Source organism: Pseudomonas sp. ChxA, assembly GCF_030263855.1.
Lineage (GTDB): Bacteria > Pseudomonadota > Gammaproteobacteria > Pseudomonadales > Pseudomonadaceae > Aquipseudomonas > Aquipseudomonas fluorescens_CB.
Genome location: NZ_JARPMK010000002.1, coordinates 114,840 through 171,528, shown reverse-complemented (window position 1 = coordinate 171,528; position 56,689 = coordinate 114,840). Strand labels below are relative to the sequence as shown.

The following is a 56,689-nucleotide window of genomic DNA, read 5'->3' as shown; positions in this document are numbered from 1 at the left end:
TGCGAAAGGGTTGTAGGTATTTGTTACCGAAGTAATTTTTTAAGTTAATACTCTAAAAAAATCCCACACGTGGCGAGATTGTTTCTACGCTTAGGGTAAGTGTGATTTCTGGCCCAGGGAGTCAGGCTGTTTGTCCTCGAAGCCATTGCGCTTCGCGAGCATTGGGAATGGGCACCAGGAGTATTTGACTGATATCAGGAGTAACGGTCCATGACCAAATCCTATGGCGTAGTGGGTGCGGTGGCGTCTTTTTGGAGTCGCCGGATGTCCTTGCGAGGGCGAAGGTTGAGTTCGGATGAGGTGGAGTTGCTGGCGCAATATCGCGCCCTGACCGAAAACGATCAGGTGGCGATGCGCTATTTGATCGGCGCAATGAAGAGCGTGTCGCGGTTTTAACGGCATAAGCTCGTTCCCACGCTCTGCGTGGGAATGCAGCCCAGGACGCTCCCGTCCTGCTATCACCACGGGATGCGCTCCCACGCGGGAGCGTGGGAGCGATCTGTTGGCGCGTATCAGCTGTACTTACGCTGGTCCGGTGCCGGCGGGAAGTACTGATACAGCCAGGTCTCACTCAAGGTGCGGTCCTGGGTGCGGATAAACAGCCGCAGTTCAACTGGCTCCACACTGTCGCTGGTCGGGTACCAATCGAACAGAATGCGATAGCCCTTGATGTTGTCCAGCACCAGCACACTGAAGTCTTTGACTTCACCGTGGGAGCAGGTCACCACCGGCTCGATCCCAGTGCCGGACGGCAGGCGATTCAGGCCACCGCCCTTGAAATCCACGGCAAAGCGGCGCGCCCACACTTCGGGGTAATGCTCGCCCGGTGCCCAGCCTTCGGTAAAACCGCCCATGCCGGAACGGGTGGCATCCACTTGCGCCAGCGGTGTGCTCACCGGCGGTAGCGCGCTCCAGTACAGCTTGTAGCCATAGTTGAGTGACTCGCCTGCGGCCACGGGCTTTTTCGGGGTCCAGAAGGCCACGATGTTGTCCAGGGTTTCGCCGGTGGTGGGAATTTCCAGCAGGTCGATCGAGCCTTCGCCCCAGGCGGTGGTGGGTTCCACCCACAGGCTTGGGCGCTTGCTGTACCAGTCCACGGTGTCCTGGTAGCTGGCGAACTCATGGTCGGTCTGTACCAGGCCGAAACCTTTCGGGTCGGTGTCGGCAAAGGCGTTGAATTGCAGCTTGGCCGGGTTGTTCAGCGGGCGGCAGATCCACTCGCCGTTGCCACGCCACATGGCCAGGCGGTCCGAGTCGTGGATTTGCGGGTGGATGGTGTCGCACATCCGGCGTTCATGGGTACCGCAACTGAACATGCTGGTCATCGGCGCGATGCCCAGTTGCTCGATGGCGGTGCGCGCATTGATGTGCGCGTCGATGGCCATGACCACCTGGCTGGCCTGGCAGTCGATGTCAAAGCGATAGGCGCCGGTGGCGCTTGGCGAGTCGAGCAGGGCGTAGACCACAAAACGCGTGGCGTCCTTGCTCGGAGTTTCGAACCAGAACTGCGTGAAGTCGGGGAATTCCTCGCGTTTTTTCGCGTAGGTATCAATCGCCAGGCCGCGTGCGGAGAGGCCGTACTGGCCGGTTGCGTCTACCGCACGGAAGTAGCTGGCGCCGAGAAACGACAGCACATCATGGCGGTCGAGTTCCGGCGCCTTGAACAGCTTGAAGCCGGAGAAACCCAGGTCGCCGGTGAGCTGTTTGGTGTCCACCGTGGTCTTGGCATAGTTGAACAGCGACGGGCGGAAATGCACCTCGCGGGCTTCGCGGGTCTTGGGGGCGACGCTGTGCATGCGTACTGGCGTCTTGAAGCCCATGCCGACGTGGAAGAATTGCACGTCGAGCTGGCCGTTGAGTTCCTTCCACAGCGAATGGTTGCCGTCGTAGCCGATGGCATTGAAATTCTGCGGGGTCATGGTTGCCAGCGTCGGTGGCAGCACCTGTTTGGTGTCTTTATACGCGTTGGCGGCGAGCTGCTTGGCCTGGGCCTTGAGCGTTTCGAAGTCGAACGCCACGGCCTTGCCATCGGCGGCACGGTTCCCGGCCCAGGCCTGCGCGGCCAACAGGCCACTGGCCGACAAACCGGTGTAAGCCGCAATGGCCATGGACGCTTTGAGCAAATTCCTGCGGTGCATAGAGACAACCTGTCGTGAGCAAATCCCGCGCCGTTCCTGGCACGTAACGGATAAGAAATAACGGTTCGGACATGCCTTCGACCAAACGCAACGGACAATAAACAGACGCCGGATAGCTTAAGCGGTTCGATGCAGAAGGAAAATTGATTGATGGCGGGGTGATGGCGCTGCATATGAAACAAGACGTTTCAAATACGCACTGCCGGCGTTACATCTGGAAGCACTCTAGATCGTGGCTTTTTGGCACTTAGTTTTACGCTGGGAGCCTATTGGTCCTACGAACCCAAGTGTCTGGAGGCTACGCATGAATACCCGTGGATTGCTCGATCAGTTGCTCAAATCCGGCCAGGACATGTTGCAAAACAAAGCAGGCGGGCAACGCAAATCGGACGACAAAAGTGCCCTCGGTGGCTTGCTCGGCGGCGGTGGGCTTGGCAGTTTGCTCGGCGGTGCGGGCGGCGGCGCCCTGGCGGCGGGGGCGATGGGCCTGTTGCTGGGAAATAAAAAGGCGCGCAAGTTCGGCGGCAAGGCGCTCACCTATGGCGGGCTCGCAGCACTCGGTGTAATCGCCTACAAAGCTTACGGTAATTGGCAGGCGCAACAGGCCGGCGCCCCCCAAGGTGAGCCGCAAACCATCGACCGTCTGCCACCGGCTCAGGTCGAGCTACACAGCCAGGGCATTCTCAAGGCGCTGGTCGCCGCCGCTAAAGCCGACGGGCATGTAGACGAACGCGAGCGGGCTTTGATCGAGGGCGAGTTCACCAAGCTCGATAACGACCGCGAACTGCAAAGCTGGCTGCACGCCGAGCTGAACAAGCCTCTGGACCCCGCCGATGTGGCACGCGCAGCGAGCACGCCGGAAATGGCCGCCGAGATGTACATCGCCAGCGTGATGCTGGTGGACGAAGAAAACTTCATGGAAAAAGCCTACCTCGACGAGTTGGCGCGCCAACTCAAACTGGAGCCTGGCTTAAAGGCCGAGCTGGAAAAACAGGTACGCCAAGCCACGCTCTGACCGCATGAATGATCGCTCCCACGCTCTGCGTGGGCGCGCAGCCCGTGACGCTCTGCGTCACCTGCACAGTGTTTTTGCATTCTGTGAGCGCTACATCAAAACCTGTTGATAAATGCAGGCACCCGCTCAGCTATACTCCTCGGCATTTGATCGGCCCTTCGAGGAATTACTGTGAAGAACTGGACCTTGCGCCAACGGATTTTGGCGAGCTTTGCGGTAATTATCGCGATCATGCTGCTGATGGTCGTGGTCTCGTATTCGCGGCTGCTGAAGATTGAAGTCAGCGAAAACTCGGTCCGGGATGACGCCGTACCTGGGGTGTTTTTCAGTTCGATGATCCGCAGTGCCTGGGTCGACAGCTACCTGCAAACCCAGGAATTGGTCGGTGCCCACCGAAATCAGGGCATCTCGGAAGCCGACAAACAGGACTACAAGTCGTTTGAGGCACGTTTGGAACAGCACATGGCCAGTTACGCGAGCACGATCAATATTGATCAGGATCGCACTGAGTTCGACACCTTCGAAAAGCTCCACCAGAACTACAACAAGATTCTTGCCCTGGTACTGGACGCCCATCAGGCTAACAACGGTGTTGAGGCGCAAAAGCTGTTCGACGAGCAACTCACGCCCGCCTGGACCGCAGGCCGCATGAAGCTCAATGACATTATCAATGAGAACAAACAGGTCGCCGATAACGCCACCGCCGCCATCGATGACGCGGTGGCCGCCGCCAAAGTCAGCATGTTCGTGTCGTTGGCCGTGGCCATTCTCGCAGCGGGCCTGTGCGGCCTGCTGCTGATGCGCGCGATCATGGCGCCGATGAATCGCATCGTCGAAATCCTCGAAACCATGCGCACGGGTGACCTGAGCAAGCGCCTGAACCTGGAGCGCAAGGACGAATTCAACGCTGTCGAAACCGGCTTCAACGACATGATGACCGAGCTGACCGCCCTGGTTTCCCAGGCCCAGCGCTCGTCGGTGCAGGTGACGACCTCGGTCACCGAGATCGCCGCCACCTCCAAGCAACAACAGGCCACGGCCACCGAAACAGCGGCCACCACCACCGAGATCGGCGCGACATCGCGGGAAATTGCCGCCACGTCCAAAGACCTGGTGCGCACCATGACTGAAGTGTCCACCGCCGCCGACCAGGCGTCGGTCGCTGCCGGCTCCGGCCAGCAAGGCCTGGCGCGCATGGAAGAAACCATGCACTCGGTGATGGGCGCCGCCGACCTTGTGAACGCCAAGCTGGCGATCCTCAATGAGAAGGCCGGCAACATCAACCAAGTGGTGGTGACCATCGTCAAAGTGGCCGACCAGACCAACTTGCTGTCGCTCAACGCCGCCATCGAAGCCGAGAAGGCCGGTGAATACGGGCGCGGATTTGCCGTGGTGGCCACCGAAGTGCGCCGTCTGGCCGACCAGACCGCCGTGGCCACCTACGACATCGAGCAGATGGTGCGCGAGATCCAGTCGGCGGTGTCGGCAGGCGTGATGGGCATGGACAAGTTCTCCGAAGAAGTGCGCCGCGGCATGTTCGAAGTACAGCAAGTGGGCGAACAGCTGTCGCAGATCATCCATCAGGTACAGGCCCTGGCGCCGCGGGTGTTGATGGTCAACGAAGGCATGCAGGCCCAGGCCACCGGCGCCGAGCAGATCAATCACGCACTGGTGCAACTGGGCGATGCCAGCAGCCAGACCGTGGAATCCCTGCGCCAGGCCAGTTTTGCCATTGATGAGCTGAGCCAGGTCGCGGTCGGCCTGCGCAGCGGCGTATCGCGTTTCAAAGTCTGATGAGCGACCTCGCGGCTAAACGCGGCGCCGTCCCGGCAGCGAAAAAGGCGTTGTTCCTGGTGTTCCACATCGGTGGCGAACGTTATGCCCTCAAGGCCACGGAAGTGGCTGAAGTGTTGCCGCGCCTGCCGCTCAAACCCATCGCGCATGCACCGCTGTGGGTGGCCGGTGTCTTTGCCCACCGGGGGGCACTGGTGCCGGTCATCGACCTGTGTGCGTTGACCTTCGGCAAACCGGCCCAGGCCCGCACCAGCACGCGACTGGTGCTGGTCAATTACCAGCCGCAACCTTGGCTCGAGGCGCGCTGGCTGGGGCTGATTCTGGAGCAGGCCACCGACACCCTGCGTTGCGACCCGGCCGAGTTCCAGCCTTATGGCCTGGATAACCGCGCGGCGCCGTACCTGGGGCCGGTGCGTGAAGATGCCTTGGGCTTGATGCAATGGATCGGCGTCGCCGACCTGCTCACCGATGACGTACGCGCCTTGCTGTTTGCCAGCGAGTTGAGCCTATGAGCAACGACCCACGCTTCTTTGCCTTTTTGAAGGACCGCATTGGCCTGGACGTCGCCTCGGTGGGCGAGGCGATCATCGAGCGTGCGGTGCGCCAGCGCAGCCAGGCCGTGCAGGCGCAGACGGCACAGGATTACTGGCAGCATTTGCAGAGCTCGCATGATGAGCAGCAGGCGCTGATCGAAGCGGTGATCGTCCCCGAGACCTGGTTTTTCCGCTATCCCGAGTCCTTTGCCACCTTGGCGCGTTTGGCCAAGGAGCGCTTGGCGGCGATCAAGCAGATGCGTGCCCTGCGCATTCTCAGCCTGCCGTGTTCCACGGGCGAAGAGCCTTATTCGATTGCCATGGCCTTGCTCGATGCCGGGCTGGCGCCGCACCAGTTCAAGGTGCTGGGGCTGGACGTCAGTCCGCTGTCGGTGGAGCGCGCCAAGCGTGGCGTGTATGGCAAGAATTCCTTTCGCGGCGGCGATATCGAGTTTCGCGAGCGTCACTTCAGCGAACAGCCCGATGGCTTCCACATCGCCGAGCGGGTGCGCGAACAAGTGCGCCTGCACGTCGGCAATTTGCTCGACCCGGCATTGCTGGCGAATGAGCCCACCTACGATTTTGTGTTCTGCCGCAACCTGCTGATCTACTTCGACCAGCCCACCCAGAAGCAAGTGTTCGATGTGCTCAAGAGCCTGACCCACGTGGATGGCGTGCTGTTTATCGGCCCCGCCGAAGGCAGCCTGCTGGGGCGCCATGGCATGCGCTCGATTGGCGTGCCGCAATCCTTTGCATTCAGCCGGCACGCCGAGCCGGTCAAGCCTGAACCGGTGTTTGTGCCGCTGCCCATCCCCCAGCGCAGCGCAGCCCCCATCCCTGCCAAGCCGCGCCCGTTCAGCACGGTGAGCGCCCAAGTGGTGCCGATCAAGGCGCCGCACAGCGATGCGGGCGATTTGCTCAGCCGCATCGCGACGCTGGCCAACGAAGGCAAAAGTGCCGAGGCCCGCGCCGCGTGTGAACAGTATTTGAGTAACCACCCGCCGGCCGCCCAGGTGTTTTACTGGCTGGGGTTGCTCAGCGACGTCGCCGGCAGCGCCCTGGAAGCCCAGGGTTATTACCGCAAAGCCTTGTACCTGGAACCGCAGCACCCGCAGGCCTTGATGCACCTGGCCGCTTTGCTCGAGTCCCAGGGCGACAGTGCGGGCGCGCGCCGCTTGCAGGCGCGGGCCGCGCGTAGCGAGCGTGCAGACAGTGAGTCCAAACGATGAATAACCTTGATGCGCTCGACACCGCAGGCCTGGACCTGACCCTGGCCGACACCCAAGCCATCGACGACTGCTGGAACCGTATCGGCATCCATGGCGACAAGTCCTGCCCGTTGCTCGCCGAACATATCCACTGTCGCAACTGCTCGGTGTATTCCGCCGCCGCCACGCGGCTGCTCGACCGTTATGCGTTGCAGCAGGACGACCGGCAAGCGTATGCACCCGCGGAAGCTGACGAAGACATCGTCACCCGTTCGATTCTGATGTTCCGTCTGGGTGAAGAGTGGCTGGGCATTGCCACCCGATGCCTGGTGGAGGTGGCCCCGCTGCAGCCGATTCACTCGTTGCCGCACCAGCGTTCCCGCGCATTACTGGGCGTTGCGAATGTGCGCGGCGCGCTGGTGGCGTGCCTGTCACTCGTGGAACTGCTCGGGCTGGACCCTGCCAGCACCGGCGCAAGCGGCGCGCGGGTGATGCCGCGCATGTTGATTATTGCCGCCCAGGACGGCCCGGTGGTGGTGCCGGTGGATGAAGTCGATGGTATCCATGCCATCGATGAGCGCGCTTTGAAGGCCGCGTCAGCCTCAGGCACCCAGGCCAGTGCGCGCTTCACCCAGGGCGTGTTGCAGTGGAAAGGCCGCAGCCTGCGTTGGCTGGACGAGGCGCAATTGTTGTCCGCCGTGACCCGGAGCCTCACATGACCCCCGACCAGATGCGTGATGCCTCGCTGCTGGAACTGTTCAGCCTGGAAGCCGATGCGCAGACCCAGGTATTGAGCGCGGGCCTGCTGGCCCTGGAGCGCAACCCGACCCAGGCCGACCAGCTTGAGGCGTGCATGCGCGCCGCGCACTCGCTCAAGGGCGCGGCGCGAATTGTCGGCGTGGACGCCGGCGTCAGCGTGGCCCACGTGATGGAGGATTGCCTGGTCAGCGCCCAGGAAAGCCGCCTGTACCTGCAACCCGAGCATATTGACGCCTTGCTGCAAGGCACCGACCTGCTGATGCGCATCGCCACGCCGGGCAATAACGTAGGCCCGGCGGATATCGAAGGGTATGTGGCGCTGATGGAACGCCTGCTGGATCCGTCGCAGCCGATCATCCAAGCCGCACCGGCCGCCGCCGCCGCTCCGGAACCTGCGCCTGCACCGTTGATTGACCCATTGCCGCCGGAGCCTGAGCCCGCGCCGCCTGTCAGCCCTGACCTGCCGCGCCAGAACAAACGCATGACCGAAGGCGGCGAGCGCGTGCTGCGGGTTACCGCCGAGCGCTTGAACAGCCTGCTCGACCTGTCGAGTAAATCCTTGGTGGAGACCCAGCGGCTCAAGCCTTACCTGGTGAGCATGCAGCGCCTCAAGCGCATTCAAAGCAACAGCGCGCGGGCCCTGGACACGCTGGATGGCCAACTCAAGGCCATGGACTTGAGCCTCGAAGCCCAGGAAGCCCTGGCCGACACGCGCCGCCTGTTGAGTGAAGCCCAGGCGTTGCTGGCGGTAAAAACCGCCGAACTGGATGAGTTCGGCTGGCAGGCCGGGCAGCGTGCCCAAGTGCTTTATGACACCGCGCTGGCCTGCCGCATGCGCCCGTTTGCCGATGTGCTCGCCGGCCAGGTGCGTATGGTGCGCGACCTTGGCCGCAGCCTCGGCAAGCAGGTGCGCCTGGAGATCGAGGGTGAAAAGACCCAGGTCGACCGCGACGTGCTGGAAAAACTCGAAGCGCCGCTCACGCATCTATTGCGCAATGCCGTCGACCACGGCATCGAAATGCCCGAACAGCGGGTGTTGGCGGGCAAGCCCGCTGAAGGCTTGATCCGCCTGCGCGCCTCCCACCAGGCGGGTTTGCTGGTGCTGGAGTTAAGCGACGACGGTAACGGCGTCGACCTGGAGCGCCTGCGCGGCACCATTGTCGACCGGCACTTGTCACCGCTGGAAACCGCACTGCGCTTGAGTGAAGAAGAGCTGCTGACGTTCCTGTTCCTGCCGGGTTTCAGCCTGCGCGACAAGGTCACCGAGGTGTCCGGGCGCGGCGTCGGCCTGGATGCGGTGCAGCACATGGTCCGCCAACTGCGTGGCGCCGTGGTGCTGGAGCAGACGGCGGGGCAGGGCAGTCGCTTCCATCTGGAAGTGCCGTTGACCCTGTCGGTGGTACGCAGCCTGGTGGTGGAGGTCGGCGAGGAAGCCTATGCCTTCCCGCTGGCGCACATCGAACGCATGTGCGACCTGGCGCCGGAGGACATCGTGCAACTGGAAGGCCGCCAGCATTTCTGGCACGAAGGCCGGCATGTCGGCCTGGTGGCCGCCAGCCAGTTGTTGCAACGCCCGCCGGGGCAGAGCAATGACGAAACCTTGAAGGTGGTGGTCATCCGCGAACGCGATGCGGTGTATGGCATTGCGGTCGAGCGTTTTATCGGCGAGCGCACCCTGGTGGTATTGCCGCTGGATGACCGCTTGGGCAAGGTCCAGGACATTTCCGCCGGTGCTTTGCTCGATGACGGCTCGGTGGTGTTGATCGTCGACGTCGAAGACATGCTGCGTTCAGTGGACAAATTGCTCAACACCGGGCGCCTGGAACGGATCGCGCGGCGCAGTCAGCAGGCTACCGAAGCGCCGCGCAAGCGCGTGCTGGTGGTGGATGACTCGCTCACCGTGCGTGAGTTGCAACGCAAATTGTTACTTAATCGTGGTTATGAAGTGGCGGTCGCGGTCGATGGCATGGATGGCTGGAACGCACTGCGCTCCGAAGACTTCGACCTGCTGATCACTGACATTGATATGCCTCGTATGGACGGGATCGAATTGGTCACACTCTTGCGCCGTGATAGTCGCCTGCAATCGTTGCCGGTGATGGTGGTGTCGTACAAGGATCGCGAAGAGGACCGACGCCGTGGACTGGATGCCGGCGCCGACTATTATCTAGCTAAAGCCAGTTTCCATGACGACGCCTTGCTGGATGCCGTGATGGAGCTGATTGGAGGCGCCCGGGCATGAGGATTGCGATCGTCAATGACATGCCCCTGGCGGTAGAGGCGTTGCGCCGTGCCTTGAGTTTCGAGCCCGCGCACGAGGTTGTGTGGGTGGCCAATAATGGCCTGGAAGCCGTACAGCGCTGCGCCGAACTGACCCCGGACCTGATCCTGATGGACTTGATCATGCCGGTAATGGACGGCGTGGAGGCCACGCGGCAGATCATGGCCGAGACTCCGTGCGCGATTTTGCTGGTCACCGTCGACCGCCAGGCCAACATGAGCCGCGTGTTCGAAGCCATGGGCCATGGTGCCCTGGATGTGGTGGACACCCCGGCGCTGGGCGTGGGCAACCCCAAGGACGCGGCGGCGCCGTTGCTGCGCAAAATCCTCAATATTGGCTGGCTGATCGGCCAGCGTGGCAGCCGCGTACGCGCCGAAACCGCGCCGGCGCGCACCACCGGCAAACGTCAGAGCCTGGTGGCGATTGGGTCGTCGGCGGGCGGCCCGGCCGCCCTGGAAATCCTGCTCAAGGGCTTGCCCCGCGATTTTCCCGCCGCCATTGTGCTGGTGCAGCATGTGGACCAGGTGTTCGCCGCCGGCATGGCCGAATGGCTGAGCAGCGCCTCCGGCCTGCCGGTGCGCCTGGCACGAGAGGGCGAGCCGCCACAAAGCGGCGTGGTGCTGCTGGCCGGTACCAATCACCACATTCGCTTGTTGAAAAATGGCACGCTAGCCTATACCGCGGAGCCTGTGAACGAGATTTACCGGCCGTCCATCGACGTGTTTTTCGAGAGCGTCGCCAGCCACTGGAATGGGGATGCCGTCGGTGTACTGCTGACCGGTATGGGGCGCGACGGGGCCCAGGGCCTCAAGATACTGCGTGAACAAGGATATTTGACCATCGCCCAGGATCAGCAGAGCTGTGCGGTGTATGGCATGCCCAAAGCGGCGGCGGCCATTGATGCTGCTGTTGAAATTCGCCCACTGGACAGAATTGCGCCCCGATTGCTGGAGGTATTTGCAAAATGATCAAGACCTCTCGCGGTGCCGGCTTGCAGGACAGTAATTCAGGTGACTGCACATGAATGATTTACAGATCGACGACATCAAGACCGACGAGAACGCTGCCATGGTGTTGCTGGTCGACGACCAGGCCATGATCGGCGAAGCTGTGCGACGTGGCCTGGCCCACGAAGAAAACATCGACTTTCACTTTTGCGCCGACCCGCATCAGGCGATTGCCCAGGCGATCCGCATCAAGCCGACGGTGATCCTGCAAGACTTGGTGATGCCCGGTCTTGATGGCCTGACACTGGTGCGCGAATACCGCAACCACCCGGCCACGGCAAATATCCCGATTATCGTGCTTTCGACCAAGGAAGACCCGCTGATCAAGAGCGCGGCGTTTTCGGCCGGGGCCAATGATTACTTGGTCAAGCTGCCGGATAACATCGAGCTGGTGGCACGCATTCGCTATCACTCACGCTCGTATATGACGCTGTTGCAGCGTGATGCGGCGTATCGCGCGCTGCGCGTGAGCCAGCAACAGTTGCTGGACACCAATTTGGTGCTGCAACGGTTGATGAACTCCGATGGCCTCACCGGGCTGTCCAACCGCCGTCACTTTGACGAATACCTGGAGCTGGAATGGCGCCGTGCCATGCGTGACCAGACCCAGCTGTCGTTGTTGATGATCGACGTGGACTTCTTCAAGACCTACAACGACAGCTTTGGCCACGTTGAAGGTGATGAAGCACTGCGCAAAGTCGCCGCCAGCATCCGTGAGGCCAGCAGCCGACCTTCGGACTTGCCGGCGCGGTACGGCGGTGAAGAGTTTGCGCTGGTGCTACCGAATACCTCGCCTGGCGGTGCGCGCCTGGTGGCCGAGAAGCTGCGCATGGCGGTTGCCGGGCTGAAGATCCCGCACATCGCGCCGGCAGAAGGGTCGAGCCTGACGATCAGTATTGGCCTGTCGACCATGACGCCGGTGCAGGGCACGGATTGTCGGCAGCTGATCATGGCGGCGGACAAGGGGCTGTATACGGCCAAGCATAACGGGCGTAATCAGGTGGGGATCGAGTAAGCGAAACACCGCCGGACCCTTGTGGGAGCTGGGTTGACTGCTGTGGCGGTTTGTCGGTGTACATATCCGTTGCTGCGGTTATGGCTTCTATTGGTTCCGCTCTTACAGCGGGTCACTTTTGGCAAACGCCCCAAAAGTAACCAAAAGGTCTGTGCCCCACCACTCGGCCCCTCGCTTAGGCTCGGTGTGCCCTCACTCCGGCTTGAATCCGTGGGCCGCCGCGATGGGCCATCCTTGGCCCAGCGCGGCTAACCCGGCGTCCTGCCGGGTTACCCACGGATTCAAGCCTGCGTTCGGCCATCGTGGTTAACGGGGCGCCTCAGATCAAAAGCAGATCAAGATCAAGATCTACAGCACGGCGGCCTGAAAGCCGACCTGAGTGGTTGAAGCAAGAGCCAGATCAAGTGCGAAGCAAAAACCTATCTGAATACACTGAAGAACTGCTTTTCTGTGGGAGCTGGCTTGCCTGCGATGCAGACACCTCGGTACATCAGGCACACCGAGTTGATGCCATCGCAGGCAAGCCAGCTCCCACCTTTGACCGAGTATGGTTTTGCTGTTGCTGTTGCTGTTGCTGTTGCTGTTGCTGTTGCTGTTGCTGTTGCTGTTGCTGTTGCTGTTGCTGTTGCTGTTGCTGTTGCTGTTGCTGTTGCTGTTGCCCTTACATCCTTTTCGATGACGAAGTCAGCGGTCTTTTGATCTGCGCTTTTGATCTTGATCTGAAATCGCCCCGTCAAACACGATGGCCGGAATTCGACAGGGATTTGGGGGGTAAACCGGCAGGGATGCCGGTTTAGCCGCGCTGGGCCAAGGATGGCCCATCGCGGCGGCCCCCCAAATCACTGGCGGATTGCGGGCATGCCGAGCCTAAGCGAGGCACCGAGTGTTGGGGCGAAGACCTTTTGCTTACTTTTGGGTCTTTCCAAAAGTGAGCCGCTGTAAGAGCGGAACCCTAGGCCGCCGTTACCGCAGCAACGGATATGCCCCCGCCCGCCCGCACGCCCTACTGGTCACCCCGTTAACGTGGTGTAGATACCCATGCACATTGCAGGCAAGCCAGCTCCCACATTTGATCTCAATCGTTCTGGAGATCGTCAACAAACCCGCCTTTTCGCCAAGCGGGCTGCCGTTAGCGCCGGTTTGTCGTTATACTCGTCGGCTTTCAAAAGTTCGCCAACGAGTGCTGCCCGCCATGGAAATCAACCCGATCCTTAACACCATCAAGGACCTGTCCGAGCGCTCCGAAACTATTCGGGGGTATCTTTGACTACGATCAAAAGCATGAGCGTCTGACCGAAGTCAATCGCGAGCTTGAAGATCCGGCTGTCTGGAACAAACCTGAATACGCCCAGGAACTGGGCCGCGAGCGTGCTGCGCTGGCGCAGATCGTCGACACCCTCGACGAGTTGAACACCGGTCTGGGCGATTGCCGCGACCTGCTGGACATGGCCGTCGAAGAAAACGACGAAGGCGCAGTGGGCGATGTTGTCGCCGAACTGGCCCGTCTCGAGGAAAACCTCGCCAAGCTTGAATTCCGCCGCATGTTCAGCCACGAAATGGACCCGAACAACGCCTACCTGGACATCCAGGCCGGCTCCGGCGGCACCGAGGCCCAGGACTGGGCCAACATCCTGCTGCGCATGTACCTGCGCTGGGCGGATAAACGCGGTTTCGACGCCACCATCATGGAACTGTCCGCCGGTGAAGTCGCTGGCATCAAGGGTGCGACCGTGCACATCAAGGGCGAATACGCCTTTGGCTGGTTGCGCACCGAAATCGGCGTGCATCGCCTGGTGCGCAAGAGTCCGTTCGACTCCGGTAACCGCCGCCATACGTCGTTCTCCGCGGTTTTCGTCTCGCCAGAGATCGACGACAAAGTAGAAATCGAGATCAACCCGGCCGACCTGCGCATCGACACCTACCGCTCCTCCGGTGCCGGTGGTCAGCACGTAAACACCACCGACTCGGCCGTACGTATTACCCACGTACCGACCAACACCGTGGTCAGCTGCCAGAACGAACGTTCCCAGCACGCCAACAAGGACACCGCCATGAAAATGCTGCGGGCCAAGTTGTACGAGCAGGAAATGCAGAAGCGCAACGCGGCGTCCCAGGCGCTGGAAGACACCAAGTCGGATATCGGCTGGGGCCACCAGATCCGTTCGTATGTGTTGGATGCGTCGCGGATCAAGGATCTGCGCACTAACATCGAACGCAGCGACTGCGACAAGGTGCTCGACGGCGATATCGACGAATACCTGGAAGCCAGCTTGAAATCGGGGCTGTAAACCGTCAGCCAAGACCTTAAGTCCCCTGCCACCGGTGGGGGCAACGAACCTGTGATGGAATTTCAAAAGACATGAGCGACCAACAACTCGACCCGCAAGCCCTGCAACAGGAAGAAAACTCCCTGATCGCCCTGCGCAAGGAAAAGCTTGCTGCCGAGCGCGCCAAGGGCAATGCCTTCCCGAACGACTTCCGCCGTGACAACTACTGCGATGCCCTGCAGAAACAGTACGCGGATAAGACCAAGGAAGAGCTGGCAGAGGCTGCAATCCCGGTCAAGGTAGCGGGTCGCATCATGCTCAACCGTGGCTCGTTCATGGTGATCCAGGACATGACCGGGCGCATTCAGGTGTACGTCAACCGTAAAACCCTGCCTGAAGAAACCCTGGCCTCGGTGAAAACCTGGGACATGGGCGACATCATTGCCGCCGAAGGCACCCTGGCGCGTTCCGGCAAGGGCGACCTGTACGTTGAAATGACCAGTGTGCGCCTGCTGACCAAGTCGCTGCGCCCGCTGCCGGACAAGCACCACGGCCTGACCGACACCGAGCAGCGCTATCGCCAGCGCTACGTCGACCTGATCGTCAACGAGGACGTGCGCCAGACCTTCCGCGTGCGTTCGCAAGTGATTGCGCACATCCGCAGCTTCCTGATGGCGCGTGACTTCCTGGAAGTGGAAACGCCGATGCTGCAAACCATCCCTGGTGGTGCCGCAGCCAAGCCGTTCGAAACCCACCACAACGCGCTGGACCTGGAAATGTTCCTGCGTATCGCGCCGGAGCTGTACCTCAAGCGCCTGGTGGTTGGCGGCTTCGAGAAGGTGTTCGAGATCAACCGCAACTTCCGTAACGAAGGTGTCTCGACCCGTCACAACCCGGAATTCACCATGTTGGAGTTCTACCAGGCTTACGCCGACTACGAAGACAACATGGACCTCACCGAAGAACTGTTCCGCGAGCTGGCGCAGCTGGTGCTGGGCAGCACCGACGTGCCGTACGGCGACAAGGTGTTCCACTTCGGCGAGCCGTTCGTGCGTCTGTCGGTGTTCGACTCTATCCTCAAGTACAACCCTGAGTTGACCGCTGACGACCTGACCGACCTCGACAAGGCCCGCGCCATCGCCAAGAAAGCCGGCGCCAAGGTGCTGGGCTTCGAAGGCCTGGGCAAATTGCAGGTGATGATTTTCGAAGAACTGGTGGAGCACAAGCTGGAACAGCCGCACTTCATTACCCAGTACCCGTTTGAAGTGTCGCCGCTGGCCCGTCGCAACGATGACAACCCGAATGTCACCGACCGCTTCGAGCTGTTCATCGGCGGCCGCGAAATCGCCAACGCCTACTCCGAGCTTAACGACGCGGAAGACCAGGCCGAGCGCTTCATGGCCCAGGTGGCCGATAAGGACGCTGGCGACGACGAGGCGATGCACTACGACGCCGACTTCGTTCGCGCCCTGGAATACGGCATGCCGCCAACCGCCGGTGAAGGTATCGGCATCGACCGGTTGGTGATGTTGTTGACCAACTCGCCGTCGATCCGCGATGTGATCTTGTTCCCGCACATGCGGCCACAAGCGTAACCGTAGCGAAATCCGAAGCCGCCTTTTATAAGGCGGCTTTTTTGTGTGGCGAATTCAGCCGTCAACAGAACGGCGCCCCTTAAAGGAAGATCTGTCGTGAACCGCGTAATGGCTCAAGAAGGCGCCGCCGGCATTGCTGCTGCCGTGGCTGAAAGTGTCCAGTACCAAGGCCGCAAGGCCAGCCGCCGAGGCAGCGAGCAACGTCGGCAAGACATTCTCGATGCGGCCATGCGCATCGTCGTGCGTGATGGTGTACGCGGTGTGCGCCATCGCGCGGTAGCAGCAGAGGCCGGCGTGCCGTTGTCGGCCACCACCTACTACTTCAAGGACATCGATGACCTGCTCACCGATACCTTCGCCCAATACGTGGAGCGCAGCGCTGCCTTCATGGGCAAGCTGTGGGTGCGCAATGAAGGCCTGCTGCGCGAGATGGTCGCCTACGGCGATGGCAGCCCGCAGTCACGCTCACAACTGGCCGATGACATTGCACGGCTGACCGCCGACTACGTGATGCGCCAACTGACCAACCGCCGCGAACACTTGATGGCCGAACAGGCCTTTCGCCAGGAAGCCTTGCTCAACCCGCGCCTGGCTGAACTGGTGCGCTCGCACCAGCAGATTCTGTTGCAGGGCACCGGGCAGTTTTTTCAGGTATTGGGTTCCCGCGAGCCGCAGCAGGATGCCAGAGTGTTGACGGCGATAATCGGTCGGATGGAATATCAGGGCCTGCTTGGCGGCCCTGAGCCTCTGACGGGTGACGAGATGCTTGAGATTCTCAAGCGTTACATGCATTTGGTGTTGGCCTCGGTCTAGCCCCGTGCGCAATCTGCTTTATGTGGGAGCCAGCTCCCACATTTGATGGGGTATTCGATGAAAGCCTGGCGTGTCATTGCAATCGCTATGTCGTTCCTGCTGCTCAGCGGTTGCCTGGTCACCTTCAAGGACCCGCTGCCGGCCCGTGAAGCCGCGCCAGACGCCTTGCTCGGCCACTGGTCGAGTAAAAACGCCTGGGGCGAACCGTTGAATCTGCAGATCACCCGTGTCGATCAGCAGCATTACAAGGCCGTGAGCTACCCTAAAGCCAAACCGGGCCAGCGCGATGAGTACCTGTTTACGGTGTCGCGCCATGGCAATCGCTGGTATTTGTCGGCGCCGTTACCGGCGGCATTCGGTGGCAATTACTTCCTGGCCGGGTTCGACTTTGAAGGTGAGGGCGACAAACAGCGTGAATTGGTGGTCTACAACCTCGACCTTGAGCAGATCCATCAGGCCATAGGTCAGAACGCCTTGCACGGCAGCACGGTGGATACCGTCGAAGGTGCCGGCGTGCGGGTCGACAGCCCCATGGACCAGGTGTTTGCCTACCTGGATGACCCGGCCAATGCCGATGTGTTCGTTGAAGCCGTGCGCTACCAGCGCGCGGGCAAATAACGTTTAAAGAGGAAGCACCGGGTGGACGATTACCAGCAGACGATACGCACCTTGTCCGATCGCATTGTGCTGGCGCAAACACCGATTCGCGTCCTCGACGCCGTGAAGTGGGACGAGAACATTCGCCAGGGCTTTCTCAAGGCCAAGGGCAAGGCCATGCCGGCCGTGGACCGCGAATACTACCTGGGCCGGCCGTTGTCGTTCGACTCCAGCGCGGTGAAGCTGGAGTTCCAGAACATCGAGCGCGACATCACCCGCCGTCTCGGCCAGTTCAGCCCGGTGGGGCAGATCATGCGCCGCATGTGCCGCGAGTACCGCATGGTGGTGCGCATGCTCGAAGCGCGCGGCACCGAGGATTTCGGCCTGATTTCCCAGGAACTCTACGGCGCCGCCTCGGACGCGTTTCACGCCGGTGACCCGACGCTGGCCGACTTGGGCCTGATGATGTCCGACTACCTGAACCAGATCGACGGCCGTGGCGACCTCAAGGACGAAGCCAAGACGCTCACGGCCAAGCATGCGGTGGCCTTGCTGCAAACCCGTTTGAACAAGGTGTTCGGTGAGGCCGAAGAGACCATTCGCGTGTTCGAGTCCGACGGTATCGTCGCCGATGCGGCGGCCGGCGCCGACTACATCAAGATCCGCGCCGACGCGATGTTCAACGAGCGTGATGTGCGCGCGCTGGAAGTGCATGAAGGCCTGGTGCACGTCGGCACCACGCTCAATGGCCAGAACCAGCCGATCTGCACGTTCCTGTCCAAAGGGCCGCCCTCGTCAACGGTGACGCAGGAAGGCCTGGCGATTCTGATGGAGATCATCACCTTTGCCTCCTACCCCAGTCGCCTGCGCAAACTGACCAACCGCACCCGCGCCATCCATATGGTCGAGGAGGGCGCCGACTTCCTGCAGGTATTCGAGTTCTTCCGCGAGCAAGGCTTTGAGATGGCTGAAAGCTACGGCAATGCCAGCCGCGTGTTCCGTGGTTCGACGCCGACGGGTTTGCCGTTTACCAAGGATTTGTCCTACCTCAAGGGCTTTATCATGGTCTACAACTACATCCAGCTGGCGGTGCGCAAAGGCAAGCTGGAACAAGTGCCGCTGCTGTTCTGCGGCAAGACCACCCTGGAAGACATGCGCACCTTGCGCCAACTGGTCGACGAAGGCCTGGTGGTGCCGCCCAAGTACCTGCCTGAGCAGTTTCGCGACATGAACGCGCTGGCGGCGTGGATGTGCTTCTCCAACTTCCTCAACCACCTGAGCCTGGACCGGATCGAGGCGGATTACTCGAATATCCTTTAGAGATTTCCCTGACACAACCGAATCAAACAGGTGGGAGCTGGCTTGCCTGCGATAGCGGTGTATCAGTCACCGCTGTTTTAACTGAAAGACCGCTATCGCAGGCAAACCAGCTCCCACATTTGATCTCATTGGTTCTTGAGAAATGAGTACAACCTATCAGCGAGGCTTCAACGGATGAGAATCCTCGGCATTCTTTGCCTGCTACTCACTTTAAACGGCTGCAGTTCACTGCTGTTCTACCCCGAACCCGGCCTGCCGTTCACGCCGGAAAAAGCCCACCTGCAATACCGCGACGTTACCCTTACCACCGCCGACGGGGTGAAACTCCATGCCTGGTGGCTGCCGGCCAAACCCGGTGTACCGCTCAAAGGCACGGTGCTGCACCTGCACGGCAATGGCGGCAACCTGGCCTGGCACCTGGGCGGCAGTTGGTGGTTGCCGGAGCAGGGCTATCAAGTGCTGCTGCTGGACTATCGCGGTTATGGCCTGTCTGAAGGCAAGCCGTCACTGCCGGCGGTGTATCAGGACATCGATGCTGCATTCGGCTGGATCGACAAGGCCCCTGAAACCCAAGGCCAACCGCTGATCGTGTTGGGCCAGAGCCTGGGCGGTGCGCTGGCGGTGCATTACTTGGCGGCACACCCGCAGCGTCAAGCCCAGCTCAAGGCTCTGGTTCTTGACGGCGTGCCCGCCAGTTATCGTGACGTAGGACAATTTGCCCTCAGCACCTCCTGGTTAACATGGCCGTTTCAGGTGCCGCTGTCGTGGCTGGTGCCCGACGCCGACAGTGCGATCAATGCCATGCCCCAACTTACCGGCGTGCCCAAGCTGTTGTTCCACAGCCTGGATGACCCGATTGTGCCGGTGGCCAACGGCATTCGCCTGTACCAGGCTGCGCCGCCACCGAGGGTATTGCAGTTGACCCGTGGCGGCCATGTGCAGACCTTTGCCGACAAGACCTGGCAAACCGTGATGCTGCGCTATCTGGACGACCCGCAGCACTTCAACGGCCTGCGCCGCCTGGGCGAGATCCCGAATTACCCTATTCCTAAAGTTGATTCATCAGAGAGCCCGCAATGAGCGAAGAACGCAACATGATCCCGCTGATCCTCACCGGCATCGGCACCATCATCGGCACCGTCGGTTGCCTATGGTTCTATGGCTACCTGCACTTCGCCAAGCCGGAAGATGCGTTGTTGCTCAGCGACTTCACAATGCTCAAGACCGTGCCGGGCGAGGACTACAAGGTCTCGCTGACCCCGGCCGCGCAAGTGGCGCAATGCATTGATGGGGTGTTGGTGATGTTTGATACCGAACAGAAAGGCTTGAGCGGTGTGCTGGTGAACAACAAGAAACAAGCCGTGCGTTGCATGGGCCAGGAAACACCGCAACTGCAGGAGTAGCCTGCTTTTATCTTAACTGCGCATCGCGGAAATATCTGGAACCGAATCGCGTAAGAAGCCACTGAATGAGTCGTCAGTGTTGCTGATGATTAACTTACGAATGACGGACTTTGGAGCGTGATGATGGACATTGGTGCTATCGGTAAAATGTTGGGCATGGCCAGGGGCCAGGAAAGTTTGGAACAGGGTGGCGCTCAAGGCGAGCAATGCGCTGATAAGGGCGCTGAGAAGGGTGGGAAAGACAAACCAGACCCGATGAAGATGCTTATGGATATGCTCTCGAAGGCGGCAGGCGGCGCCCAAGGCGGCGGTGGCGGCGGCGGTTCTGAAGGCTCTGGTGGTGAAGGCCAAATGGGTCAAGACATGCTTGAGAAGCTGATGGGCGGGCGTCAAGGCATGGAGGCCATGATGCCGGCTGAGGATACCGGCCGAAAAATCGAGGCCTGATAGAAAAAAACCCACCATAAGGTGGGTTTTTTTATACAGCGTCAATCAATCAGTTAGCAACGGAAGAGCGTGGCTTGACCGGTTGGTTGTCGTTGGAGATGGTCACTTCAACGCGGCGGTTCATGGCACGGCCCGAAACGCTGCCGTTGTCGGCAACCGGGTATTCCTTGCCGTAACCCTGGGTCACGATGCGCGAGATATCCACGCCTTGTTGAGCCAGTGCGCGTTGTACCGAAGCCGCACGACGCTCGGACAGGCTCTGGTTGTACGAGTCCGAACCGGTGCTGTCGGTGTAGCCTTCGACGATCACTTTACGGTCCGGGTTATCACGCAGGAACTGCGCCAGCTTGGTGATGTTCACCAGGCCGCTGGATTTCAGGTCGGACTTGTTGGTGGCGAACAGCACGTCACCGAAGGTCACCAGGGTGCCGCGATCAGTCTGCTTGGCGTTCAAGCTGTCTTGCAGTTGCTTGATCTGCGCATCACGGGCTTGCAGCAGCGCTTTGGCGCGTTCGTCACCCGCATTTTTCAGCTTGGCTTCGGATTCACGTAGCGAGATGGTGTCTTTGGCCACTTCAACGCGCTGGTTGGTCAGGTAAGCCAACTGGTCGACTTTCTTCTCGTCTTCCTTGTCGCGATAGGCTTTGTCAGCCTTGTCCAGCCAGTCGCTGGCGTCCTTGGTTTCCAGCGCCGCTATCTTGGTGGCTTGCGGGTTGGCTTGCAGGGCCGAGAAGTTGGTCCGTGCGTTTTCCAGGTTCTGGTTCGGCGGGGTGGAGCAGGCCGCCAGAGCAACGCTCATCGCCAGCAGGGCAGGGATCATCAATTGTTTACGCATAGTCGTGTCGTCCTTTCAATTCGATATCGGGTGCAATGCAATCAGTGGCGGCGGCTTATTGCTGTTTGATAACAGCCGGGCGCATGCCTTCCTGACGCAGTTCCTGCACAGCTTTCTGGGAATCCTTCACAGCCTGGTCAGCCTTGGCAGCCTGGGCCTTGCGCTCTGCGACACGGGCATCCCACTCGGCTTGTTCAGCCAGTTGGCGCGCCTTGTCGTAGTTCTTGTCGTGCATGGCCAGTTCAGCAGCTTTGAGCTTGTCCTGCGCCGACTTCATTTCTACCGCTGCGTACTCGGTGCCACCGGCGCTGACTGCGCTGTTTACGGCAGACTGGGTCACGGCGTATTGCTCGGTCGGCGGGTTGCCGGCGCAGCCCGCCAGTACGAAGCTGGTGCCGATTGCCAGCGCGGCCAATTTCAGCCCGCGCAGATGGTTAAACGAGGATTTGGCAGTGCTGGTCTTCATCGTCTTCAACTCCATTGGATAACTCCTGAAAAAATCAAAATCCACTTCATTGGTTGGCGGTTGCAGGCCCGGCGGTAAAGCACCAAATGCCCTTTCAAACGGCCGTTCCAAGTGATGGCTTACTGGCTGTGACCGGAGGCTTTTTTCAAAAGTTCAGCGGAGATGGCGATTTGCCTAAAAAAATATCTGACTGTTTGGTCAGCGTTTAAAAGTTTGAACTTTTGCGTTGCGCAGAGGTACGCCGAGCCTCTGTGAGGCCCGGAATACCGGGGTTAAATCGGGGTTATCGAATGTTTATCAATGCTGCTGTTTGTCGGCGCTGGCTGACAAATCATGCAGATAGCGACGTGACAGAGTCAGAAAGCGCGGCGTCGGGCCGACGTCCTCGTACAGTGGGTCACCCTCTTCATCGGTGGCGATCACATGCTGGCCCTTGATGTACGGGAAGCTCGCTTCCAGCTCTTCAAGGGCCGCGCCGATCAGTTCGCCGAGCAATTCTTCGGTGCTGCGCTTGGGGTACATCTCGGCGATAGCGGCCAACCGCGCAGCGGACTCGACGTCCAAATGGATCGCGTACTCGGTTTTGGTCAGGCGACCCTTGGCGTTCTCTTCCCAATGCTGGGCCAGTTCTCGAATTTTCATGGCAACCTCAATAAGCCCGCGATGGCAGGCGGTGATGGGTGTCCAGTCGCCTGCGTGGGTAACGCGGCGACTCACTGTTGAGACTAGCTGCAAGTCGCAAGGTTTAAAGTGTCTTGTCAGAAACTGACGCGGGCGGCACTCTGGAAGGCCTGCGCGTCCCGGATTTCTGGCTGGAGATTGGCTGATGAGTGATATCGATGCACGCTTGCGTGAGGATGTTCACCTGCTGGGTGAGCTGCTGGGCAACACCATTCGAGAGCAGTACGGCGATGCTTTTCTCGACAAGATCGAGCAGATCCGCAAAGGTGCCAAGGCTGACAGGCGGGGTGCCGGCGATGAGCTGAGCACCAGTCTCAATCAGTTACAGGAAGACCAACTGCTGCCCGTGGCACGGGCCTTTAATCAGTTTCTCAACCTGGCCAATATCGCCGAGCAGTACCAGTTGATTCATCGGCGCGATGAATCACAACCGGCGCCCTTCGAGTCTCGCGTGTTACCGGAGTTGCTGGCGCGCCTGCAAAGCGAAGGTCACAGCAATGAGTCGCTGGCCCGTCAGTTGGCGCGCCTGGAGATTGAGTTGGTGCTCACCGCCCACCCGACCGAAGTGGCGCGCCGCACCTTGATCCAGAAATACGATGCGATTGCCGCACAACTGGCGTTGCAGGATCACCGCGACCTCACCAGCGCCGAGCGCGAGCAGATTCGCCAGCGCTTGCAGCGGCTGATCGCCGAAGCCTGGCACACCGAAGAGATTCGCCGCATCCGGCCCACACCAGTAGACGAAGCCAAATGGGGCTTTGCGGTGATCGAGCATTCGCTGTGGCATGCCATTCCCAATTATTTGCGCAAGGCCGACCAAGCCTTGCACGCCGCCACCGGCCTGCGCTTGCCACTTGAGGCTGCGCCGATTCGCTTTGCGTCGTGGATGGGCGGCGACCGTGACGGCAACCCGAATGTCACCGCGCCGGTCACCCGCGAGGTGTTGCTGCTGGCACGCTGGATGGCGGCGGACTTGTATCTGCGCGATGTCGATCACCTGGCCTCCGAGCTGTCGATGCAGCAGGCCAGCCCTGCGTTGCAGGCTAAGGTCGGGGATAGCGTCGAACCTTACCGTGCCTTGCTCAAGCAACTGCGCGAACGCCTGCGCGCCACGCGCCAATGGGCGCATACCTCGCTCACGGCCAGCACACCGGCGCCGGCCGAAGTGCTGCAAAACAACCGCGACCTGCTCGACCCGCTGGAGCTGTGCTACCAGTCGCTGCATGAGTGCGGCATGGGCGTGATCGCCGATGGCCCGTTGCTCGATTGCCTGCGCCGCGCCGTGACCTTCGGCTTGTTCCTGGTGCGCCTGGACGTACGTCAGGATTCCAGCCGCCACTCGGCGGCCATGACCGAAATCACCGATTACCTGGGCCTGGGCCGTTATGAAGACTGGGACGAAGAAGCGCGCATCAGCTTTCTGAGCAAAGAGCTGACCAATCGCCGGCCGCTGCTGCCGGGTTATTTCAAACCGTCGGCAGACACCGCCGAAGTGTTGAACACCTGCAAGGAAATCGCTGCCGCACCGGCTGCATCACTCGGTTCTTACGTGATCTCCATGGCGGGTGCTGCCTCGGACGTGCTGGCCGTGCAACTGCTGCTTAAAGAGTCGGGCGTGCAACGGCCGATGCGCGTAGTGCCACTGTTTGAAACCCTGGCCGACCTGGATAACGCCGGGCCGGTGATGGAACGCCTGCTGCAATTGCCGGGCTATCGCGCGCGCTTGCAAGGCCCGCAGGAAGTGATGATCGGCTATTCGGACTCGGCCAAGGACGCCGGTACCACGGCTGCGGCCTGGGCACAGTACCGGGCGCAGGAACGGCTGGTGGATATCTGCCGCGAACAACAAGTGGAGTTGCTGTTGTTCCACGGTCGTGGCGGCACCGTTGGCCGTGGCGGCGGCCCGGCGCATGCGGCGATCCTTTCGCAGCCGCCAGGCTCGGTGGCGGGGCGTTTCCGTACGACCGAACAAGGCGAGATGATCCGCTTCAAGTTCGGCCTGCCGGACATTGCCGAGCAGAACCTCAACCTTTATCTGGCTGCCGTGCTGGAAGCCACGTTGCTGCCACCGCCGCCACCTGAGCCGGCCTGGCGCCACCTGATGGATGAATTGGCGGCAGATGGTGTCAGTGCTTACCGCGCCGTGGTGCGGGAAAATCCGCAGTTCGTCGAATACTTCCGCCAGTCCACGCCCGAGCAGGAACTGGGCCGCTTGCCATTGGGCAGTCGCCCGGCCAAGCGTCGTGCGGGTGGTATCGAGAGCTTGCGCGCGATTCCATGGATCTTCGGCTGGACCCAAACCCGCCTGATGCTGCCCGCCTGGCTTGGTTGGGAAGCGGCATTAAGCAAGGCACTGGAGCGTGGCGAAGGCGAGCTGTTGGGGCAGATGCGCGAGCAATGGCCGTTCTTCCGCACTCGCATCGATATGCTCGAGATGGTACTGGCCAAAGCCGATGCCGACATCGCGCGGCTGTATGACGAGCGTTTGGTGCAGCCGGACCTGCTGCCATTGGGTGCGCACTTACGCGACCTATTGTCGCAGGCGTGCGACGTGGTGCTTGGCCTGACCGGCCAGTCGCAACTGCTGGCCCATAGCCCCGACACGCTTGAGTTTATTCGCTTGCGCAACACTTACCTCGACCCGCTGCACCTGTTGCAGGCCGAGTTGCTGGCACGTTCGCGTCAACAGGAGGCGGCGCAGGACAGCCCTCTGGAACAGGCGCTGCTGGTGTCTGTGGCCGGTATTGCCGCCGGTTTGCGCAACACTGGCTGAGGTTTTCTGCGTGTTCTCAATGGCTTGCAGATAAACAACGACGGCCGCCCGGAAACGGGCGGTCGGCGTTTATGAGGCTGGGTTGCACTCAGGCACACCCTACCTATGCCTGCATGCCGGGCGCGGTTCTTGCGACTTTTGGCGGCTTGTATGGATAGAGCCCGCTGTGTATCTTGATCAGCCTTTGGCCGTTTGATCGGCCAGGACCCACATTTTTACGAGATTGGCCCCACGCGGCGAATCCGAGCGTCATCTCTATAAAAAATTGAGGAGCACATCGATGCGCGTCATTCTGCTGGGAGCTCCCGGGGCCGGTAAAGGTACTCAGGCAAAGTTCATCACTGAAAAATTCGGCATTCCACAAATCTCCACCGGCGACATGCTGCGTGCCGCCGTCAAGGCCGGTAGCGAGCTGGGCCTGATCGCCAAGAGCGTGATGGACAGCGGCGGCCTGGTCTCCGATGACCTGATCATCAACCTGGTCAAGGAACGCATCAGCCAGGAAGACTGCAAGAACGGTTTCCTGTTCGACGGTTTCCCACGCACCATTCCCCAGGCGGAAGCCTTGGTGAAAGCCGGCGTTGAGCTGGACGCTGTGGTTGAAATCGCAGTTGAGGATGAAGAAATCGTTCAGCGTATTGCGGGCCGTCGCGTTCACGAAGGCTCGGGCCGCGTGTACCATATCGTCTACAACCCGCCAAAGGTTGAAGGCAAGGACGATGTGACCGGCGAAGACCTGGTACAGCGTAAGGACGACACCGAAGAAACCGTGCGCCATCGCCTGTCGGTCTACCATTCGCAGACCAAACCGCTGGTGGATTTCTACCAGAAGCTTTCGGCTGCCCAAGGCAAGCCGAAGTACAGCCACATCCCTGGCGTGGGTTCGGTAGAAGCCATCACCGCCAAGGTGTTGCAAGCACTGAGCTGATCCTTTGATCGGCTTTGCGTACAACGGCCCGCTTGCGGGCCGTTGTTGTTTATACTGGCGCACTTTTTTTCGACTTGGACACCTACACCGATGAGCACCCTGCTGGCCCTGGACACCGCGACTGAAGCTTGCTCCGTCGCCTTGCTGCATGATGGCAAGGTCACGAGCCACTACGAGGTGATCCCGCGTCTGCATGCGCAGAAGCTGTTGCCGATGATCAAGCAACTGCTGGAAGAGGCGGGCACCACGCTCTCAGCCGTGGATGCGATTGCTTTTGGCCGTGGCCCAGGCGCCTTTACCGGCGTGCGTATTGCCATTGGTGTGGTGCAAGGCCTGGCCTTTGCGCTGGAGCGCCCGGTGTTGCCGGTGTCCAACCTTGCGGTATTGGCCCAGCGTGCATTGCGTGAACACGGTGCCACGCAGGTGGCGGCGGCGATTGATGCGCGCATGGATGAAGTGTATTGGGGCTGCTACCGCGAAACCGCTGGCGAAATGCGTCTGGTGGGCGTGGAAGCCGTACAGCCTCCGGAATCGTCGGTGTTGCCTGCTGATGCCAGCGGCGAGTGGTTCGGTGCAGGCACTGGCTGGGGTTACGGTGAGCGCATCGACGTAAAGCTGGCTGGCCAAGATGCAACAATGTTGCCGCATGCCGAAGATTTGCTGACCCTCGCACGTTTCGCTTTTGAGCGCGGCGAAGCGATTCCGGCCGACCAGGCTGCACCGGTTTACCTGCGCGATAAAGTTGCGCAAACCAAGGCTGAGCGCGGCCTTTAAGTGTGGCGAGGGAGCTTGCTCCCGTCGGGCCGCGAAGCGGCCCCGCTGTTAATAGATCGGGACTGCTGCGCAGTCCAACGGGAGCAAGCTCCCTCGCCACAGTAAGTGCAGCGCACCGGCAAAAATCCCCAATCGTCAGAATTTGCCCCGGTTTGTAAACCTTTTACAAATTATGTGTTCTAGTTATCACCAGAGCATTTGCGCGCTACGGAAAGTGCCGCTAAATTGCCATCATTGATACCGAGTCTGCATGCATGCGTATAGACGGCTTTTCCTCACAGTCCTACCCACTCAAGCGTAAGCCGCGTAAGGCGAACGTCACGGTAGACGAGTCCGTTGAAGATTCGCCGGACTTCATCGAGGTTCAGTCCGAGTCGCAAGCCGGTGCCCAAGGTTCTGGCGCTGCGCGCATCAGTGGCCTTCCGGCCCGTCAGCAAGACATGGTCTTCCCCCGTTCCATGAGCAAAAGCGTCGCCACCGCCCTGGCCAGCTACCTGACCACCGCCGGCTTTGTCGAATGGGATATGGAAGTGCTGGGTCTCGACATCCACATCTGATGCGCCTGCCTTACTACATCGGCTGCCCGTCCTGGAGTGAAAACGCCTGGCGCGAGTACCTGTACCCGGCCGACGCCCGTTCCAGCGACTACCTCGCTTTGTATTCCCAAGTCTTCAACGCTGTCGAAGGCAATACCACCTTTTATGCCCGCCCCTCGGCCGCCACGGTGCAGCGCTGGGCTGAAATCATGCCTGAGGATTTTCGCTTCACCGCCAAATTCCCGGGAGACATCAGCCACGGCGGCGACTTGCGCGAGCAATTGCCGGCAGCAGAAAGCTTTGTCGGCTTGCTGAGCCCTTTGGGTGAACGGGTTTCGCCACTGTGGTTGCAATTGTCGGCGAGCTTTTCACCGCAACGCCTGGGCGAACTGGCGGGTTTTATTGACGGCCTGGAGCGCCCGCTGGCCGTGGAAGTGCGCCACCCGGAGTTCTTCGCCAAGGGTGATGCCGAGCGCAGGCTCAACCGCCTGTTGCGCGACCGTGGCGTCGAGCGTATTTGCCTCGATCCGCGTGCTCTGTTCAGTTGCACTTCAACGTCGGCCGCTGTGCTGCACGCCCAATCGAAAAAGCCCAAGGTGCCAACACGGCCGGCGGCGCTGACGCTGTTTCCCCAGGTGCGCTTTATCGGCCATCCGGAATTGGAAGCCAATGATCCGTTCCTGATCCCATGGGTGGAAAAAATTGCTGGCTGGATCGAAGAGGGGCGTACGCCTTATGTGTTCCTGCACACCTCGGACAACCGCCTTGCCGCGCAACTGGCGCTGCGCTTTCACCAACAGTTGATGCTGCGTTTGCCGGGGTTGCCAGCGCTGCCAACCTTGCATCGGGAACCCGCAGCGGAGCAACTGGGGTTACTCTAGGGCTCCTTTTTCCGACAGGAGTCAGCCATGGATGCCCAAACCCTTCGCGCCGAAACCTTCAAGGCCTTGCATGAGCGTGACCGCGCGTTCGTGATGCCCAACCCGTGGGACGCCGGCTCCGCCATCATGCTCGCCAGCCTGGGTTTCGAAGCGTTGGCCACGACCAGTGCGGGCTATGCGTTCAGCCTCGGGCGACCGGATGCGGAAGGCGCATTATCGCTTGAAGACACCTTGGCCAATGCCTCGGCGATTGTGCAGGCGACTGCGTTGCCGGTAGCGGCTGATCTGGAAAACGGCTTCAGCGACACCCCCGAAGGTTGCGCCCAGACAATCTTGCGCGCCGCGGCCAGCGGCATTGTGGGTGGCTCTATCGAAGACGCCACGGGCATTGCGGTCGACCCGATCTATCCGTTTGACCTGTCGGTGGAGCGCGTGGAAGCCGCCGTCGCCGCTGCCCGCAGCTTGCCATTTGCCTTTACGCTCACCGCCCGTGCAGAAAACCTCCTGCATGGTCGCCTGGATTTGCCTGACACCATTCGCCGCCTGCAAGCCTACGCCGAAGCCGGTGCGGACGTGCTCTACGCCCCCGCTTTGCGCAGTGCCGAAGAAGTGCTCGCAGTGGTCAAGGCGGTGGCGCCTAAACCTGTGAATGTGCTGATGTCCGGTGGCTTGAACCTGAGCGTGGCGCAGTTGAGCGAGATGGGCGTGCGCCGCATCAGTGTCGGCTCGGCCATGGCCCTGGCGGCGTATGGCGAATTCTATCGGGCGGCGCAGGAAGTGTATGAGTTGGGCACTTTTACCTTCACTGAACGCAAGATGCCGTTCAGCCAGGCCAACGGTTTTTTCAAAGACTGAATCAGGCTGCCAGGCGCAGGTTGTTGAGAATCAGCGGGCGCGCCCAGTGGTAATCGAAGTCCAGCGCCTTCTGTTGCGCCACCAGCTCTTCCGCTGGGTATGGCGTGGCAGGCGGTGGCAGCAGGTCCAGTTCGAATTCGGCAATCGGCAGGTGCAGCGGCTGGGGTTGCGGCGCCGGGCCAGGCTCAGGCGGCGGGTTGCCGGCGTTGAGCACAAGCGGGCGGACCCAGCCGCTGTCGAAGTTTTGCTGGCGCTGCTGGGCAATGATTTCTTCTGCCGGAAACGGCGTGGCAGGCGGCGGCAGCAACTCGGTTTCAAATTCGGCGATGGGCAGGAACAGCGGCTCTGGCGGGGCGATCTCGGTGTCTTGTACATCGCACTCACGCTGGGTGAGGATCTGCGACAACAGGTCGGCGCCTTCGCTGGGTTCTACCGCCGGGTCCTTCGGTGCCGGGGCTTTGGCCGCCAACGCGCCTGGCGTATCGCCAAGCTGCTCGGCCAGCGCACGGGCGAAGAAGTCCTGCCACACATGGCTCACCCCGGCCAGCGCTTGAGTATTGCGCAGGCCGTAGTGGTTGTGGGTCGGCAGTACACCGATGGTTAGGGGAAGAATGTCTGACATTTTTCTCGGTCGACGCTCAGCTCTGGCAAAATACCTGACTGTTGTTTTTATCGGCCGTTGTTTGCCGATCCTTAATATTTTTGAGCGTAGCGATTGATGAGCGAACAACCAGCGGCCAGCCGCATTCGGGTCGAGGCTTTGGCCGACGGTTTCAAGGCCCGTGCCGAGCACTGGGCTGCGCAGCTTGGCCTGCCTTTGCAACTGGATGAGGCGGACTTTTCCCTGCAAGTCGGGGAACACGGCCTGCAATTGCAGCAGCTCGGGCCTGACGCGCCGGGGCCGGTACGCGTGGATTTTGTCGAAGGCGGCGCGGCGCATCGGCGTTTATACGGCGGTGGCAGCGGGCAGATGATCGCCAAGGCGGTCGGCGTGGCCCAGGGCGTGCGCCCACGGGTGCTCGACGCCACGGCAGGCTTGGGCAAGGACGCGTTCGTACTCGCCAGCCTGGGCTGCGAGATGAGCTTGATCGAGCGGCAACCGCTGATCGGTGCCTTGCTCGAAGACGGCCTGGCCCGCGGCGCAGATGACTTTGAAGTGGCGCCGATTGTGGCGCGCATGCAGTTGCTCAAGGGTAACTCGATCGAGGTGATGCGCAACTGGGAGGGCGAACCGCCGCAGGTGATCTACCTGGACCCGATGTTCCCGCACCGTGAGAAAACGGCGCTGGTGAAGAAGGAAATGCGCCTGTTCCGCCCATTGGTGGGCGATGATCCGGACGCACCGGCCTTACTCGCTGCCGCCTTGGCCCTGGCCAGCCACCGCGTGGTGGTCAAGCGCCCGCGTAAGGCGCCGTGCATTGACGGGCCGAAACCGAGCCATGCGTTGGATGGCAAGTCCAGCCGGTATGACATCTATCCGAAGAAAGCGCTCAAACCCTGAATCATTGTTGCTCTTTCGGGCTTCATCGCAGCATGGGTAGCGGTCGGGCGGGGGCATATCCGTTGCTGCGGTAACGGCTGAGTAGGGTTCCGCTCTTACGGCGGGTCACTTTTGCAAGGACCGGAATGCCGGCCCAGTCAAAAGTAACCAAAAGGTCCTCGCCCCAACACTCGGTGCCTCGCTATGGCTCGGCATGCCCGCAATCCGCCAGTGATTTGGGGGGCCGCCGCGATGGGCCATCCTTGGCCCAGCGCGGCTAAACCGGCGTCCTGCCGGTTTACCCCCCAAATCACTGTCAGATTCCGGCCATCGTGTTTAACGGGGCGATTTCAGATCAAGATCAAAAGCGCAGATCAAAAGACCGCTGACTTCGTCATCGAAAAGGATGTAAGGGCCGGAGCAACAGCAACAGCAGCGCCATACTCGGTCAAAGGTGGGAGCTGGCTTGTCGAATCGTCGCACCGCTGCGATGGCATCAACTCTGTGTGCCTGATGTACCGAGGTGTCTGCATCGCAGGCAAGCCAGCTCCCACAGAAAAGCAGCTCTTCAGTGTATGCAAGTCCGCTTTTCGCTTTTGATCTAACCACTCAGGTCGGCTTTCAGGCCGCCGTGCTGTAGATCTTGATCTGCTTTTGATCTGAGGCGCCCCGTTAACCACGCTGGCCGAACGCAGGCTTGAATCCGTGGGTAACCCGGCAGGACGCCGGGTTAGCCGCGCTGGGCCAAGGATGGCCCATCGCGGCGGCCCACGGATTCAAGCCGGAGTGAGGGCACACCGAGCCTAAGCGAGGTGCCGAGTGGTGGGGCACAGACCTTTTGGTTACTTTTGGGGCGTTTGCCAAAAGTGACCCGCCGTAAGGGCGGAACCCTACTCAGCCGTGACCGCAGCAACGGATATGTACACCGAAACACCGCCATCGCAGGCAACTCAAGCCCTCAAGGCCGATACGCCCGCATAAACAACCCCACCACTTCCTGCACATGCGCTTCGGCAGCTTCTTCGCTCAATTGCCCGCCACACCCATACAACAAGCAGAAATTCGCCGTGCCCTTGAGCAGGCAAAAGAAGTGCTCGGCCGCCGTGAACGGTTTGTCGATGCTCAAGGCGCCGCTCTGGTCGATACGGCTGAGCAACCGCTCCATGCCTTGCAGCATGCGCATCGGGCCGGCTTCAAAGAAGATCTGCGAGAGTTTCACGTCCTGATTGCCGGTGGTCATCATCAGGCGGTGCAGGTTCACCGATTCTTCGCTGTTGATCAGCCGATGAAAGCCGCGCGCGATGTTCAGCAGTACGGTGTGTACCGGCATGCCTGCGGGCAACTCGAAATACATCACCGGCAACTGTTCCTCGCACGTGGCCACGACGGCGGCGGTGAACAAGGTCTCTTTATCCGTGAAGTGGCTGTAGACCGTCAGTTTTGACACGCCGGCCTCAAGGGCCACGGCATCCATGCTGGTGCTGGCGTAGCCATTGCTCAAGAACAGGGTTTTGGCTGCTTCGAGAATTGCCTGGCGTTTTGCCATGTCCTTGGGACGCCCGGGGCTATTGGTGTTTACACGATTGTCGGACATTTTCACCTTTAATACTGGACTGGTGAGTTTGGTATTAATAACATACCGGCCAGTATAATTATTCCTAGCTTCATTTGCGAAAGGTCCTTCAGCATGCGCAGTACTTTCCTGCCCCTTGCGTTGCCTGTCAGCCTGATCTTCCTGTTGGCCGCCTGCGGCCATGAAGAAGCGGCCCAAACCACCATCCGCCCGGCCATGGTGGTGCAACCGCAGCCTTCGGCGTTGGCGATGGACAGTTTTCCGGGGGAAGTACGCGCCCGTTATGAGCCGGACCTGGCCTTTCGGATCGGCGGCAAAGTCAGTAAACGCTTGGTGGAGGAGGGTGAGCGGGTCAAGGCCAACCAGCCATTGGCAGAGCTCGACCCACAGGACGTGCGCCTGCAACTGGAGGCCACCCGCGCCCAAGTCGCCGCCGCTGAAGCCAACCTGAGCCTGGTGCGCGCCGAACGCGACCGCTACAAAACCCTGATGGACCGTCAGATGGTCAGCCGCTCGCAGTACGACAATTCCGAAAACCTCTACCGATCCGGTGAAGCGCGCCTTAAGCAGATCAAAGCCGAGTTCGACGTGTCGAGCAACCAGGCCGGCTATGCCGTGCTGCGTGCGCCCCAGGACGGCGTGGTCGCCAAGCGTGCGGTGGAAGTTGGCCAAGTGGTGTCCGCCGGCCAAACGGTGTTTACCCTGGCCACCGATGGCGAGCGCGAAGTGTTGATCAGCCTGCCCGAGCAAGGCTTTGGCCGCTTCAAGATCGGCCAGCCGGTGTCGGTGGAGTTGTGGAGCCAACCCGACCAGCGTTTCGCCGGGCGCATCCGTGAACTTTCACCCGCCGCTGACCCAAAATCTCGCACCTTCGCCGCACGTGTCGCCTTCACCGGCGGCAAAGTCCCTGCCGAGCTGGGCCAGAGTGCCCGCGTCTTCATCCAGGCCGATGGCGTCGTTCCACTGTCGGTGCCGCTGTCGGCCCTTAGCGCAGAAAACGGTGCGTCCTACGTCTGGCGGGTACAGCCGGACAACACGCTCAAACGAACGCCGGTGCGCATCGGCGCCTTTGGCGAGAAAACCGTGCCGGTGCTCGAAGGCTTGGCCCCCAGCGATTGGGTGATCGCAGCGGGTGTGCATGTGCTCCATGAGGGCCAGCAAGTGCGCCCGGTGGATCGCTCCAACCGCGTTGTGAATCTGGCGGCCAAGGAGTAGTCCCCGATGGGTTTCAATCTTTCCGAATGGGCGTTGCGTAATCGCCAGATCGTACTGTTCCTGATGATCCTGCTGGCAGTGGTCGGCACGTTGTCCTACACCAAGTTGGGGCAAAGTGAAGATCCGCCGTTTACCTTCAAGGCCATGGTCATCAAGACCAACTGGCCGGGCGCCACGGCCCAGGAAGTTTCGCGCCAAGTCACCGAACGTATCGAGAAGAAGCTGATGGAGACGGGCGAGTACGAGCGCATTGTCTCGTTCTCACGGCCCGGTGAATCTCAGGTCACCTTCATGGCCCGCGATTCGATGCACTCGGCACAAATCCCGGAGCTGTGGTACCAGGTGCGCAAGAAGATCAGCGATATTCGCCAGACCTTGCCGCCGGATATCCAGGGGCCGTTTTTCAACGATGAATTCGGCACCACCTTCGGCAATATCTACGCCCTGACCGGTGACGGTTTTGACTACGCGGTGCTCAAGGACTACGCCGACCGCATCCAGATTCAACTGCAACGCGTGCCGGATGTGGGCAAGGTCGAGTTACTGGGCCTGCAGGACGAGAAGATCTGGATCGAGTTGTCCAACCTCAAGCTCGCCACCCTCGGCCTGCCATTGGCGGCGGTGCAGCAGGCACTGCAGGAGCAGAATGCCGTCTCCACCGCTGGTTTCTTTGAAACCCCGACGGAACGCGTACAACTGCGCGTCTCGGGTAACTTCAAAACAGTCGATGAGATCCGTAACTTCCCGATCCGCGTCGGTGACCGCACCTTTCGCATCGGTGACGTGGCGCAAATCCATCGCGGCTTCAACGACCCACCGGCGCCGCGCATGCGCTATATGGGCGCGGACGCCATCGGCCTGGCCGTGGCGATGCGTGACGGCGGCGACATTCTGGTACTGGGCAAGGCCCTTGAAGGCGAATTCGCACGCCTGCAGAAGAACCTTCCGGCAGGCATGGAACTGCGCAAGGTCTCGGACCAACCGGCGGCGGTGAAAACCAGCGTCGGTGAATTCGTCCAGGTACTCGCTGAAGCCTTGGCCATCGTGCTGCTGGTGAGCTTCTTCTCCCTTGGTGTACGCACCGGCATGGTGGTCGCCCTGGCGATTCCGCTAGTACTGGCGATGACCTTTGCGACCATGTATTACCTGGGCATCGGCCTGCACAAAATCTCCCTCGGTGCCTTGGTGTTGGCCCTGGGCTTGTTGGTGGACGATGCGATCATCGCCGTGGAAATGATGGCGATCAAAATGGAGCAGGGCTACGACCGGCTCAAGGCCGCGAGTTTTGCCTGGACCAGCACCGCGTTCCCGATGCTCACCGGCACATTGATCACCGCCGCAGGTTTCCTGCCGATTGCCACCGCGCAATCGAGTACCGGTGAATACACCCGTTCGATTTTCCAAGTGGTGACCATTGCCCTGCTGGCCTCGTGGGTTGCGGCGGTGGTGTTTGTGCCGTACCTGGGGGAAAAGCTCCTGCCGGACCTGGCGAAGATTCATGCGGCCAAACACGGCACCGATGGGCCTGATCCCTACGGCACGCCGTTCTATCAACGTGTAAGACGCTTGGTCGAATGGTGTGTGCGTCGGCGCAAAACCGTGATCGTGTTGACCTTGTTGTTGTTTATCGGCTCGGTGGCGCTGTTCCGTTTTGTACCTCAGCAGTTCTTTCCGGCCTCCGGTCGCCTGGAGCTGATGGTCGACCTGAAACTGGCTGAAGGTGCTTCGCTGAGCAATACCGCCGACCAGGTCAAACGTCTGGAAGCCTTGCTCAAGGAACATGCCGGCATCGACAACTATGTGGCCTATGTGGGCACCGGTTCGCCGCGTTTCTACCTGCCGCTGGACCAGCAACTGCCGGCCGCCAGCTTTGCGCAGTTTGTGGTATTGGCCAAAACCATCGAGGAACGCGAGAACCTGCGCACCTGGCTGATCGAGACCCTTAACGAGCAATTCCCCGACCTGCGTTCACGCGTCACGCGCCTGGAAAACGGCCCGCCCGTGGGCTACCCGGTGCAGTTTCGGGTCACCGGCGAGCACATCGAAGAAGTCCGTGCCCTGGCGCGCAAGGTCGCGGCCAAGGTTCGCGAAAATACCCACGTGGTCAACGTGCACCTGGACTGGGAGGAACCGAGCAAGATCGTCTACCTGAATATCGACCAGGACCGCGCCCGTGCGCTGGGCGTCAGCACCGCTAACCTGTCGAAGTTCCTGCAAAGTTCCTTGACCGGTTCCAGCGTCAGCCAGTACCGCGAGGACAATGAGTTGATCGAGATCCTGCTGCGCGGCACCGTGCATGAACGTACCGAGTTGTCGCTGCTGCCGAGCCTGGCGGTGCCGACCGACAACGGCAAAAGCGTAGCGCTGTCGCAGATTGCGACCCTCGAATATGGCTTCGAAGAGGGGATCATCTGGCACCGCAATCGCCTGCCGACGGTGACCGTGCGTGCCGACATCTACGGCAAGGAGCAGCCGGCGACCTTGGTCCAGCAGATCCTGCCGACCCTGGAAGGTGTGCGCGCCGAATTGCCCGACGGTTACCTGCTCGAAGTGGGCGGCACCGTCGAGGATTCGGCCCGCGGCCAAAACTCGGTCAAGGCCGGTGTGCCGCTGTTTATCGTGGTGGTACTGACCTTGCTGATGCTGCAACTGCGCAGTTTCTCACGCACTGCGATGGTGTTTCTGACGGCGCCGCTGGGCTTGATCGGCGTGACCTTGTTCCTGCTGGTGTTCCGCCAGCCCTTCGGCTTTGTTGCCATGCTCGGCACCATCGCGCTGTCGGGCATGATCATGCGTAACTCGGTGATCCTGGTGGACCAGATTGAACAAGACATCAAGGCCGGGCTCGCGCCCTGGCAGGCGATCATCGAAGCTACCGTGCGACGCTTTCGCCCGATTGTGCTGACGGCACTTGCGGCGGTATTGGCGATGATTCCGCTGTCGCGCAGCGTGTTCTTCGGGCCTATGGCTGTGGCAATCATGGGCGGTCTGATTGTGGCGACGGCGTTGACGTTATTGTTTTTGCCAGCCCTGTATGCGGCATGGTTTCGCATTAAGAAGGAGGCGCACTAGTTCATAACGGGAGGCGTGAAGGCATGTCGATAGTGTTGACGGGTGTGGGAACAGCCTGAAATTCGATAACTGCTGTTTAAGCCTGAATGCCTCCCACTTGTTTATTTAGAATAGGGGCAGTTTCTTCTCGACGGTTTTTATAATAGAGGTATGGGTGTCAGCCAACGGCGTTATTTGTTGCAATGTCTGATCAAGGTGGCTGACGGAGTGTGTGTACAGATGGCAGACGAAACTGTCTTCCCCGGTGATCTTGTAGCAGACAACACATTCAGGCATGTCTGAGAGTAGCTGCTCCACTGTTTGAAAATTTCCCGTCAGTGGTTTTACCCGCACCAGTGCCTGCAGCGCAAACCCCAGCGCCTGCGCGTCCAACTCTACGCTGAACCCGCTTATAACCCCTGCCACTTCCAGGCGTCTGAGACGCTCGCTGCAACCAGGAGCGGACAATCCCACCTGCCGGCCGAGCGCACGAATAGATGCACGGGCATTCTGATGCAGGGCGACCAGCAGCGCGCGATCAATTGCATCGAGTGTCTGATCGTTTTTTGTAAGCCTTTTCATTAGATGGACCTTACGAACATTGATGAAATAGCGTGAAAATCTTACATACCACAGATCCCTGAAAAAAGAATGGATTTTTAAAAGTCTACCCTCTATTTTATTCTTAAGTGTGCGCAGTAAAGGCGTGTTCAAGCGTTACCGTCGGTTAAAGCGAAGTGTCTGTATTTAAGTGAGTTTTTTTAACGTGCTATAAGTTTTATTGAGAGGGGTGTGGAAGTGCAAGGGTGCTGCAGTGCGTAGTACTTGTAAGTGGTCCTGACGTCGAGTTGCAACGTTAAGGCAGTGCAGTTTCATTAAGTTTTGAATAATGCGTCCGAGGCACTTCACATGCTCGATGTCACGCTGAATATTTACCAGGCGACGTTCACCTTTACCCTCGCAGCTATCGCCTTACTTGCCAGCCCCGGCCCCGCCACCCTGGCGCTGGCAGCCAGCGGCGCGGCCTATGGCATGCAACGCTCGTTTGAGTTTTTTGTCGGGATCACCCTGGGTTTAGTGATTGCCATGGCGTTGGTAGCCTCGGGGCTGTATGTGGTTTTGCACAGCTTTCCTGGGTTGGCGGTGGCGCTGACGGTCATCTCCATTGTTTATGTTTTTTGGTTGGCTTACCGCATTGGTACGGCACCGCCCATTCAGGATCAGCAAGACGTGGTCACGCCGGGCTGGGGCGAAGGTTTTGTGCTGGGGGTTGCGAATATCAAGCCGTATGCCGCGTTCGCAGCGTTACTGGGCAGTTTTACCTTGGGCACGACGCCGGCCTGGGAGCAGGGCACAAAGGCACTTATTTGCTTATTGGTTTGCGTGGTATTCGATTTTTTATGGCTTTTTGCGGGCAGCCGGATGCGCAAGTTGTTCATCCATCCCGTTTGGAGTCGACGGCTTAACGTAAGCTTCGCGATTTTGATGCTAGCGACGGTCGCCTGGTCATTCACGCTGACGTAGTAGCGCTGTCGGCGGGAAGACCCATGATCATTCCGATTGTTTTGCCGCGATCATGATGGGGCGATTGGCTGGGGCGGTGATTCATTGATTCACATGCTGATGCAAACAGGCGTATGCGCCTTTGGAACGTTTGTCTTTTTTGCTCCACTCAGAATTGCCTGATGGACAGGCACAGGTTTGGATCGAGCCCAATCGGCAGTCCGACCTTTTTCAACGAGTTTATGGAGTTTTACATGGCTTTTTTTGATGCGATTGCTGCTTTCAAAGGTGCGTTTCTCGGGGCACTTCTGGGCAATAACATACCGCGCAACACTGTCGGAAATGGGTATAGATCGGGACACGCATCAAACGATCACCACCACCACCGTCCTCATACAGCCCGGCCACACGGGGGCCATCCCCACCCACACCAGGCGAATCATGGCAAACCGTACCCACAGCAACCCACGATTGGCGAGCAGCCTTCACCCTACAGGCCTACCTATCCGCTTTACACGCTGAGTCGTTAACAGGCTTGGTCTGAAACAACTGCGCCAAGGCCCGTGGCAAGCGGCCTTGGCGCAGTGGCTCCAGCGTGTTTGAAGGGCTTACAGCGCGCCGAACACCTTCTTGGCCAGGCTGGTGGCCGCGGCCGCCGGGTTTTTGCGAATGGTTTCTTCCTGCTGCGCGATCATCTTGAACAAGCCGTCCAGCGCCTGTTCGGTCACGTAGTTTTCAACGTTGGCACTTTTGGCATCCACTGCGCCAAATGCTGCCGCCTTGCCGGCCAGGGCGTTGTACTGCTGAGCAACCCCAACCTTGTCGGTAGCGGCCTTGACGATCGGCAGGAACTTGGCGCGAATCTGCTCGCGGCTGCTTTTATTCAGGTACTGCGTCGCCGAGTCCTGGCCGCCGCTGAGAATGCCCTTGGCGTCAGTCACGCTCATGTTTTTTACCGCATTGACCAGGATCGGTTGCGCCTGGGTCACGGCCGTTTCGGCGGCCTTGTTCATGCTGGTTTCCAGCTGCGTGACCTGGTCACCCATGCCAAACATCTTCAGCTTGTCGGCGACTTTGCCCAGTTTGCCTGGCAGGCCGATCTTCACTTCGGGGTTGTTGCTGAAACCACCGGGCACGCCCAGTTGTTTCACGGCGATCTGTGCGCCTTGGGTCAGGGCGTCCTTGAGGCCGCCGCTGGCGTCGCCCTGGGACAGGCTGCCAAGGTCCAGGGCCATGGCGTTGGCACCGAGTAACAGACCGGCGCACAGGGCAGTGAGGCGAAGAGAGTTACGGAGCATGAGTGCTTCCTTATGTTCGGGCGTATGTTCTAGAGAATGTCAGTGTGCGACAGCATCAACGCGCAGGCGCAGCGGTTGTGCGTCCTTGCCGTCGAGCTGCACCGCGTGGCGTTCGGTGGTAATAAACAGTAGCTTGCCGTCCAGCTCGATGCGCGCACTCACCGAATAAGTGTGGCCTGGCTTGATTTGGGCTGGGTCGTAGCTCAAGTGAAACGGCAGCGGCACCTGGCCTTTGACCGGGCCTTTCTGTTCGGCGAGGGTCACCGCTGGGGCGTCCATCAGCGACACATCCTGCAGGCTGACACTCAAGGTAGCAGCGGGCGGCAACGCGATGCGTTGCAGGTAGAACACTTCGCCGTCGAGGCTGGCCTTGGAGGCTGGAGTCATGGATTGGCAGGCTCCGAGCAGGGCAGTAAGGCCCAGGAGGATGATCTTTTTCATGGTACAGCTCCTTTTCAACGGCGCCGGAAGCAGCCCGGCGCCTCAGTCAATCTAGCGGCTTTCTGCCGGTTCCACAGGCGCTTCAGCTGCACCGTCGACGCGGTGCAAGGCCACCTGGCGAATCGACAGGCGAATGTCGGCAGGCAACACGCGCTTGGCCGCGCCCTCCGCCAGTTCGCCGAGCAGGTCGTGGTAACTCAGCTTGCCGGCTTCGTCGCGGCGCAGCACATCTTGCTCCAGCAATGTCTGGATAAAATGTCGGAAAAGGCTCTTGTCGAAGAATTCCGGCGCATTCAGGCCATGCAGGATCGACAGGCGTTGGGCCATGATCGTGCACAGGTCTTCCAGTTCTTCGGCGCTGATGCTGTTCTGGCCGCTGTTGAGCAGCAGCGAGATCGCCATGTAAAAGCGTTGTAAGGTCTGGGCGATGCTCTTGGACAACAGCGTCAGCAGCACAAAGTGCCGCGAGCTCGGGGCCGGGCGCAGGTAGACAGCGTTTTCAAAACGCAGCAGGCCTTGCTCGACGAAGGCTTCCAGCCATTGGTCGACGACCGCGTCCAATTCGTCCAGCGACCAGCGAATAAACAACTCCGACTGCAAGTACGGGTAGAGCGCGCGGGTGTAGCGCAGGATCTGTTCGCGGCTCATGCGTGAGCTGCTCTGGAAAAAACTCGCCAGCAGCGCCGGCAGGGCAAAAATATGCAGCACATTGTTGCGGTAATAGGTCATCAGGACGGCGTTCTGCTCATCCAGATACACAATTTTGCCCAGGGCGTCACTCTGCTCCGAGAGCAGGTTCATGTCCTTGACGTGCTTGATCAGCGCCAGCCCATCGCCTTCCGGCAAGGTGGTGTGCGGCGAGTAGGGCACACGGCGTAGCAGTGCCAGGTACAGGTCCAACTGGCGGGCCATGGCCTGTTCATCCAGGGCCAGACGGGTGGTGGACAGCAACGCCAGGGCCACCAGGTTTACCGGGTTGACCGCTGCGGCTTCGTTGAGGTGGCGTGCCACCTGTTCGCCGAGGCGGTTGGTGGTTTCATTGAGCCACGCCGGTTTAAAGTTCGGGCCCAGTTCCTGGGCGCGCCAATCCGGCTGCTCGGCATCGAGGAACTCGGCCAGCTTGATCGGCTCACCGAAGTTGACCGCGACCTGGCCAAAGCGCTGCTTGAGCGCGCCGACCACTTTGAAAATATCGAAGATCGATTCTTTCTTCTTGCTCGCCCCGCGCAACTCGCCCAGGTAAGTACGGCCTTCGAGCACGCGCTCATAGCCGATATACACCGGCACGAACACGATCGGCATGCGCGAGGAACGCAAAAAGCTGCGCAGGGTGATCGCCAGCATCCCGGTTTTCGGCTGCAGCATGCGTCCGGTGCGCGAGCGACCGCCTTCGACGAAATACTCCACCGGGAAGCCCTTGGTGAACAGGGTGTGCAGGTATTCGTTGAACACCGACGTGTACAGCGGGTTGCCCTTGAAGGTGCGGCGCATGAAAAACGCACCGCCACGGCGCAGCAGGCTGCCGATCACCGGCATGTTCAGGTTGATGCCGGCGGCAATGTGCGGCGGAGTCAGGCCGTTTTTGAACAGCAGGTAGGACAGCAGCAGGTAGTCGATATGGCTGCGGTGGCAAGGCACGTAGATCACCTCGTAGCCTTGGGCGACCTTTTGCACACCTTCGATATTGTTGACTTTGATGCCGTCGTAGATCTTGTTCCAGAACCAGCTCAACACCACTTCCAGAAAGCGGATCGCGGTATAGGTGTAGTCCGAAGCGATTTCGTTGCCGTAGCGCAGGGCCTGGGCCTTGGCTTTTTCCGGGGTGATTTTTTCGCGTTCGGCTTCATCGGCGATGGCCTGGCGCACCAGCGGCATGTTGACCAGACCTTTGACCAGATTGCGGCGGTGAGACAGGTCAGGGCCGATGACCGCAGTCTTCAGGTTACGAAAGTGCACACGCAGGATGCGCTGGGCCATGCGCACGGTGCGTTCGTGACCTTTATTGTGCTCGATCAATTCACGCAGGTTGATAGGCGCGGAGAATTGCACGCGGGTCTTGCGACCCAGGATCAAAATGCTCAGCAGCCGACGCAGACGCCCGGTGACCGCCCAGCTGTCGGCAAACAGCAGTTTCCACGGGCTGGACTCGCTTTCGGGCGACTGCCCCCAGAACACGCTGACCGGAATGATTTGTGCATTCTCTTCGGCGTGCTCGGTCAGGGTGTTGACCAGGCGCGTCAAGGTTGGCGGCGCGCCGCGCTTGTCCTGGCGACCGAGCCAGTCGGGTTCGGGCGTGAGGTAAAAGAACGCGGCGGGTTCGATCAACGAGCCCACCGATACCGGCAGCACCGGGCGCGGCAGGCCGGCCTTGGTGCATTCCTTATCGACCACCGCCAATTCGGTGAGTGAGGGCGATTGCAGGACGTAAAACACCGGCCGGCTGCGGTCCAGGTTAAGGGTTAGGGACGACTGGTTGATCGTCTCCGAGCGAACCCAGAGGTACAACAGTCGGCGCAAGGTGCCAAACACCAGACGGCGGAACGGGGAGCGGGTCATAGGCGTGCTGCTTCAAGTGGAAAAAACCGAGCAGGTGCTCGGGCGGGTAGTGTGCCGTATTCGCCGAAAATCGGCAAAAAAGCAGCGATGTAAACTTGAGTTGATCGTTTTTGAGCCTGTCTTATACTCGGCAGTTCAATGCGAGCGACTCAACAATAAAAATGCATGTGGGAGTAAGACAGATGGCAACGCGTGAAACCGGCAGTGTGAAGTGGTTCAACGATGCAAAGGGCTATGGCTTTATCCAGCGTGAAGACGGCAAGGATGTGTTTGTGCACTACCGCGCCATTCGCGGTGACGGCCACCGTTCATTGGCCGAGGGTCAGCAGGTGGAATACGCCGTGGTGACCGGCGAGAAGGGCTTGCAGGCGGAGGATGTGGTGGGTCTGTAACACCCTTGTCCTGCCAACCCAATCAACTGTGGGAGCTGGCTTGCCTGCGATGCAGACACCTCGGTCTATCGGTCAGACCGCGGTGATGCTATCGCAGGCAAGCCAGCTCCCACATTGATTGGGTTTTCAGGTTTGGATTATGCCGTTTTCCAGGTGATCTGCTCTTCACCGTCCGCGCTGATGCGAATCCAGGTATCAGCGCTTTCCTCGCCTTCTTCCTCAACCCAGGTACCCGGCGCGCAGCGCACTTCGACGTTCAGCGCGGCAAAGGCGGCGCGGGCGCAGGCGATGTCGTCGTCCCACGGTGTCTGGTCGCTTTCCAGGTACAGGCTGTTCCACTTGCCCACGGCTTTTGGCAGCCAGGTAACCGGCACAGTGCCGGCCTGGCACTTGTAGGTCTGGCCTTTCTGGACCCAGTCGGTGCATGGGCCCAGGGCGGCACCCAGCCAGGCGGCAATGGCCTTGTAGTCGACGTCGGCGTCTTTCAGGTAAATCTCGATATCAGGTTGGCGCATGGATGTTCCTCGTTGCGGGATTCGAAAATCCATTCGCGGATACTTAAAAGTCGGTTATTGAAGCACGAAATAATCGTAGCGCATCGACACGGTGACCCGCAGCGGCTCGGCGGCCTCGATCACTTCAGTACGGCGCTCGGCACTCGCGCGCCAGCCATGGGGCGTCATCGCCAGCAGGTTGGCGCGGTCCTGGGGCTTGATCAGGCTCAGGGTGAACTCCAGCGTTTCACTGTGCGCCAGGCTCATGCCTTGCGGCACCAAAGCCAAATGCTTGTCGTCGGTGTATTCACGCACTTCGTCGTACAGGCGTTCGCGCAGTTCCATCAGGTGGCCGGCGGTCGGGCCGACTTTCATCAAGCCGCCGCCAGGGCTGAGCAGGCGCTTGGCCTCTTCCCAGTCCAAAGGGCTGAACACGCTGGCGAGAAACTGGCAACTGCCCGACGCCAACGGCACGCGGGCCATGCTGGCGATCAACCAGGTCAGCGCCGGGTTGCGTTTGCACGCGCGTTTCACCGCTTCCTTGGAGATATCCAGCGCATAGCCGTCAGCGTGGGGCAGGGCGTCGGCGATTTGTGCGGTGTAGTAACCCTCGCCACACCCGATGTCCACCCAGCGCTGCGGCGCGCGCTCGGCGGCCAGTTCGGCCAGGCGCTTGGCCACCGGTGCGTAGTGCCCGGCGTTGAGAAAGTCGCGGCGTGCCTCGACCATGGCGAGGTTGTCGCCTGGGTCGCGGCTGTTCTTGTGCTGCACCGGCAACAGGTTCAGGTAGCCCTGGCGCGCACGGTCGAAACGGTGCCCGGCCGGGCACGCCACGCCATTATCCACCGCGTTGAGCGGTGCGCTGCAAAGGGGGCAAGCGAGCATCAGGCGAGCAACTTGATCAGGGTTTGGTAGTAGATTTCGGTCAGCACATCGAGGTCGCTGGCCAGAATGCGTTCGTTGACCTGATGAATCGTCGCGTTGACCGGGCCCAGCTCCACCACCTGAGTGCCGAGGGTGGCAATGAAGCGCCCGTCGGACGTGCCGCCGCTGGTGGACGCCTTGGTCTCGCGGCCGGTAATCGCCTTGATGCTGGCCGAGACAGCATCCAGCAACGCGCCCGGCTCGGTGAGGAACGGCAGGCCAGACAAGGCCCATTCAACGTGCCAGTCCAGGCCGTGTTTATCCAGAATCGCCGCAACCCGCTGTTGCAGGCCTTCGACGGTGGACTCGGTGGAGAAGCGGAAGTTGAACACTGCCGTCAGGTCGCCGGGGATCACGTTGGTGGCGCCGGTGCCGGAATTGAGGTTGGAGATCTGGAAGCTGGTCGGCGGGAAGAAGGTGTTGCCGTCGTCCCAATGCTCTGCAGCGAGTTCCGCCAACGCCGGGGCCGCCAGGTGGATCGGGTTTTTTGCCAGGTGCGGATAGGCCACATGGCCTTGCACGCCGCGCACAGTCAGGGTGGCACCGAGGGAACCGCGACGGCCGTTTTTGACTACGTCGCCTACCAGCGTGGTGCTTGACGGTTCGCCGACGATGCACCAGTCCAGACGTTCCTTGCGTGCCGCCAGGCGCTCGATCACTGCTTTGGTGCCGTGGTGCGCCGGGCCTTCTTCATCGCTGGTGATCAGAAAAGCCACCGAGCCCTTGTGGTCCGGGTAGTCGGCCACAAAACGTTCCGAGGCCACCAGCATTGCCGCCAGGCTGCCTTTCATGTCCGCCGCGCCGCGCCCGCAAAGCATGCCGTGTTCGTCGATCAACGCATCGAACGGGTCGTTCTGCCAGGCCTGCACCGGGCCGGTCGGCACCACGTCGGTGTGGCCGGCAAAGCACAGTACCGGGCCTTCGTGCTTGCCATGGGTCGCCCAGAAGTTATCCACATCTTCGATACGCATCGGCTCAAGTGCAAAACCTGCGTCGCCCAGGCGCTGCATCATCAGCTTCTGGCAGTCGGCATCAATCGGCGTCACCGAGGGGCGACGGATCAAGTCGATGGCAAGTTGAAGGGTCGGCGAAAGGTCGGCATGGGCCGTCATGGGAAAACTCCGGGAAGCGTGTAATGGGCGCAGGGCGAATGTGGAATACAGAACCTGAATCGGCGCAAATCTAATGTGGGAGCTGGCTTGCCTGCGATACAGACGCCTCGGTCTGGCAGCTACACCGCGGCGCTGCTATCGCAGGCAAGCCAGCTCCCACAGAAAGCAGGGCCTGGCCAAGTCTCGCAAAACGGCCGTTATCTTATAGCAAAACGGCGGCCAGAGGCCGCCGTTTAGTGCATTGCGCACGTTTTTACTCAGCGGTTGCCGGCTCAACCTTAGGTGCAGGTTTTGGCAGCGACGACAGGAACGCCATGATCAGCGCCGCCACATACGGCAGCGATTGCACCAGCAGCATCACCACCCAGAAGCGTATGTCATTGCTCGGCAGGCCTTGCACCAGATAAATCCCCAGTGCGGCGCCCCACAACAGCAACATGATGAACATCTCTTCGCGGGCTTCGGAAATCGCCACCCAGAAGCCGTGGTTATCGGCGTTTTTCGGTGTGCGAAAGAACGGAATACTGGTGGTGAAGAAGCCATACAGCACCGCCTTGGCGATGGTGTGCGACAACGCCAACCCGGCCAGCGCCGCGCAGAACGCGTCTTTGAGGTTCACACCTACCGCACGGCGGTAAAGGAAGATGATCTTGCCGACCTTGAACACAAACAACGCCAACGGCGGGATCGCGAAAATCAACAGCGGCGGGTCGACACGGGTGGGCACGATGATCATCGCCGCCGACCACAACAGGGCGCCGACGGTGAAGAAGATGTTCATGCCATCTGCCACCCACGGCAACCAGCCCGCGAGGAAGTGGTAACGCTGGCCACGGGTCAGCTCAGTGCCCTTGCCGCGCAACAGGCTGGCGGTGTGGCGCTTGATGATCTGGATCGCACCGTAGGCCCAGCGGAAACGCTGCTTCTTGAAGTCGATAAAGGTATCCGGCATCAAGCCCTTGCCGTAGCTATCGTGGTAATACGCCGCCGACAGGCCTTTCTCGAATACCCGCAGGCCGAGTTCGGCGTCTTCGCAGATGCACCAGTCGGCCCAACCGAGTTCTTCGAGCACCGAGCGGCGGGTCATGGTCATGGTGCCGTGCTGGATGATCGCGTCACGGTCGTTACGGGTGACCATGCCGATATGGAAGAAGCCTTTGTATTCGGCGTAGCAGAGCTTCTTGAAGGTGCTTTCGTTCTGGTCGCGGTAATCCTGCGGCGACTGCACCACGGCGATTTTCGGGTCGGCGAAGTGCGGCACCATGTGCTTGAGCCAGTTGGGCGACACGCAGTAGTCGGAGTCGATCACCGCGATCACTTCGGCATCCTTGGCGGTGTGCGGGATCAGGTAGTTCAGCGCGCCGCCCTTGAAACCGGCCAGGGGCGATACGTGGAAGAACTTGAAGCGCGGGCCGAGGGTTTCGCAGTAGTCACGCACCGGCTCCCAGACGGCTGGGTCTTTGGTGTTGTTGTCGATGATCAGAACTTCGAAGTCCGGGTAATCGAGGGCGGCCAGGGCGTCGAGGGTCTGTTTGACCATCTCTGGCGGCTCGTTGTAGCACGGCACATGGATCGAGACTTTCGGCCGGTAGTGCGAGTCACCTTCCACCGGCAGGAATTCACGCCGGCGCTTGTGGGTCCACACTGCTTCCGCCAGTTCGTGGGCTTCGGTGAGCAATACGATAAACACGCCCAACGCGCCAAGGGCCAGCAAGATGCCAACCGTCACACTGAACCAGGTGCTGTATTGCTGGCTGTAGTCGTAGCCGATCCACACCAATACCGAACCGCAAAGGAACGCGATAAAGGTCAGGAAGGTGCGACCACGCTGGCGCAGGGCCGAGCCGTCGATCATCAGCAGGGTCAGCGACAGCAGCGCCAGCACCACCGAGCCGATGGCCAGCACGCGCCATTGCGGGATCGCGACGACCGGTCCTTCAAAGTTGAATTTCTGCTGGCGTGCGGCGTTGTACACGCCCCAATAAGCGCCCGCCGAGCCTTCGTCGCTGACTTTCCACGGCTGGTCGAAGGCCTCGATCACGAAGTAGTTGTAACCCTGGCGGTTGAGCTTGTTGACCAGCGTGCGCAGGTAAATCGCCTGGTCTGCCGGCGAAGTTTCATTGCCACCGCGCATACGGCCGTTGCTCGGCCAGCCCACTTCCGAGAGCAGCAGCGGTTTTTTCGGGAACAGCTTTTTCAGGTCCCGGGCACGGTCCAGTACGTACTGGCCGGCCTTGTCCATCGGGATGAACTCCCAGAACGGCAGGATGTGCGCGGCGATCAAGTCGACGTGCTTGGCCAGTTGCGGGTTCTTTTCCCAGATATGCCATTGCTCGGAGGTCGTCACCGGTACTTTCACGGCGGCGCGCACTCGGTCCAGCAGCACGATCAGCGCCTCTGGAGTGATTTCCTCACGGAACAACGCCTCGTTACCGACCACCACGCGCACAACGCTGCGCGAGGTGTTGGCGATCTCGATGGCGCGCTGGATTTCACGCTCGTTGCGTTCCAGGTCCGGGCTGATCCAGATCCCCAGGGTCACACGCAGGCCGAACTCCTCGGCAAGTTTGGGGATATCGCCCAGGGTGCCGTCGACCGAGTAAGTACGGATGTTGTCCGTCAGCTTGCTCATGATCGCCAGGTCCTGGCGCATCTGTTCGTCGGTGGGGTACTGGTCTTTCTGCGGGAACTGGCCTTGTTGGAACGGCGAGTAGGAGAACCCGGAGATCTGTTCAGGCCAGTTAGGGGTGGTGACCGGGCGGTTGATCAGCGCCCAGAAGCCGGTAAACAGCGCGGCAATTGCCAGCACTACCACCAGGTTGAGTCCAAATTTACGCGATGACATGGCTATTTCGGGTTCCAAAGGGTGTGGAACGAAAAGAGGTGCCGGCCTACGCCGAACGGCGCGCATCCTACACCGGCCTTTAACTGAGCGTACAGCAGACAGAGAAAAGCCGGACGTTAGTCAGCGAAAGACCCTCTAAGTTCTTTACTTGTAGCTTGTAGCTTCGATCTTGTCGCCATGTAGTCCATAATGCGCGCCGGTTTTTGGGGTAATGGTCATGAGCACAGAAGATCCGCGGTTTGCAGGCGTCGCCCGCTTGTATGGCATTGAAGGCCTGGAACGCTTGAAAGCGGCCCATGTGGCGATCGTCGGCGTCGGCGGCGTGGGTTCCTGGGCAGCGGAAGCCATGGCCCGATGCGGCGTGGGTGAAATCTCGCTGTTTGACCTGGACGATGTCTGCGTCAGCAACAGCAACCGTCAGTTGCACGCCTTGGACAGCACCGTCGGCAAGCCCAAGGTCGAGGTCATGGCAGAGCGCCTGCGCGGCATCAACCCGGACTGCACGGTGCACGCGGTGGCGGACTTCGTAACCCGTGACACCATGGCCGAATACATCACCCCGAACATCGATTGCGTGATCGACTGCATCGATGCGGTCAACGCCAAGGCGGCGCTGATTGCCTGGTGCAAGCGCCGTAAGATCCAGATCATCACCACCGGCGGCGCCGGCGGGCAGATCGACCCGACGTTGATCCAGGTCTGCGACCTGAACCGCACCTTCAACGACCCACTGGCCTCGAAAGTGCGCTCCACGCTACGCCGCGACTACGGCTTTTCGCGCACCGTGACCCGCCATTACAGCGTGCCGTGTGTGTTCTCTACCGAGCAACTGCGCTATCCCAAGCCCGACGGCAGCATCTGTTTGCAGAAGAGTTTTGTCGGTGATGGCGTGAAGCTGGACTGTGCGGGCGGGTTTGGCGCGGTGATGATGGTCACGGCCACGTTCGGCATGGTGGCGGCGACCAAGGCGGTGGACAAGATTGTGGCCGGGGTGCGCAGGCCGTCGGAGCGAATCAAGCCTGACTGAATCTCACTGCCGAGCACACGCTTAACCGGTGGAAGCTGGCTAATGTGGGAGCTGGGTTGCCTGCGATAGCCTCACCGCGGTCTGACTGATAGACCGAGGCGCCTGCATCGCAGGCAAGCCAGCTCCCACACAAGCCCCACATTTAGTGTTGTGTACGGCTTAATTCGCGCATGCGCTGCAAGACGGCATTAAGACCATTGCTGCGCGATGGGGACAGCTGGCGCGAAAGCCCCAGTTGATTGAACCAGTCCGGCAAGTCAACCGCCTGCAACTCACTTGCCGACAACCCATTGACTCGTGCCAGCAGCAACGCCACCAACCCTCGGATCATTCGCGCATCACTGCTCGCGGCAAACTGCCAATGGCCGCCCTGTAAGCGGGCGACCAACCACACCAGGCTTTCACAGCCCTGTACCAGGTTGGCCTCGACCTTCTCGTCATCCGCCAACGCCGGCAACCGCTCGCCCCATTGCATCAGCATGCGGGCGCGCTGTTCCCAACTGCCTACTGCCTGAAACGACTCAAGCGCGCTGATGGCATCCACAGGCAAGCTCATCGCAGCATATCCAGTGCCTGGTCCAGCGCTTCAAAGAAGCGTTCCAGGTCATCGGAGTCGTTGTACAGCGCCAGGGACACACGGATCGCCCCCGACAAGTGCATGGCCTTGAGCAACGGCATTGCACAGTGGTGCCCGGCCCGCACGGCAATGCCTTGCTCGGTGAGCAGGTGAGCCAGGTCGGCGTTATGCACGCCATCCACCACGAAACTGGCGAGTGCCACCTGGGGCGAGCCGAGTACGCGCACGCCATTGCGTGCTTTCAGGCCACGCAGCAGGTAGTCATGCAGGGCTGCTTCATGGGCGACCACGGCCGGTTGGTCCAGCGAATTCAGGTAATCCAGCGTGGCGCCCAGGCCGATCACACTCGCAATCGGCGGCGTGCCGGCTTCGAAACCCAAGGGGGCAGGGCGAAAGCTTGCACTTTGATACTCGGCCTGCTGCACCATCTCGCCGCCGAACTGCCAGTGGAGCAGGTGATGCAGCGCTTCGTTGCGGCCATACAGCACGCCGACGCCGTCCGGGCCGTAGAGCTTATGGCTGGAAAACACGTAGAAGTCGCAACCCAGCGCCTGTACGTCGTGGCGGCCATGGACAATGCCTTGGGCGCCATCGACCACGGTCAAGGCGCCGTGAGCCTTGGCCATTGGCAGCAAGGCTTGCAAGGGTTGCCAGGCGCCGAGCACGTTGGACAGCTGGCTCACTGCCAGCAAGCGCGTACGCGGGCTGATCAGTTCGGCGGCGGCTTGCAGGTCAATCACGCCATCATCGCCAAGGGGCAATACCACCAGCGTCAGCGCGCGACGCTTGGCCAGTTGCTGCCAGGGCAGCAGGTTGGCGTGGTGTTCCAGGGCGCTGATGACAATCTCATCGCCCGCATTGAATAAGTGCTCCAGGCCATAGGCCAAGAGGTTCAGCGCAGACGTTGCGCCGTGGGTAAATACGATCTGCCCGTTATCACCTGCGTTCAACCACTGCGCGACCTTGCTGCGACTGTCTTCAAACGCCTGGGTCGCGTGGGCACCCGGCAAATGCTGGGCACGGTGCACATTGGCTGCGCCATTGGCGTAGTAATGGCTGATGGCGTCCAACAAGGCTAGAGGTTTTTGCGTGGTGGCGGCGTTGTCCAGGTAGGCCTGGTCTTGCCGTTGCAGGGTGGCGATGGCCGGGAAATCGGCGCGCCAGGGAGAGGGCACAAGCATGGTCATCAAAACTCGTATGAGCGAGCCGCAACCCGAAGGTGCGGCCCGCTAGTGGCATCGAGTGGCTGCTTAGTTGTGAGCGTGCAGCGCTTCGTTCAGTTCGATCGCCGATTTGTGGGTTTTGCACTCCACGGCACCGGTCTGGGAATTGCGGCGGAACAGCAGGTCCGGCTGGCCGGCCAGTTCGCGCGCCTTGACCACTTTGACCAGTTGGTTGTGCTCGTCGAGCAGGGCAACCTTGGTGCCGGCAGTCACGTACAGGCCCGATTCCACGGTATTGCGGTCGCCCAGCGGGATACCGATACCGGCGTTGGCGCCGATCAGGCACTCTTCGCCGACCTTGATCACGATGTTGCCGCCGCCCGACAGGGTGCCCATGGTGGAGCAGCCGCCACCCAGGTCCGAACCCTTGCCGACGAATACACCTGCCGATACACGGCCTTCGATCATGCCCGGGCCTTCGGTGCCGCCGTTGAAATTGACGAAACCTTCGTGCATCACGGTGGTGCCTTCGCCCACGTAGGCACCCAGGCGGATACGCGCGGCATCAGCGATACGCACACCGGTTGGCACTACGTAGTCAGTCATTTTCGGAAACTTGTCCACCGAGAACACTTCCAGCAGATCGCCACGCAGGCGTGCTTCCAGTTGGCGCTCGGCCAATTCGTTGATGTCGATTGCGCCCTGGCTGGTCCACGCCACGTTCGGCAACTGTGGGAACACACCAACCAGGCTCAGGCCGTGGGGCTTGACCAGGCGATGGGACAGCAGGTGCAGCTTGAGGTAGGCCTCAGGCGTGGAGGTCAGCGCGGCGTCTTCGGCCAACAGGGTGGCGACCAGCGGCGTGTGGCTTTCAGCCAGGCGGCTGAGCAACGCGGCCTGGGCCGTGTCGACACCTTTGAGCGCGTCAGCCAGTTGCAGCGCCTGGCTCACGGTGAAGGTAATGGCCTGGTTGCCTTCGGAGTAACCGAGGATCGGCGCGATGGCGGCCACGATCTCGGCCGACGGGTTGAGCAGCGGTTGTGCGTAAAACACTTCCAGCCAAGCACCTTGGCGGTTCTGAGTGCCGACGCCGAAGCCCAGGCTGAACAGGGAATTGGACATGCTGTTACCTCTACAAAAATGGAAGGCTGGCCTACTTGAGGGCCGCCGAATAACTTTCTGGCTTGAAGCCAATCAGGGTTCTGTCTCCGAGATCGAGCACCGGGCGCTTGATCATCGAGGGTTGTGCGAGCATCAATTCAATGGCTTTCGACTGATCGAGATCGGCTTTGCGTTCGTCTTCGAGTTTGCGAAAGGTGGTGCCCGCACGGTTCAAAACCACCTGCCAACCGTGCTCATTGCACCATTGGGTCAAGTGTTCGCGGTCGATACCGGCCGTTTTGTAGTCGTGGAACTCATAGCTCACAGCGTGCTCATCGAGCCAGGTGCGCGCCTTTTTCATGGTGTCGCAGGCTTTGATGCCGAAAAGGTGCAAGGTTTTGCTTGAAGCGGTCAAGGAATTGCCCCCCTTTGGACGTATGAAAGTTAAAGGTCACGGATTATGCCACGACCAGCGGGTTTGGGTGCCGCTCGTCATACTTGCCGATGCTTCAGTGCGACTTATGTGCAAAAGCCGTGGCGCAGCCAAGCGGCTAACATAGCCGTTTAATATGGCACTTCAACGGCCCGTTGTTGCCAGATCGGTGTCATAGCAAGTCGATTGTCCGGGAAACCCGCGTTATGCAAACCGCCTACACCGTTCTTATCCTGCTGATGCTGGTCAGCGTTTCGCGCCTTGTCGGGCGCATTATTCCCCTGCCATTGCCCTTGGTGCAGATCGCCGCCGGCGCCTTGCTGGCCTGGCCGACGCTGGGCCTGCACGTAGCGCTGGACCCGGAGCTGTTCCTGTTTCTGTTCCTGCCGCCGTTGCTGTTCTCCGATGGCTGGCGCATGCCCAAGCGCGAATTGTGGCGCCTGCGTGGGCCCATCCTGACGCTGGCGGTGGGGCTGGTGTTGTTTACCGTGGTCGGTGCCGGTTACTTCATTCATTGGATATTGCCCACGATCCCGTTGCCGGTGGCTTTCGCCTTGGCGGCCGTATTGTCCCCGACTGACGCCGTGGCGGTGTCGGCCATTTCCCAAAATCGCCTGCCAAAACCTTTGATGCATATGCTTCAAGGTGAGGCGCTGATGAATGACGCGTCGGGCCTGGTGACCTTTAAGTTCGCCCTGGCGGCCGCGTTGACTGGCGTATTTTCCCTGGCGGATGCCAGCCTGACTTTTGTGTTGGTGGCGGTGGGCGGCCTCGCGGTAGGCGTGGCGCTGAGCTGGTTGGTCGGCCGTTTACGCGCCTGGATGATTGCCCGTGGCTGGGACGACCCTGCGACCCATGTGGTGTTTATGTTGCTGTTGCCGTTCGCAGCCTATGTGCTGGCCGAGCGCCTGGGCGCATCGGGGATTCTGTCGGCGGTGGCGGCGGGCATGATGCAAAGCTGGTTGGACCTGCTGCCGCGCCAGACCAGTACGCGCTTGCTCAACCGCAGTGTCTGGTCGTTGCTGGAGTTTGCGTTTAATGGCCTGATTTTCCTGCTGTTAGGCCTGCAACTGCCGGACATCATCAAGGCTGTGGTCAGCCACGAGCCGACGCTGTGGCCAACGCTGCTGTATCGCTGCCTGGATGTGGTTGCGATCTTCCTGGTGCTGGTGGTGCTGCGCTTTATCTGGGTGCAAAGCATCTGGCGTTTGTCGGGCCTGCTTAGAAGGCTGCGTGGGAAAAGTGAGCTGACTTTAGTACCGACTGCCCGTTCCTGCTGGCTGTTGACTGTTGGCGGCGTGCGCGGTGCTGTCACCCTGGCGGGTGTGATGTCGGTGCCCTTACTGCTGGCGCCGGGCCAGGATTTCCCGGAGCGCGACCTGCTGATTTTCATCGCTGCCGGTGTGATCCTGTTGTCGCTGGTCGCCGCCTGTATCGCGTTGCCATTGCTGCTGCGTGGCATCGAGCAGAGCCCGGATGAAAAGCGCCATAACGAAGTGCGCGAGGCGTGGAAAAAGACCGCCGTGGCTGCCATCCATGCCCTTGAAGCTGAAGAACCTGCAGAGAGCGAAACCCAGGACGCCGCCCAAGCCGCGCTGGCCGCTGAGCTCAAGGCGCGCCTGATGTCGGAATATCGTCATCAACTGGAGGTGTTTAACGACTCGGCCGAAGCCCAGGCGCTGGCGCATCAGATGGACCTGCTTGAACGCAAGTTACGCCTCAAGGCCCTGCGCGCGCAGCGTTTGGAATTGTACAGTTTGAGCCGTCATCACCAGATTGGTGATGACGTATTACGCGAGGTATTGGCGGACCTGGACATGAGTGAGGCGAATTTAGGAACCTTGAAATGAGCCGCGCCGCAGCGCGACTCAATCGCGGCTACTTACCGATTTCTAGGCGTAAGCGCAGTGGTGGTTAGCGGCGTAAAGGCGATCCAAAATTCGCGCGGGGTCACTTGTTCGAGTCGTCAATTCGATGAGGGGGTTGTCGATTCGGGAGCGGGCGGATAAAGGAGGGCCATGAATTTTTTATCACCTTCAGATATTTCCTCGTTAAAGGGAACGTCAACGCCATCCGTCGTAAACCATGCTGGGACTCTGTAGTGCATGATTGATTGCGGGTCATACGCTGAGCGGGTGGTGGTGCTGGGATCTAAGACAGTTAGAAAGTCGAATTCTTCTTCGGCCTTTGAAAGCCCAATTCTTTCAGCTTCCTTGTCCAGCTTTGTCCTGTCCCAGTGCACCGGATGATCCGGGTGATCATGTTCATGCTCCAGGCCCAGTGCGTGCCCGAACTCGTGCCGTATTGCATGGTTGAGCATATCAGCGGTTTGAAGCAGGTCTATGTGCATTGTAGGCTGGTCTTTTGGGACTCTTGTTGCCAGCGTGCCTACGACGGAGTGGCTCGTTGATTCTTTTTTGGTGCCGGAGATTCTGATGTCGCCATCATTGCTGGTAATGAAGTTGAACTTAAGGTTGGTATACGGTTGCCATAGGAGAATATTTTTCTTCACATAGTCTTTGGCTTTTTCCGGCATGTCGAACAGTGAGATATTAAGTGTTGAGTTCTGCTTCCATAAATACCGGGTGCTGGCGATGCCGCGTGTACGCCTGATGGTCGCGGGTGGTTCTATTTGAGTATCAGCGGGCGCGGGTTGAGTGTAGGCGGTGGGAGTCAGGGTGAGCTTATTAATCATCAGGTCATCTCTGGATTCTGTGAGCAATAGCATCCATTCAATGTAAAACTCCGCGCATTAGGTGGTCTTTTTTGAGAAGGCAGTTCCATTGCGCAGTGGTGAGTGCACACATCACCTCATCTGTAAGTCAGCACAGCGTCCGCGTTGCGCTGGCCCCTTAGCTCAGTTTGAGCCGTCATCACCAGATGGGTGATGACGTATTACGCGAAGTGTTGGCAGATCTGGATATGAGTGAGGCGAATCTGGGTGTGATGCAGTAGGCCGGCACGCAGATGCAATCAGTTGGACAGTGAGCCGTATAGCTTCCTTGCGATTGCCTTATCACCTTCTGAAACCCGTTTGTTGGCACCTACCCCCTTTCCGTCACTCGTTACGTAATCAGGGAATTCGTAATGCATGATGGACTTACTGTCGTAGGCGGTTACCAGTAAATGACCGCCGGCAGGCAGTTCCAGGATCTGGCTATAAACAAGTTCCTCTGGAAAAAGCTCACTGGCATAAGCGTCGTAAACAGCATCCTCGTCCCAGTTGATCTCATGCTCAGGGTTTTGGTGTTCATGTAACAGCCCCAAGGCATGGCCGAACTCATGCAGCGCCGTCGCTCGGAATGCTGTCGAGTCGTCGGTCCTCTCCAAATGCATCGTAGGTTCGCTCGTCGGTACGGTTTTCGCGTCGGTGCCGATCTTCGACCAGTTCCCTTTGTAGCCTTCGTCATCAGAAATTCGAATGTCGCCCTCTCTGCCGCTGACTACCCGAAACTGAAGGGCCGGGGTGTTATGAGCCCATTCCCGGATCGCATCCAAGACCAGTGCGGTACTTTTTTTGTCTCTCAGGTCCAACGCAACGGTGACAACGCCATCGGGCCAACGTTTGCTGGTATCTGCGAGTCCTCTTTTGTCTCGGATGGTGGATGCAGAGGCAGGGGGCTCACTGTGCAGCACAGGTGACTGGCCGGTTGATAAGTTACCTGGATATTGAGTCGTCAGATGCATGCTCTCTACTCTGTGGGAATATGCCCAGTAGTGGCGTGCCAGGGAGTGTTGGTTCCGTAGTCAAGCGCCCGCACTGCATTGCACAGTGCGGGTTTGGACAGGATTACTGTCGGCGCTGGATAAAGTCCCGAATCCGCTCCGCCGCTTCCACACACTCCGCCAACGGGGCCACCAGCGCCAGGCGTACGCGACCGGCACCAGGGTTGAAACCGTCGACTTCGCGGGACAGGTATGAGCCCGGCACGACGGTCACGTGTTCTTCCACGAACAAGTCGCGGCAGAAGGCGGCGTCGTCTCCCTTCACATTCGGCCACAAGTAGAAGCCGCCATCCGGGCTTTGTACGTCCAGCACCGGCTTGAGGATCGCCAGCACGGCGTCGAACTTCTCGCGGTACAGGTCACGGTTGGCCAGCACGTGAGCTTCATCCTGCCAGGCCGCAATGCTGGCCAGCTGGGTTTGCACCGGCATCGCGCAGCCGTGGTAGGTGCGGTACAGCAGAAAGGCCTTGAGGATATCGGCGTCGCCGGCTACGAAGCCCGAGCGCAGGCCTGGCAGGTTGGAGCGTTTGGACAGGCTGTGGAACACCACGCAACGTTTGAAGTCCTGGCGGCCCAGCTCCACACAGGCGCTGAGCAAGCCCGGCGGCGGGGTCTGCTCGTCGAAGTACAGCTCGCTGTAGCACTCGTCGGCAGCGATCACGAAGTCATATTCGTCGGCCAGGGCGATGAGTTTTTTCAGGGTGTCGACCGGGATCAACGCGCCGGTCGGGTTGCCGGGTGAGCACAGGAACAGGATCTGGCAGCGTTTCCAGATGTCTGGCGTTACCGCATCGAAATCCGGGTTGAAACCGTTACTGTCCAGACACGGCAGGTAATACGGCTTGGCCCCGGCCAGG

At 60.2% G+C, this 56,689-nt stretch carries 53 protein-coding genes (2 of these 53 only partly in view); 32 read left to right on the top strand and 21 right to left on the bottom strand.

Translation table 11 applies throughout. The features are described from left to right. Both P5706_RS26445 and P5706_RS26440 read left to right on the top strand, forming a co-directional pair. Nucleotides 1-16, top strand: the final stretch of a protein-coding gene (locus P5706_RS26445; protein ID WP_285683028.1) for a GNAT family N-acetyltransferase. Its footprint begins 530 nt before the window's first position; the window shows 16 of its 546 coding nt (coding positions 531-546); the start codon falls outside the window, past its left edge; it ends in the stop codon at nt 14-16. 194 nt (nt 17-210) lie between these two features. Then, nucleotides 211-396: a hypothetical protein gene (locus P5706_RS26440; protein WP_200432982.1), complete on the top strand. Its 186-nt coding sequence runs from the start codon at nt 211-213 to the stop codon at nt 394-396. Nucleotides 397-512: 116 nt separating this feature from the next. Here the strand turns inward: P5706_RS26440 and P5706_RS26435 are convergent, their stop codons facing one another. After that, on the bottom strand, nt 513-2,138 hold the full coding sequence (locus P5706_RS26435) for a glucan biosynthesis protein D (protein WP_285683025.1): 1,626 nt from the start codon (nt 2,136-2,138) through the stop codon (nt 513-515). 304 nt (nt 2,139-2,442) lie between these two features. Here P5706_RS26435 and P5706_RS26430 point away from each other — a divergent pair, with 304 nt between their 5' ends. From P5706_RS26430 to P5706_RS26350, 17 genes are all read left to right on the top strand, one after another. Next, a complete protein-coding gene (locus P5706_RS26430) occupies nt 2,443-3,153 on the top strand; it encodes a tellurite resistance TerB family protein (protein ID WP_285683023.1) in 711 nt (236 codons plus the stop codon). A gap of 171 nt (nt 3,154-3,324) precedes the next feature. After that, on the top strand, nt 3,325-4,947 hold the full coding sequence (locus P5706_RS26425; protein WP_200432979.1) for a methyl-accepting chemotaxis protein: 1,623 nt from the start codon (nt 3,325-3,327) through the stop codon (nt 4,945-4,947). Further along, the gene (locus P5706_RS26420) at nt 4,947-5,459 is read left to right on the top strand and encodes a chemotaxis protein CheW (RefSeq protein WP_200432978.1); all 513 of its coding nucleotides are present in this window, start codon (nt 4,947-4,949) and stop codon (nt 5,457-5,459) included. Before P5706_RS26425 ends, P5706_RS26420 begins: the two co-directional genes overlap by 1 nt. After that, nucleotides 5,456-6,709 (top strand): CheR family methyltransferase, encoded by a 1,254-nt coding sequence (locus P5706_RS26415; protein ID WP_200432977.1) that lies wholly within the window; start codon nt 5,456-5,458, stop codon nt 6,707-6,709. Before P5706_RS26420 ends, P5706_RS26415 begins: the two co-directional genes overlap by 4 nt. Beyond that, nucleotides 6,706-7,407, top strand: a complete 702-nt coding sequence (locus tag P5706_RS26410; RefSeq protein ID WP_138816495.1) for a chemotaxis protein CheW — start codon at nt 6,706-6,708, stop codon at nt 7,405-7,407. Before P5706_RS26415 ends, P5706_RS26410 begins: the two co-directional genes overlap by 4 nt. Continuing rightward, nucleotides 7,404-9,689 (top strand): hybrid sensor histidine kinase/response regulator, encoded by a 2,286-nt coding sequence (locus P5706_RS26405; protein WP_285683021.1) that lies wholly within the window; start codon nt 7,404-7,406, stop codon nt 9,687-9,689. Before P5706_RS26410 ends, P5706_RS26405 begins: the two co-directional genes overlap by 4 nt. After that, on the top strand, nt 9,686-10,696 hold the full coding sequence (locus P5706_RS26400; protein ID WP_200432975.1) for a chemotaxis response regulator protein-glutamate methylesterase: 1,011 nt from the start codon (nt 9,686-9,688) through the stop codon (nt 10,694-10,696). The genes P5706_RS26405 and P5706_RS26400 overlap by 4 nt, the downstream gene beginning before the upstream one ends. Before the next feature lie 52 nt (nt 10,697-10,748). Further along, a complete protein-coding gene (locus P5706_RS26395; protein WP_285683019.1) occupies nt 10,749-11,750 on the top strand; it encodes a response regulator in 1,002 nt (333 codons plus the stop codon). Nucleotides 11,751-12,297: 547 nt separating this feature from the next. Next, complete coding sequence (locus P5706_RS26390) at nt 12,298-12,429, top strand: hypothetical protein (protein ID WP_285683017.1); 132 nt, start codon at nt 12,298-12,300, stop codon at nt 12,427-12,429. 513 nt (nt 12,430-12,942) lie between these two features. Continuing rightward, a protein-coding gene (gene prfB / locus P5706_RS26385) for a peptide chain release factor 2 (protein ID WP_096236834.1) occupies nt 12,943-14,038 on the top strand; the annotation gives its coding sequence in 2 pieces (ribosomal slippage) (nt 12,943-13,014 and nt 13,016-14,038; 1,095 coding nt in all). 71 nt (nt 14,039-14,109) lie between these two features. Beyond that, complete coding sequence (lysS, locus tag P5706_RS26380) at nt 14,110-15,612, top strand: lysine--tRNA ligase (RefSeq protein WP_200434492.1); 1,503 nt, start codon at nt 14,110-14,112, stop codon at nt 15,610-15,612. A gap of 96 nt (nt 15,613-15,708) precedes the next feature. Continuing rightward, complete coding sequence (locus P5706_RS26375; protein ID WP_138816491.1) at nt 15,709-16,425, top strand: TetR/AcrR family transcriptional regulator; 717 nt, start codon at nt 15,709-15,711, stop codon at nt 16,423-16,425. Between the two features lie 57 nt (nt 16,426-16,482). Continuing rightward, nucleotides 16,483-17,043 (top strand): hypothetical protein, encoded by a 561-nt coding sequence (locus P5706_RS26370; RefSeq protein WP_285683013.1) that lies wholly within the window; start codon nt 16,483-16,485, stop codon nt 17,041-17,043. A gap of 21 nt (nt 17,044-17,064) precedes the next feature. Continuing rightward, nucleotides 17,065-18,342: a flavohemoglobin expression-modulating QEGLA motif protein gene (locus P5706_RS26365; RefSeq protein WP_285683011.1), complete on the top strand. Its 1,278-nt coding sequence runs from the start codon at nt 17,065-17,067 to the stop codon at nt 18,340-18,342. Between the two features lie 174 nt (nt 18,343-18,516). Beyond that, nucleotides 18,517-19,422: an alpha/beta hydrolase gene (locus tag P5706_RS26360; RefSeq protein WP_200434490.1), complete on the top strand. Its 906-nt coding sequence runs from the start codon at nt 18,517-18,519 to the stop codon at nt 19,420-19,422. Further along, the gene (locus P5706_RS26355; RefSeq protein WP_017137106.1) at nt 19,419-19,745 is read left to right on the top strand and encodes a PA3694 family proteiin; all 327 of its coding nucleotides are present in this window, start codon (nt 19,419-19,421) and stop codon (nt 19,743-19,745) included. The genes P5706_RS26360 and P5706_RS26355 overlap by 4 nt, the downstream gene beginning before the upstream one ends. A gap of 120 nt (nt 19,746-19,865) precedes the next feature. Further along, nucleotides 19,866-20,192, top strand: coding sequence for a hypothetical protein (locus P5706_RS26350; RefSeq protein WP_200434493.1), 327 nt, complete (start codon nt 19,866-19,868; stop codon nt 20,190-20,192). 49 nt (nt 20,193-20,241) lie between these two features. Here the strand turns inward: P5706_RS26350 and lptF are convergent, their stop codons facing one another. The 3 genes from lptF to P5706_RS26335 form a co-directional block, all read right to left on the bottom strand. Further along, nucleotides 20,242-21,027: a lipotoxin F family OmpA-related lipoprotein LptF gene (gene lptF, locus P5706_RS26345; RefSeq protein ID WP_138816488.1), complete on the bottom strand. Its 786-nt coding sequence runs from the start codon at nt 21,025-21,027 to the stop codon at nt 20,242-20,244. 55 nt (nt 21,028-21,082) lie between these two features. Then, nucleotides 21,083-21,508, bottom strand: a complete 426-nt coding sequence (locus P5706_RS26340; protein ID WP_017137109.1) for a DUF4398 domain-containing protein — start codon at nt 21,506-21,508, stop codon at nt 21,083-21,085. Nucleotides 21,509-21,790: 282 nt separating this feature from the next. Beyond that, nucleotides 21,791-22,135 carry a pilin assembly protein gene (locus tag P5706_RS26335; protein WP_200434489.1) on the bottom strand — a complete coding sequence of 115 codons (345 nt, stop codon included), beginning with the start codon at nt 22,133-22,135 and terminating at the stop codon, nt 21,791-21,793. Between the two features lie 184 nt (nt 22,136-22,319). Between P5706_RS26335 and ppc the strand changes: the two genes are divergently transcribed. The 6 genes from ppc to P5706_RS26305 all read left to right on the top strand — a co-directional run bounded on the left by ppc (nt 22,320) and on the right by P5706_RS26305 (nt 28,921). Next, nucleotides 22,320-24,947, top strand: coding sequence for a phosphoenolpyruvate carboxylase (ppc, locus tag P5706_RS26330; protein WP_200434488.1), 2,628 nt, complete (start codon nt 22,320-22,322; stop codon nt 24,945-24,947). Between the two features lie 280 nt (nt 24,948-25,227). After that, nucleotides 25,228-25,875: an adenylate kinase gene (gene adk / locus P5706_RS26325; protein WP_200434487.1), complete on the top strand. Its 648-nt coding sequence runs from the start codon at nt 25,228-25,230 to the stop codon at nt 25,873-25,875. A 90-nt stretch (nt 25,876-25,965) separates the two neighbouring features. Further along, nucleotides 25,966-26,649: a tRNA (adenosine(37)-N6)-threonylcarbamoyltransferase complex dimerization subunit type 1 TsaB gene (gene tsaB / locus P5706_RS26320; RefSeq protein WP_285683006.1), complete on the top strand. Its 684-nt coding sequence runs from the start codon at nt 25,966-25,968 to the stop codon at nt 26,647-26,649. Between the two features lie 254 nt (nt 26,650-26,903). Beyond that, entirely contained in the window at nt 26,904-27,206 is a 303-nt protein-coding gene (locus P5706_RS26315; protein ID WP_200434486.1) for a hypothetical protein, read from the top strand. Further along, on the top strand, nt 27,206-28,066 hold the full coding sequence (locus P5706_RS26310; RefSeq protein ID WP_285683003.1) for a DUF72 domain-containing protein: 861 nt from the start codon (nt 27,206-27,208) through the stop codon (nt 28,064-28,066). Before P5706_RS26315 ends, P5706_RS26310 begins: the two co-directional genes overlap by 1 nt. A 27-nt stretch (nt 28,067-28,093) precedes the next feature. Then, nucleotides 28,094-28,921: an isocitrate lyase/PEP mutase family protein gene (locus P5706_RS26305; protein WP_122526817.1), complete on the top strand. Its 828-nt coding sequence runs from the start codon at nt 28,094-28,096 to the stop codon at nt 28,919-28,921. Between the two features lies 1 nt (nt 28,922). Here the strand turns inward: P5706_RS26305 and P5706_RS26300 are convergent, their stop codons facing one another. After that, nucleotides 28,923-29,543, bottom strand: coding sequence for an energy transducer TonB (locus tag P5706_RS26300; RefSeq protein WP_285682998.1), 621 nt, complete (start codon nt 29,541-29,543; stop codon nt 28,923-28,925). A gap of 96 nt (nt 29,544-29,639) precedes the next feature. On the opposite strand from P5706_RS26300, the gene P5706_RS26295 reads away from it, so the two are divergent. Continuing rightward, the gene (locus P5706_RS26295; RefSeq protein ID WP_200434484.1) at nt 29,640-30,422 is read left to right on the top strand and encodes a class I SAM-dependent methyltransferase; all 783 of its coding nucleotides are present in this window, start codon (nt 29,640-29,642) and stop codon (nt 30,420-30,422) included. Nucleotides 30,423-31,359: 937 nt separating this feature from the next. Here P5706_RS26295 and P5706_RS26290 read toward each other — a convergent pair. Further along, the gene (locus P5706_RS26290; protein ID WP_200433334.1) at nt 31,360-31,995 is read right to left on the bottom strand and encodes a TetR/AcrR family transcriptional regulator; all 636 of its coding nucleotides are present in this window, start codon (nt 31,993-31,995) and stop codon (nt 31,360-31,362) included. Nucleotides 31,996-32,088: 93 nt separating this feature from the next. On the opposite strand from P5706_RS26290, the gene P5706_RS26285 reads away from it, so the two are divergent. Both P5706_RS26285 and P5706_RS26280 read left to right on the top strand, forming a co-directional pair. Then, nucleotides 32,089-33,189 carry an efflux RND transporter periplasmic adaptor subunit gene (locus tag P5706_RS26285; protein ID WP_285682996.1) on the top strand — a complete coding sequence of 367 codons (1,101 nt, stop codon included), beginning with the start codon at nt 32,089-32,091 and terminating at the stop codon, nt 33,187-33,189. A 6-nt stretch (nt 33,190-33,195) separates the two neighbouring features. Beyond that, nucleotides 33,196-36,261: an efflux RND transporter permease subunit gene (locus tag P5706_RS26280; protein ID WP_200433332.1), complete on the top strand. Its 3,066-nt coding sequence runs from the start codon at nt 33,196-33,198 to the stop codon at nt 36,259-36,261. Nucleotides 36,262-36,366: 105 nt separating this feature from the next. Here P5706_RS26280 and P5706_RS26275 read toward each other — a convergent pair whose 3' ends face one another. After that, nucleotides 36,367-36,954 carry an Lrp/AsnC family transcriptional regulator gene (locus P5706_RS26275; RefSeq protein ID WP_285682993.1) on the bottom strand — a complete coding sequence of 196 codons (588 nt, stop codon included), beginning with the start codon at nt 36,952-36,954 and terminating at the stop codon, nt 36,367-36,369. Nucleotides 36,955-37,149: 195 nt separating this feature from the next. Here P5706_RS26275 and P5706_RS26270 point away from each other — a divergent pair, with 195 nt between their 5' ends. After that, nucleotides 37,150-37,764, top strand: a complete 615-nt coding sequence (locus P5706_RS26270) for a LysE family translocator (protein ID WP_285682991.1) — start codon at nt 37,150-37,152, stop codon at nt 37,762-37,764. A 587-nt stretch (nt 37,765-38,351) separates the two neighbouring features. On the opposite strand, the gene P5706_RS26265 is transcribed toward P5706_RS26270, so the two are convergent. The 3 genes from P5706_RS26265 to plsB are packed head-to-tail and all read right to left on the bottom strand — an operon-like array spanning nt 38,352 to nt 42,038. Then, on the bottom strand, nt 38,352-39,041 hold the full coding sequence (locus P5706_RS26265; protein ID WP_200433330.1) for a DUF4197 domain-containing protein: 690 nt from the start codon (nt 39,039-39,041) through the stop codon (nt 38,352-38,354). Nucleotides 39,042-39,080: 39 nt separating this feature from the next. Further along, nucleotides 39,081-39,482 carry a YbaY family lipoprotein gene (locus P5706_RS26260; protein WP_200433329.1) on the bottom strand — a complete coding sequence of 134 codons (402 nt, stop codon included), beginning with the start codon at nt 39,480-39,482 and terminating at the stop codon, nt 39,081-39,083. 51 nt (nt 39,483-39,533) lie between these two features. Then, entirely contained in the window at nt 39,534-42,038 is a 2,505-nt protein-coding gene (gene plsB, locus P5706_RS26255) for a glycerol-3-phosphate 1-O-acyltransferase PlsB (RefSeq protein ID WP_200433328.1), read from the bottom strand. A 182-nt stretch (nt 42,039-42,220) separates the two neighbouring features. Between plsB and P5706_RS26250 the strand changes: the two genes are divergently transcribed. After that, nucleotides 42,221-42,430, top strand: coding sequence for a cold-shock protein (locus P5706_RS26250; protein ID WP_071487465.1), 210 nt, complete (start codon nt 42,221-42,223; stop codon nt 42,428-42,430). Between the two features lie 137 nt (nt 42,431-42,567). Here the strand turns inward: P5706_RS26250 and P5706_RS26245 are convergent, their stop codons facing one another. The 4 genes from P5706_RS26245 to P5706_RS26230 all read right to left on the bottom strand — a co-directional run bounded on the left by P5706_RS26245 (nt 42,568) and on the right by P5706_RS26230 (nt 47,805). Next, nucleotides 42,568-42,945 carry a hypothetical protein gene (locus P5706_RS26245; RefSeq protein WP_200433327.1) on the bottom strand — a complete coding sequence of 126 codons (378 nt, stop codon included), beginning with the start codon at nt 42,943-42,945 and terminating at the stop codon, nt 42,568-42,570. Nucleotides 42,946-42,999: 54 nt separating this feature from the next. After that, entirely contained in the window at nt 43,000-43,809 is an 810-nt protein-coding gene (locus P5706_RS26240) for a putative RNA methyltransferase (RefSeq protein ID WP_200433326.1), read from the bottom strand. Continuing rightward, nucleotides 43,809-44,960: a succinyl-diaminopimelate desuccinylase gene (gene dapE, locus P5706_RS26235; RefSeq protein ID WP_058421665.1), complete on the bottom strand. Its 1,152-nt coding sequence runs from the start codon at nt 44,958-44,960 to the stop codon at nt 43,809-43,811. The genes P5706_RS26240 and dapE overlap by 1 nt, the downstream gene beginning before the upstream one ends. Nucleotides 44,961-45,213: 253 nt before the next feature. Continuing rightward, on the bottom strand, nt 45,214-47,805 hold the full coding sequence (locus P5706_RS26230; protein ID WP_285682986.1) for a glycosyltransferase: 2,592 nt from the start codon (nt 47,803-47,805) through the stop codon (nt 45,214-45,216). Between the two features lie 211 nt (nt 47,806-48,016). On the opposite strand from P5706_RS26230, the gene tcdA reads away from it, so the two are divergent. Next, nucleotides 48,017-48,832 carry a tRNA cyclic N6-threonylcarbamoyladenosine(37) synthase TcdA gene (gene tcdA, locus P5706_RS26225; protein WP_285682984.1) on the top strand — a complete coding sequence of 272 codons (816 nt, stop codon included), beginning with the start codon at nt 48,017-48,019 and terminating at the stop codon, nt 48,830-48,832. A gap of 142 nt (nt 48,833-48,974) precedes the next feature. Here the strand turns inward: tcdA and P5706_RS26220 are convergent, their stop codons facing one another. From P5706_RS26220 to P5706_RS26205, 4 genes are all read right to left on the bottom strand, one after another. Then, nucleotides 48,975-49,388, bottom strand: a complete 414-nt coding sequence (locus P5706_RS26220; RefSeq protein ID WP_285682982.1) for a SufE family protein — start codon at nt 49,386-49,388, stop codon at nt 48,975-48,977. Continuing rightward, nucleotides 49,385-50,590 (bottom strand): aminotransferase class V-fold PLP-dependent enzyme, encoded by a 1,206-nt coding sequence (locus P5706_RS26215; protein WP_285684899.1) that lies wholly within the window; start codon nt 50,588-50,590, stop codon nt 49,385-49,387. The genes P5706_RS26220 and P5706_RS26215 overlap by 4 nt, the downstream gene beginning before the upstream one ends. Before the next feature lie 69 nt (nt 50,591-50,659). After that, nucleotides 50,660-51,694 carry a 2,3,4,5-tetrahydropyridine-2,6-dicarboxylate N-succinyltransferase gene (gene dapD, locus P5706_RS26210; RefSeq protein WP_285682980.1) on the bottom strand — a complete coding sequence of 345 codons (1,035 nt, stop codon included), beginning with the start codon at nt 51,692-51,694 and terminating at the stop codon, nt 50,660-50,662. A gap of 31 nt (nt 51,695-51,725) precedes the next feature. After that, a complete protein-coding gene (locus P5706_RS26205) occupies nt 51,726-52,034 on the bottom strand; it encodes an arsenate reductase (RefSeq protein WP_231984831.1) in 309 nt (102 codons plus the stop codon). A 278-nt stretch (nt 52,035-52,312) separates the two neighbouring features. Between P5706_RS26205 and P5706_RS26200 the strand changes: the two genes are divergently transcribed. Then, nucleotides 52,313-53,956 carry a Na+/H+ antiporter gene (locus tag P5706_RS26200; RefSeq protein WP_200433321.1) on the top strand — a complete coding sequence of 548 codons (1,644 nt, stop codon included), beginning with the start codon at nt 52,313-52,315 and terminating at the stop codon, nt 53,954-53,956. Nucleotides 53,957-54,072: 116 nt separating this feature from the next. On the opposite strand, the gene P5706_RS26195 is transcribed toward P5706_RS26200, so the two are convergent. From P5706_RS26195 to dapC, 3 genes are all read right to left on the bottom strand, one after another. Further along, nucleotides 54,073-54,801 carry a M12 family metallopeptidase gene (locus tag P5706_RS26195; RefSeq protein WP_285682978.1) on the bottom strand — a complete coding sequence of 243 codons (729 nt, stop codon included), beginning with the start codon at nt 54,799-54,801 and terminating at the stop codon, nt 54,073-54,075. A 278-nt stretch (nt 54,802-55,079) separates the two neighbouring features. Beyond that, nucleotides 55,080-55,793 carry a M12 family metallopeptidase gene (locus P5706_RS26190; protein WP_285682976.1) on the bottom strand — a complete coding sequence of 238 codons (714 nt, stop codon included), beginning with the start codon at nt 55,791-55,793 and terminating at the stop codon, nt 55,080-55,082. Nucleotides 55,794-55,896: 103 nt separating this feature from the next. Then, nucleotides 55,897-56,689 carry the 3' portion of a succinyldiaminopimelate transaminase gene (gene dapC, locus P5706_RS26185; RefSeq protein ID WP_285682974.1) on the bottom strand. The gene runs 407 nt beyond the window's last position, so the window shows 793 of its 1,200 coding nt (coding positions 408-1,200); its start codon lies beyond the right edge, outside the window; it ends in the stop codon at nt 55,897-55,899.

Coding starts and splice junctions, on each gene's coding strand:
- P5706_RS26440 (WP_200432982.1), top strand. CDS start 211: ATGACCAAATCCTATGGCGTAGTGGGTGCGGTGGCGTCTTTTTGGAGT.
- P5706_RS26435 (WP_285683025.1), bottom strand. CDS start 2,138: ATGCACCGCAGGAATTTGCTCAAAGCGTCCATGGCCATTGCGGCTTAC.
- P5706_RS26430 (WP_285683023.1), top strand. CDS start 2,443: ATGAATACCCGTGGATTGCTCGATCAGTTGCTCAAATCCGGCCAGGAC.
- P5706_RS26420 (WP_200432978.1), top strand. CDS start 4,947: ATGAGCGACCTCGCGGCTAAACGCGGCGCCGTCCCGGCAGCGAAAAAG.
- P5706_RS26415 (WP_200432977.1), top strand. CDS start 5,456: ATGAGCAACGACCCACGCTTCTTTGCCTTTTTGAAGGACCGCATTGGC.
- P5706_RS26410 (WP_138816495.1), top strand. CDS start 6,706: ATGAATAACCTTGATGCGCTCGACACCGCAGGCCTGGACCTGACCCTG.
- P5706_RS26405 (WP_285683021.1), top strand. CDS start 7,404: ATGACCCCCGACCAGATGCGTGATGCCTCGCTGCTGGAACTGTTCAGC.
- P5706_RS26400 (WP_200432975.1), top strand. CDS start 9,686: ATGAGGATTGCGATCGTCAATGACATGCCCCTGGCGGTAGAGGCGTTG.
- P5706_RS26395 (WP_285683019.1), top strand. CDS start 10,749: ATGAATGATTTACAGATCGACGACATCAAGACCGACGAGAACGCTGCC.
- P5706_RS26390 (WP_285683017.1), top strand. CDS start 12,298: ATGGTTTTGCTGTTGCTGTTGCTGTTGCTGTTGCTGTTGCTGTTGCTG.
- lysS (WP_200434492.1), top strand. CDS start 14,110: ATGAGCGACCAACAACTCGACCCGCAAGCCCTGCAACAGGAAGAAAAC.
- P5706_RS26370 (WP_285683013.1), top strand. CDS start 16,483: ATGAAAGCCTGGCGTGTCATTGCAATCGCTATGTCGTTCCTGCTGCTC.
- P5706_RS26360 (WP_200434490.1), top strand. CDS start 18,517: ATGAGAATCCTCGGCATTCTTTGCCTGCTACTCACTTTAAACGGCTGC.
- P5706_RS26355 (WP_017137106.1), top strand. CDS start 19,419: ATGAGCGAAGAACGCAACATGATCCCGCTGATCCTCACCGGCATCGGC.
- P5706_RS26350 (WP_200434493.1), top strand. CDS start 19,866: ATGATGGACATTGGTGCTATCGGTAAAATGTTGGGCATGGCCAGGGGC.
- lptF (WP_138816488.1), bottom strand. CDS start 21,027: ATGCGTAAACAATTGATGATCCCTGCCCTGCTGGCGATGAGCGTTGCT.
- P5706_RS26340 (WP_017137109.1), bottom strand. CDS start 21,508: ATGGAGTTGAAGACGATGAAGACCAGCACTGCCAAATCCTCGTTTAAC.
- P5706_RS26335 (WP_200434489.1), bottom strand. CDS start 22,135: ATGAAAATTCGAGAACTGGCCCAGCATTGGGAAGAGAACGCCAAGGGT.
- ppc (WP_200434488.1), top strand. CDS start 22,320: ATGAGTGATATCGATGCACGCTTGCGTGAGGATGTTCACCTGCTGGGT.
- adk (WP_200434487.1), top strand. CDS start 25,228: ATGCGCGTCATTCTGCTGGGAGCTCCCGGGGCCGGTAAAGGTACTCAG.
- tsaB (WP_285683006.1), top strand. CDS start 25,966: ATGAGCACCCTGCTGGCCCTGGACACCGCGACTGAAGCTTGCTCCGTC.
- P5706_RS26315 (WP_200434486.1), top strand. CDS start 26,904: ATGCGTATAGACGGCTTTTCCTCACAGTCCTACCCACTCAAGCGTAAG.
- P5706_RS26310 (WP_285683003.1), top strand. CDS start 27,206: ATGCGCCTGCCTTACTACATCGGCTGCCCGTCCTGGAGTGAAAACGCC.
- P5706_RS26305 (WP_122526817.1), top strand. CDS start 28,094: ATGGATGCCCAAACCCTTCGCGCCGAAACCTTCAAGGCCTTGCATGAG.
- P5706_RS26300 (WP_285682998.1), bottom strand. CDS start 29,543: ATGTCAGACATTCTTCCCCTAACCATCGGTGTACTGCCGACCCACAAC.
- P5706_RS26295 (WP_200434484.1), top strand. CDS start 29,640: ATGAGCGAACAACCAGCGGCCAGCCGCATTCGGGTCGAGGCTTTGGCC.
- P5706_RS26290 (WP_200433334.1), bottom strand. CDS start 31,995: ATGTCCGACAATCGTGTAAACACCAATAGCCCCGGGCGTCCCAAGGAC.
- P5706_RS26285 (WP_285682996.1), top strand. CDS start 32,089: ATGCGCAGTACTTTCCTGCCCCTTGCGTTGCCTGTCAGCCTGATCTTC.
- P5706_RS26280 (WP_200433332.1), top strand. CDS start 33,196: ATGGGTTTCAATCTTTCCGAATGGGCGTTGCGTAATCGCCAGATCGTA.
- P5706_RS26270 (WP_285682991.1), top strand. CDS start 37,150: ATGCTCGATGTCACGCTGAATATTTACCAGGCGACGTTCACCTTTACC.
- P5706_RS26265 (WP_200433330.1), bottom strand. CDS start 39,041: ATGCTCCGTAACTCTCTTCGCCTCACTGCCCTGTGCGCCGGTCTGTTA.
- P5706_RS26260 (WP_200433329.1), bottom strand. CDS start 39,482: ATGAAAAAGATCATCCTCCTGGGCCTTACTGCCCTGCTCGGAGCCTGC.
- plsB (WP_200433328.1), bottom strand. CDS start 42,038: ATGACCCGCTCCCCGTTCCGCCGTCTGGTGTTTGGCACCTTGCGCCGA.
- P5706_RS26250 (WP_071487465.1), top strand. CDS start 42,221: ATGGCAACGCGTGAAACCGGCAGTGTGAAGTGGTTCAACGATGCAAAG.
- P5706_RS26245 (WP_200433327.1), bottom strand. CDS start 42,945: ATGCGCCAACCTGATATCGAGATTTACCTGAAAGACGCCGACGTCGAC.
- P5706_RS26240 (WP_200433326.1), bottom strand. CDS start 43,809: ATGCTCGCTTGCCCCCTTTGCAGCGCACCGCTCAACGCGGTGGATAAT.
- dapE (WP_058421665.1), bottom strand. CDS start 44,960: ATGACGGCCCATGCCGACCTTTCGCCGACCCTTCAACTTGCCATCGAC.
- P5706_RS26230 (WP_285682986.1), bottom strand. CDS start 47,805: ATGTCATCGCGTAAATTTGGACTCAACCTGGTGGTAGTGCTGGCAATT.
- tcdA (WP_285682984.1), top strand. CDS start 48,017: ATGGTCATGAGCACAGAAGATCCGCGGTTTGCAGGCGTCGCCCGCTTG.
- P5706_RS26220 (WP_285682982.1), bottom strand. CDS start 49,388: ATGAGCTTGCCTGTGGATGCCATCAGCGCGCTTGAGTCGTTTCAGGCA.
- P5706_RS26215 (WP_285684899.1), bottom strand. CDS start 50,590: ATGCTTGTGCCCTCTCCCTGGCGCGCCGATTTCCCGGCCATCGCCACC.
- dapD (WP_285682980.1), bottom strand. CDS start 51,694: ATGTCCAATTCCCTGTTCAGCCTGGGCTTCGGCGTCGGCACTCAGAAC.
- P5706_RS26205 (WP_231984831.1), bottom strand. CDS start 52,034: ATGAAAAAGGCGCGCACCTGGCTCGATGAGCACGCTGTGAGCTATGAG.
- P5706_RS26200 (WP_200433321.1), top strand. CDS start 52,313: ATGCAAACCGCCTACACCGTTCTTATCCTGCTGATGCTGGTCAGCGTT.
- P5706_RS26195 (WP_285682978.1), bottom strand. CDS start 54,801: ATGATTAATAAGCTCACCCTGACTCCCACCGCCTACACTCAACCCGCG.
- P5706_RS26190 (WP_285682976.1), bottom strand. CDS start 55,793: ATGCATCTGACGACTCAATATCCAGGTAACTTATCAACCGGCCAGTCA.